At 72.6% G+C, this 57671-nt stretch carries 46 protein-coding genes and 1 pseudogene (2 of these 47 cut by a window edge); 29 read left to right on the top strand and 18 right to left on the bottom strand.

Going from position 1 to position 57671, the window contains the following annotated elements:
- The 4 genes in view from tsaE to tsaD are tightly spaced (at most 10 nt apart) and all read left to right on the top strand, a layout consistent with a single transcriptional unit that may run on beyond the window.
- On the top strand, window positions 1–286 hold the 3' portion of the coding sequence (tsaE, locus tag G011_RS0118720; RefSeq protein WP_013155048.1) for a tRNA (adenosine(37)-N6)-threonylcarbamoyltransferase complex ATPase subunit type 1 TsaE. 227 nt of this gene lie to the left of the window's left edge; only the last 286 of its 513 coding nucleotides appear in the window; its start codon lies off the left edge, out of view; the stop codon is at window positions 284–286.
- A gap of 10 nt (window positions 287–296) precedes the next feature.
- Window positions 297–974 carry a tRNA (adenosine(37)-N6)-threonylcarbamoyltransferase complex dimerization subunit type 1 TsaB gene (gene tsaB / locus G011_RS0118715; protein ID WP_019609824.1) on the top strand — a complete coding sequence of 226 codons (678 nt, stop codon included), beginning with the start codon at window positions 297–299 and terminating at the stop codon, window positions 972–974.
- Complete coding sequence (rimI, locus tag G011_RS0118710; RefSeq protein WP_019609823.1) at window positions 971–1447, top strand: ribosomal protein S18-alanine N-acetyltransferase; 477 nt, start codon at window positions 971–973, stop codon at window positions 1445–1447. Before tsaB ends, rimI begins: the two co-directional genes overlap by 4 nt.
- Window positions 1440–2474 carry a tRNA (adenosine(37)-N6)-threonylcarbamoyltransferase complex transferase subunit TsaD gene (gene tsaD / locus G011_RS0118705; protein ID WP_019609822.1) on the top strand — a complete coding sequence of 345 codons (1035 nt, stop codon included), beginning with the start codon at window positions 1440–1442 and terminating at the stop codon, window positions 2472–2474. The genes rimI and tsaD overlap by 8 nt, the downstream gene beginning before the upstream one ends.
- Before the next feature lie 60 nt (window positions 2475–2534).
- Here tsaD and G011_RS0118700 read toward each other — a convergent pair whose 3' ends face one another.
- The gene (locus G011_RS0118700) at window positions 2535–3968 is read right to left on the bottom strand and encodes a GntP family permease (RefSeq protein ID WP_019609821.1); all 1434 of its coding nucleotides are present in this window, start codon (window positions 3966–3968) and stop codon (window positions 2535–2537) included.
- A gap of 130 nt (window positions 3969–4098) precedes the next feature.
- Entirely contained in the window at window positions 4099–5064 is a 966-nt protein-coding gene (locus tag G011_RS0118695; protein ID WP_019609820.1) for a 5-dehydro-4-deoxyglucarate dehydratase, read from the bottom strand.
- A 338-nt stretch (window positions 5065–5402) separates the two neighbouring features.
- Here G011_RS0118695 and G011_RS0118690 point away from each other — a divergent pair, with 338 nt between their 5' ends.
- Complete coding sequence (locus G011_RS0118690; protein ID WP_019609819.1) at window positions 5403–6185, top strand: IclR family transcriptional regulator; 783 nt, start codon at window positions 5403–5405, stop codon at window positions 6183–6185.
- Between the two features lie 60 nt (window positions 6186–6245).
- On the opposite strand, the gene G011_RS0118685 is transcribed toward G011_RS0118690, so the two are convergent.
- A complete protein-coding gene (locus G011_RS0118685; protein WP_019609818.1) occupies window positions 6246–7097 on the bottom strand; it encodes a hypothetical protein in 852 nt (283 codons plus the stop codon).
- 37 nt (window positions 7098–7134) lie between these two features.
- The gene (locus tag G011_RS0118680) at window positions 7135–7677 is read right to left on the bottom strand and encodes a hypothetical protein (RefSeq protein WP_026338434.1); all 543 of its coding nucleotides are present in this window, start codon (window positions 7675–7677) and stop codon (window positions 7135–7137) included.
- 620 nt (window positions 7678–8297) lie between these two features.
- On the opposite strand from G011_RS0118680, the gene G011_RS0118675 reads away from it, so the two are divergent.
- The 3 genes from G011_RS0118675 to G011_RS29985 all read left to right on the top strand — a co-directional run bounded on the left by G011_RS0118675 (window position 8298) and on the right by G011_RS29985 (window position 12398).
- Window positions 8298–8600, top strand: coding sequence for a hypothetical protein (locus G011_RS0118675; RefSeq protein ID WP_019609816.1), 303 nt, complete (start codon window positions 8298–8300; stop codon window positions 8598–8600).
- A 37-nt stretch (window positions 8601–8637) separates the two neighbouring features.
- Window positions 8638–11049, top strand: coding sequence for a hypothetical protein (locus G011_RS0118670; protein WP_019609815.1), 2412 nt, complete (start codon window positions 8638–8640; stop codon window positions 11047–11049).
- Window positions 11050–11117: 68 nt separating this feature from the next.
- On the top strand, window positions 11118–12398 hold the full coding sequence (locus G011_RS29985) for a hypothetical protein (RefSeq protein WP_026338433.1): 1281 nt from the start codon (window positions 11118–11120) through the stop codon (window positions 12396–12398).
- Between the two features lie 79 nt (window positions 12399–12477).
- Here G011_RS29985 and G011_RS31820 read toward each other — a convergent pair whose 3' ends face one another.
- The gene (locus G011_RS31820) at window positions 12478–12756 is read right to left on the bottom strand and encodes a hypothetical protein (protein ID WP_019609813.1); all 279 of its coding nucleotides are present in this window, start codon (window positions 12754–12756) and stop codon (window positions 12478–12480) included.
- A gap of 14 nt (window positions 12757–12770) precedes the next feature.
- Between G011_RS31820 and G011_RS32530 the strand changes: the two are divergent.
- The 3 genes and pseudogenes from G011_RS32530 to G011_RS0118645 all read left to right on the top strand — a co-directional run.
- A pseudogene (locus G011_RS32530) lies at window positions 12771–13108 on the top strand (NUDIX hydrolase); the annotation flags it as partial.
- A 225-nt stretch (window positions 13109–13333) separates the two neighbouring features.
- Entirely contained in the window at window positions 13334–13789 is a 456-nt protein-coding gene (locus G011_RS0118650; protein ID WP_019609812.1) for a DUF6098 family protein, read from the top strand.
- 75 nt (window positions 13790–13864) lie between these two features.
- Window positions 13865–14833: a zinc-binding dehydrogenase gene (locus G011_RS0118645; RefSeq protein ID WP_019609811.1), complete on the top strand. Its 969-nt coding sequence runs from the start codon at window positions 13865–13867 to the stop codon at window positions 14831–14833.
- Window positions 14834–15122: 289 nt separating this feature from the next.
- On the opposite strand, the gene G011_RS0118640 is transcribed toward G011_RS0118645, so the two are convergent.
- Window positions 15123–17360: a hypothetical protein gene (locus tag G011_RS0118640; RefSeq protein WP_019609810.1), complete on the bottom strand. Its 2238-nt coding sequence runs from the start codon at window positions 17358–17360 to the stop codon at window positions 15123–15125.
- Window positions 17361–18152: 792 nt separating this feature from the next.
- Complete coding sequence (locus G011_RS0118630; protein ID WP_019609808.1) at window positions 18153–19439, bottom strand: class I SAM-dependent methyltransferase; 1287 nt, start codon at window positions 19437–19439, stop codon at window positions 18153–18155.
- 263 nt (window positions 19440–19702) lie between these two features.
- On the opposite strand from G011_RS0118630, the gene groES reads away from it, so the two are divergent.
- The 7 genes from groES to glpD all read left to right on the top strand — a co-directional run bounded on the left by groES (window position 19703) and on the right by glpD (window position 29045).
- Entirely contained in the window at window positions 19703–20014 is a 312-nt protein-coding gene (gene groES, locus G011_RS0118625) for a co-chaperone GroES (RefSeq protein WP_013155030.1), read from the top strand.
- Window positions 20015–20129: 115 nt separating this feature from the next.
- The gene (gene groL, locus G011_RS0118620; RefSeq protein ID WP_019609807.1) at window positions 20130–21740 is read left to right on the top strand and encodes a chaperonin GroEL; all 1611 of its coding nucleotides are present in this window, start codon (window positions 20130–20132) and stop codon (window positions 21738–21740) included.
- 208 nt (window positions 21741–21948) lie between these two features.
- Entirely contained in the window at window positions 21949–22545 is a 597-nt protein-coding gene (locus G011_RS0118615; RefSeq protein WP_013155028.1) for a sigma-70 family RNA polymerase sigma factor, read from the top strand.
- 470 nt (window positions 22546–23015) lie between these two features.
- Entirely contained in the window at window positions 23016–24512 is a 1497-nt protein-coding gene (gene guaB, locus G011_RS0118610; RefSeq protein WP_013155027.1) for an IMP dehydrogenase, read from the top strand.
- A gap of 120 nt (window positions 24513–24632) precedes the next feature.
- The gene (locus tag G011_RS0118605) at window positions 24633–25736 is read left to right on the top strand and encodes a GuaB3 family IMP dehydrogenase-related protein (RefSeq protein WP_019609805.1); all 1104 of its coding nucleotides are present in this window, start codon (window positions 24633–24635) and stop codon (window positions 25734–25736) included.
- A gap of 193 nt (window positions 25737–25929) precedes the next feature.
- On the top strand, window positions 25930–26799 hold the full coding sequence (locus G011_RS0118600; RefSeq protein ID WP_013155025.1) for a lytic transglycosylase domain-containing protein: 870 nt from the start codon (window positions 25930–25932) through the stop codon (window positions 26797–26799).
- Between the two features lie 524 nt (window positions 26800–27323).
- Window positions 27324–29045 carry a glycerol-3-phosphate dehydrogenase gene (gene glpD / locus G011_RS0118595; protein WP_019609803.1) on the top strand — a complete coding sequence of 574 codons (1722 nt, stop codon included), beginning with the start codon at window positions 27324–27326 and terminating at the stop codon, window positions 29043–29045.
- 290 nt (window positions 29046–29335) lie between these two features.
- On the opposite strand, the gene G011_RS0118590 is transcribed toward glpD, so the two are convergent.
- Window positions 29336–30319, bottom strand: a complete 984-nt coding sequence (locus G011_RS0118590) for an ABC transporter substrate-binding protein (protein WP_019609802.1) — start codon at window positions 30317–30319, stop codon at window positions 29336–29338.
- A 269-nt stretch (window positions 30320–30588) separates the two neighbouring features.
- On the opposite strand from G011_RS0118590, the gene G011_RS0118585 reads away from it, so the two are divergent.
- The 5 genes from G011_RS0118585 to G011_RS0118565 all read left to right on the top strand — a co-directional run bounded on the left by G011_RS0118585 (window position 30589) and on the right by G011_RS0118565 (window position 39154).
- Complete coding sequence (locus G011_RS0118585) at window positions 30589–31620, top strand: hypothetical protein (RefSeq protein ID WP_026338430.1); 1032 nt, start codon at window positions 30589–30591, stop codon at window positions 31618–31620.
- A gap of 47 nt (window positions 31621–31667) precedes the next feature.
- Window positions 31668–32147 carry a hypothetical protein gene (locus G011_RS0118580; protein ID WP_019609800.1) on the top strand — a complete coding sequence of 160 codons (480 nt, stop codon included), beginning with the start codon at window positions 31668–31670 and terminating at the stop codon, window positions 32145–32147.
- 67 nt (window positions 32148–32214) lie between these two features.
- Complete coding sequence (locus G011_RS0118575) at window positions 32215–33828, top strand: 3' terminal RNA ribose 2'-O-methyltransferase Hen1 (protein ID WP_019609799.1); 1614 nt, start codon at window positions 32215–32217, stop codon at window positions 33826–33828.
- Window positions 33825–36419: a polynucleotide kinase-phosphatase gene (locus G011_RS0118570; RefSeq protein WP_019609798.1), complete on the top strand. Its 2595-nt coding sequence runs from the start codon at window positions 33825–33827 to the stop codon at window positions 36417–36419. Before G011_RS0118575 ends, G011_RS0118570 begins: the two co-directional genes overlap by 4 nt.
- A 302-nt stretch (window positions 36420–36721) precedes the next feature.
- Window positions 36722–39154: an endonuclease/exonuclease/phosphatase family protein gene (locus G011_RS0118565; protein ID WP_019609797.1), complete on the top strand. Its 2433-nt coding sequence runs from the start codon at window positions 36722–36724 to the stop codon at window positions 39152–39154.
- A 104-nt stretch (window positions 39155–39258) separates the two neighbouring features.
- On the opposite strand, the gene G011_RS0118560 is transcribed toward G011_RS0118565, so the two are convergent.
- The 5 genes from G011_RS0118560 to G011_RS0118540 all read right to left on the bottom strand — a co-directional run bounded on the left by G011_RS0118560 (window position 39259) and on the right by G011_RS0118540 (window position 44198).
- Window positions 39259–40011 (bottom strand): ABC transporter permease, encoded by a 753-nt coding sequence (locus tag G011_RS0118560; protein ID WP_019609796.1) that lies wholly within the window; start codon window positions 40009–40011, stop codon window positions 39259–39261.
- Window positions 40011–40766, bottom strand: coding sequence for an ABC transporter permease (locus G011_RS0118555; protein WP_019609795.1), 756 nt, complete (start codon window positions 40764–40766; stop codon window positions 40011–40013). The genes G011_RS0118560 and G011_RS0118555 overlap by 1 nt, the downstream gene beginning before the upstream one ends.
- Complete coding sequence (locus G011_RS0118550; RefSeq protein ID WP_019609794.1) at window positions 40763–41662, bottom strand: ABC transporter ATP-binding protein; 900 nt, start codon at window positions 41660–41662, stop codon at window positions 40763–40765. The genes G011_RS0118555 and G011_RS0118550 overlap by 4 nt, the downstream gene beginning before the upstream one ends.
- Before the next feature lie 317 nt (window positions 41663–41979).
- Window positions 41980–42675 (bottom strand): response regulator transcription factor, encoded by a 696-nt coding sequence (locus G011_RS0118545; RefSeq protein ID WP_019609793.1) that lies wholly within the window; start codon window positions 42673–42675, stop codon window positions 41980–41982.
- On the bottom strand, window positions 42672–44198 hold the full coding sequence (locus tag G011_RS0118540; RefSeq protein WP_019609792.1) for a sensor histidine kinase: 1527 nt from the start codon (window positions 44196–44198) through the stop codon (window positions 42672–42674). The genes G011_RS0118545 and G011_RS0118540 overlap by 4 nt, the downstream gene beginning before the upstream one ends.
- 204 nt (window positions 44199–44402) lie before the next feature.
- On the opposite strand from G011_RS0118540, the gene galE reads away from it, so the two are divergent.
- The gene (gene galE, locus G011_RS0118535; protein ID WP_019609791.1) at window positions 44403–45416 is read left to right on the top strand and encodes a UDP-glucose 4-epimerase GalE; all 1014 of its coding nucleotides are present in this window, start codon (window positions 44403–44405) and stop codon (window positions 45414–45416) included.
- 296 nt (window positions 45417–45712) lie between these two features.
- Window positions 45713–47293: a glutamine-hydrolyzing GMP synthase gene (guaA, locus tag G011_RS0118530; RefSeq protein WP_013155010.1), complete on the top strand. Its 1581-nt coding sequence runs from the start codon at window positions 45713–45715 to the stop codon at window positions 47291–47293.
- 249 nt (window positions 47294–47542) lie between these two features.
- Here the strand turns inward: guaA and G011_RS0118525 are convergent, their stop codons facing one another.
- Window positions 47543–49501, bottom strand: a complete 1959-nt coding sequence (locus G011_RS0118525) for a serine/threonine-protein kinase (protein ID WP_026338429.1) — start codon at window positions 49499–49501, stop codon at window positions 47543–47545.
- A gap of 262 nt (window positions 49502–49763) precedes the next feature.
- Between G011_RS0118525 and G011_RS0118520 the strand changes: the two genes are divergently transcribed.
- From G011_RS0118520 to G011_RS0118510, 3 genes are all read left to right on the top strand, one after another.
- Window positions 49764–50744, top strand: coding sequence for a 4-(cytidine 5'-diphospho)-2-C-methyl-D-erythritol kinase (locus G011_RS0118520; protein WP_081642989.1), 981 nt, complete (start codon window positions 49764–49766; stop codon window positions 50742–50744).
- 83 nt (window positions 50745–50827) lie between these two features.
- A complete protein-coding gene (locus G011_RS0118515) occupies window positions 50828–51532 on the top strand; it encodes a thiamine pyrophosphate-dependent enzyme (RefSeq protein ID WP_026338428.1) in 705 nt (234 codons plus the stop codon).
- 9 nt (window positions 51533–51541) lie between these two features.
- On the top strand, window positions 51542–52441 hold the full coding sequence (locus G011_RS0118510) for a transketolase family protein (protein WP_019609788.1): 900 nt from the start codon (window positions 51542–51544) through the stop codon (window positions 52439–52441).
- A 235-nt stretch (window positions 52442–52676) separates the two neighbouring features.
- Here the strand turns inward: G011_RS0118510 and G011_RS0118505 are convergent, their stop codons facing one another.
- The 4 genes from G011_RS0118505 to G011_RS0118490 are packed head-to-tail and all read right to left on the bottom strand — an operon-like array spanning window position 52677 to window position 56891.
- Window positions 52677–53564, bottom strand: a complete 888-nt coding sequence (locus G011_RS0118505) for a carbohydrate ABC transporter permease (RefSeq protein WP_019609787.1) — start codon at window positions 53562–53564, stop codon at window positions 52677–52679.
- Complete coding sequence (locus tag G011_RS0118500; protein ID WP_026338427.1) at window positions 53561–54517, bottom strand: carbohydrate ABC transporter permease; 957 nt, start codon at window positions 54515–54517, stop codon at window positions 53561–53563. The genes G011_RS0118505 and G011_RS0118500 overlap by 4 nt, the downstream gene beginning before the upstream one ends.
- The gene (locus G011_RS0118495; RefSeq protein ID WP_019609785.1) at window positions 54514–55872 is read right to left on the bottom strand and encodes a sugar ABC transporter substrate-binding protein; all 1359 of its coding nucleotides are present in this window, start codon (window positions 55870–55872) and stop codon (window positions 54514–54516) included. The genes G011_RS0118500 and G011_RS0118495 overlap by 4 nt, the downstream gene beginning before the upstream one ends.
- Before the next feature lie 17 nt (window positions 55873–55889).
- Window positions 55890–56891, bottom strand: a complete 1002-nt coding sequence (locus tag G011_RS0118490; RefSeq protein WP_019609784.1) for a zinc-dependent alcohol dehydrogenase family protein — start codon at window positions 56889–56891, stop codon at window positions 55890–55892.
- A gap of 177 nt (window positions 56892–57068) precedes the next feature.
- On the opposite strand from G011_RS0118490, the gene G011_RS0118485 reads away from it, so the two are divergent.
- Window positions 57069–57671: the 5' portion of a sugar-binding transcriptional regulator gene (locus G011_RS0118485; RefSeq protein ID WP_019609783.1), read on the top strand. It continues 336 nt past the right edge of the window; 603 of the gene's 939 nt are visible here — the first part of the coding sequence; the start codon lies at window positions 57069–57071; its stop codon lies off the right edge, out of view.

Raw genomic sequence — 57671 nt, 5'->3', positions numbered from 1 at the left:
CTCCCGGATCCACCCCTCCCTGACCGGAGGCCCCGACCTCGTCCACGTGGACGCCTACCGGCTCGGCGGGCCCGACGAGATCGACGACATCGACCTGGACATGACCCTCCCCGACTCCGTCACCGTGGTGGAGTGGGGCGAGGACGTGGCCGAGGGGCTCTCCGACGACCGGTTGGAGATCCGCATCGAACGCCACCCCGACGACACCCGCTCCGTCCACCTGCGCGCCGTCGGCGCCCGGTGGACCGGCGCCGACCTGCCCGGCACCGCCGCCGGGCCCCGATAGGCGGTCACCCGTGCTCCTCCTGGCCTTCGACACCGCCACCCCGGCGGTCACCGCCGCCATCGGCGAGTCCGGCGCCGACGGCTCCTTCACGCTGCGCGCCAGCGCCGGTTCCGTGGACGCCCGCCGCCACGGCGAACTGCTCGGCCCCACGATCGCCCGGCTCACCGAGGAGGCCGGGATCGTCCTGGCCGACCTCGACCACGTCGCCGTCGGCATCGGCCCCGGGCCCTACACCGGCCTGCGGGTCGGGCTGGCCACCGCGCACGCCCTGGCCGACGCCCTCGGCGTCCCCTGCCACGGCGTCACCACCCTGGACGCGCTGGCCTTCGCCACCGGGCGGACCGAACCCTTCGTCGCGATGACCGACGCCCGCCGCAAGGAGGTGTTCTGGGCCCGCTACGACGACCGCCTCACCCGCGTGGGCGAGGTGCGCGTCGACCGCCCCGCCGAGGTGGACACCGGCGGGCTCGCGCTGGTCGGCGACGGCGCCCGCATGTACGCCGACGTGTTCGGCGCCGGTTCCGCCGCGCCCGATCCGCTGCACCCGGACGCCGCCGCCATGGCGGAGCTGGCCCTGCTGCGCCTGGGCCGCGGCGAGGAGCTGCCCGCGCCCAACCCGCTCTACCTGCGCCGTCCGGACGCGGTGGAGCCCGGTGCCCCGAAGAAGGTGCGCCAGTGGGTGAAGTGACGCCGACGCCGGGCCTGACCGGTGTGAGCCTGCGCGCGATGACCCCCGACGACGTCGCGGCCGTCATGGACCTCGAACACGCCCTGTTCCCCCTCGACGCCTGGAGCGAGGGCATGCTCAGGGACGAGCTGGCCGAGCCCACGCGCCACTACCTGGTCGCGGTGTCCGGGGACGCCGTCGTCGGCTACGCGGGGCTGCGCGCCGTCCCGCCCGAGGGCGACGTGCAGACCATGGCCGTGTCCGAGCAGGTCTGGGGCCGGGGCGTGGGCAGCGCGCTGCTCACCGAACTCCTCACCGAGGCCGGGCGGCGCGGTGTCACCCACGTGTTCCTGGAGGTGCGCTCGGACAACCCGCGCGCCCAGAGGCTCTACGGCCGGTTCGGCTTCGTGCAGATCGGTGTGCGGCGCGGCTACTACAACGGGGCGGACGCGCTCGTCATGCGGCGCGTCGCCGAGGAGGGGAACCATGAGTGACCTGCCGCTGGTCATGGGGATCGAGACGTCCTGCGACGAGACCGGCGTGGCCCTGGTGCGCGGCTGCGAGCTGCTCGGCGACGCCGTGGCCTCCAGCGTGGACCAGCACGTCCGGTTCGGCGGCGTGGTGCCCGAGGTGGCCAGCCGCGCGCACCTGGAGGCGATGACCCCGACCGTGCACCGGGCGCTGGAAGAGGCCGGGGCCGAGCTGTCGGACGTGGACGCCATCGCCGTCACCGCCGGTCCGGGCCTGGCGGGCGCCCTGCTCGTGGGCGTGTCCGCGGCCAAGGCGTACGCGATGGCCCTGGGCAAGCCGCTCTACGGCGTGAACCACCTCGTGGGCCACGTGGCCGTGGACCAGCTGGAGCACGGACCGCTGCCCAAGCCCTCGATCGCCCTGCTGGTGTCGGGCGGCCACACCTCGCTGCTGCTGGTCAACGACCTGGCCACCGAGGTGGTCTCGCTCGGCGACACCGTGGACGACGCCGCCGGTGAGGCCTACGACAAGGTGGCGCGCCTGCTCGACCTGCCCTACCCGGGCGGCCCGCCCATCGACAAGGCGGCGCAGCGGGGCAACCCCAAGGCGATCCGCTTCCCGCGCGGCAAGTGGGGAGACGGCACCTACGACTTCTCGTTCTCGGGCCTGAAGACCGCCGTGGCCCGCCACGTGGAGGACACCGACCGCCGGGGCGAGCCCCTGGTGGTCGCCGACATCGCCGCCGCCTTCCAGGAGTCGGTGGTGGACGTGCTCACCCGCAAGGCCGTGGACGCCTGCGTGGAGCACGGCGTGAGCACGCTGGTCATCAGCGGTGGCGTGGCGGCGAACTCGGCGCTGCGCGCGCTGGCCGAGGAGCGCTGCCGGGAGGCCGGCGTCGAACTGCGCGTCCCGCGCCCGCGCCTGTGCACCGACAACGGCGCGATGATCGCCGCCCTGGGCGCCGAGGTCGTGGCGGCGGGCCTGCCCGCGTCCACGCTGGACCTGGCCACGGACACCTCCCTGCCGGTGAGCTCCCCGTTGGCGGTGTAGCCGACGTACGACGCCCCGGCACGGAACCGGTTCCGTGCCGGGGCGTCGCGCTGTCGTCCCTCACCCGGCCAGCGTCAGGCCCGCGCTGATGGCGGCGGCGATCAGGAACGCGATGGAGCCCATGAGGGTCTCCATCACGGTCCAGCTCTTGAGCGTGGTCCTGATGTCGATGTCCAGGTAGCGGTTCATCAGCCAGAAGCCGGAGTCGTTGACGTGCGAGAGCACCGTCCCGCCCGCCGCGATCGCGATGACCACGAGCGCGATCTCGGGCTGCGACATCCCCGCCTCCGTGATGAGCGGGGCCACGATCGGTGCGGTCGTGACGATCGCGACCGTCTTGGACCCCAGGGCCACACGCATGATCGTGGCGATGATGAACGCCAGGACGATGGCGGGCAGGGCCGTGGCGGACAGGATCCCCGCCACGGCGTCGCCCGCGCCCGTCGCCTCCAGGACCTCGCCGAAGACCCCGCCCGCGCCGGTGACGAGCAGGACCAGGGCGGTCGGGCCCAGGGACGCGGATGCGGCCTTCTCCACCCGCTCGCGTGTCATGCCCCCGCGCAGGCCCAGCAGCCAGAAGGACAGCAGGGTGGCGATCGTCAGCGCGGTGACGGGGTTGCCGACGAAGAGCAGGGCCTCCAGCACCGGACCCTCGGGGACCACCAGCGGGGAGAAGGTGTTGAGCAGGATGAGGGCCACCGGCAGGATGACCACGGCCAGGGTCAGCGACAGCGGGGGCGCGTTCTCGGGGACCTCGCCCAGCTCGTCGCCCTCCTCCCGGAAGGAGGCGGGGACGGGGACGAAGTTGCGGTCGCCCAGCCACTTGCCGAACACGTAGGCGCCCAGGTACCAGGCGGGCAGACCGCAGACCAGGCCCATGAAGGCGATCCAGCCCAGGTGCCCGCCGAGCAGTTCGGCCGCGGCCACGGGACCGGGGTGGGGCGGCAGGACCGCGTGCATGATGGCCAGACCGCCCGCGGCGGGCAGCGCGACGCTGATCAGCGACCGGCCCGACCGGGCGGCGACCGCGTACAGCAGCGGGACCATGATGATGAAGCCCACGTCGAAGAAGACGGGGATGCCCAGGAGCAGCGCGGTCAGCCCCATGGCGAGCGGGGCGCGGCCCTCGCCGAAGAGGGCGAGCAGGCGCTGTGACAGGAGCTGGGCGGCGCCCGTCTCCTGCATCATGCGGCCCAGCATCGCGCCGAGGGCGACGATGATGGCGATGCCGCCGAGGGTGTCGCTCATCCCGGCTTCGAGCAGGCCCGGAATGCTGCTGAGGGGCAGTCCCGCGGCGAACGCGACCGCCGCGCTCACCAGGAGCAGCGCGACGAAGGCGTGCAGTTTGGCCCGCAGGACCAGCACGAGCAGCAGGACCACGCCGAGCGCGACGGTGAGGATGAGGGCCCACGGCGGGAGGGACCAGGCCGCTGCGGGGGCTTCGCTCGCGGAGAGGAACGCCCCGGGGCCGGAGGGGTGGATGGTGGAGAGCATGGGAGGCCTTGTCTCGGAAGGTGCGGGCGCTCCGCCGCGGCGGGACGCCCGGGGGCCGCGGCACCGGAGGGGGACCCGGTGGCGGAGGTGGTTCTCCGGGGCGGGGGCGCTCCGGCGAACCCGGGGAGAGCTACCGGCGCGCCAGACGGGAGGCGAGGACGAGTCCGGCGTCGAGGAGCCGCTCGGCCTCCTCCAGGTGGGAGGGCTCGGGTGCGGACAGCGGGACGCGGACCGGGCCGACGTCGGCGCCGATCGCCGCCGCGCGCGTGCGGGCCACCGCCTTGACCAGGGACACCGAGTAGCCGGGGCCCCGGTCGCGCAGACGGACCCAGGGGATGAAGAAGCCGTCGAGCAGCGCGTCCGTCGCCGCCGTGTCGCCCGAGCGGAGGGCGTGGAAGAAGGCGGTGGCGATCTCGGGGGCGAAGGCGTGCACGGCCGACGAGTAGGCGGGGACGCCGATCGCGGCGTAGGAGCGCGCCTGGAGTTCCGCGGTCGGGGTGCCGTTGAAGAAGAGGAGGTCCTCGGGGACGGCCCTGACCAGGCGCTGCATGCGGTCGAGGTCGCCGATGCCGTCCTTGAAGCCGATGACGCCGGGGATCCGCGCGATCCTCGCGAGGGTCTCCGGCTCGTAGACGGCCTGGGCGCGCTGGTACACGATGACGGGCAGGCCCGCCGCCTCCGCCACCGCCCGGGTGTGCTCCACCAGACCGGTCTGGGTGCCGCCGATCAGGTAGGGCGGCAGCAGCAGGAGGGCGTCGGCGCCCGCCTCGCGGGCGACGCGGGCGAACTCCACCGCCAGCGGTGTGCCGTGGCCCGCGCCGGCGACCACGGGCACGGCGCCGCCGACGCGCCGGACGGCGGTGGCCACCGCGTCCCCGAACTCGTCGAGGCCGAGGCTGAAGAACTCGCCGGTCCCGCAGCCCACGAAGACCGCGCCCGGACCCGCCGCCAGCTGGTGCTCCAGGTGCGCCTCGAAGGCCTCGGGCGCGAAGGAGCCGTCCTCGGCGAACGGGGTGAGGGGGAAGGAGAGCACCGATCGGCGCATGCCCTCGGCGAGCCTCGCGGGGAGATCGGGATCGGTCCCGACATCGCTCATGTCGTCTCCATACGTAGATGGTGTCTTTGTGTGTAGCCGCAGGTTATTTTGGGGGACACATCACGTCAACCTGGGACGCGGGGCACAGAGGGGGATGAAACGGGCAACACTGTGCGTGGTGCGGCGGGAGCGGACTCGGGGGAGGGCGGGGGCGCGAGCGACGGAAACCCCTGTGGCGGAAGGGTTTGGCGACGTGCCCCGGGGCGCGCGGGGTGATGCCCGGGAGAACGGCGTTCTACACTGAGGACCCCGAGGCGGACGTCCTCGCTCGCCCCCGGCGGGCCGTCCGCGGCCGGGGGGCCGACCCGGCCCGCACGCAGCAGGAAGGAGGCGGTCGAGTGTCGGCCGCGGAAGGTCACGGCGGTGTCCGAGAGGTCAAGTCGGCGGCGCGCACCGTCGAACTCCTGGAGATCCTGGCGCGCTACCGGGACCCGGTCACCCTGCGCACCCTCTCGGAGGAGATGGGCATCCCCCGCAGCAGCCTGTACGCGCTGGTGCAGACGCTCGTGAACCGGGGCTGGGTCCGGTCCGACCCCACCGGGGCCCTCTACGCGCTGGGCATCCGCGCGCTCTTCACCGGGACCGGCTACATCGACTCCGACGCCCGCGTGGCCCAGGCGCGCGGCCACCTGGACTCCCTCGCCGAGAAGCTGGGGGAGACCGTCCACCTCGCCCGGCTCGACGGCGGTGACGTCGTCTACCTGGCCACCCAGGAGTCACGGCACTACCTGCGCCCCTTCAGCCGGGTGGGCCGACGGCTGCCCGCGCACAGCACCGCCCTGGGCAAGGCCCTGCTGGCCGAGCGCGAGGACGAACAGGTGCGCGACCTGCTGCCCGCCACGCTGGAGGCGCTCACCGACGAGACGATCACCGACGTGGACGCGCTCCTGGAGGACCTCGCGCTCATCCGCGAACGGGGCTACTCCACGGACGACGGGGAGAACGTCGTGGGCCTGCGGTGCGTGGCGGTGTCCCTGCGCTACGACAACCCTGCCGTGGACGCGCTGAGCTGCTCGGTCCCGACGCCCCGGTACACCGAGGAGGTGGCCGCGGCCGTGCTGGAGGCGCTGATGGAGGCGCGGGCGATCCTGGAGCGCTACTGGCCCCCGACCCTGGGGTGAGGCGTGGGGGGTGGGAGGTCGAAGCCTCCCACCCTCCACACGTGGTCATGGTGCCCGGTCTCAGCCGAAGAGTTCCTCGGGGCTGTCGACGGAGACGGCCTTGGGAACCCACGCCTCCAGGGTCTCCAGGTCGTCGCAGGACTCGACGCGCTGACGGACCTCGTCGGAGACGGTGAACCCGCGCGCGGCCAGAACCGCTATCACGCTGCGGGCGACGCCCTCCTCGCGGCCGATGTCGACGTACTCGCGGGCGAAGTCACTCTGCCAGTTGTAGGTTCCCACGGACATCAGGTCCTCCAGGTATTTCCGGGCCTCGTCGGAGCTCCCGGCCAGTACGTAGTCATAGTAGAGCGCGCGGTGGTCGGAGGACACGGCGTTCAGTGCCTCCATCACCGCGTCCAGCGTGCGCAGATCGTGGTCACCGTGCGCCTTGGCCGACAGCACCGCCAGTTCGGGCATACTCCGTGCCTGCTCCGGGTCAGCGACCACCGGAGTGTTGGACGGTCCCACCACGAGAGGCGTGAGGTGGTCGCCCGGATACCCGGTGTGGATCGGGCCGGTGTAGTACCGGGCGAGTGCGTCGGTGGGACACAGCGCCAGCAGCACTGTCGGGCACTTGACCTGGGCTCGGACAGTGGCGTGATAGACCGGCCAGGTCCAGAACTTGTCCTGCTCCTGCTTGTGCTGGCGCTCCACGACCACGGCCAGGACCTTCTCGGTGCCGTTGCGCAGCACCACGGCGCCGTCGCTGGTGTAGACGCGCGGTTTGCTGTCGGTGCACTCGGAGGAGGTCATCGAGGCCTCGGTGTGCTCGGGCAGTTCGAAGCCCACCGCGTCACGGAGCAGGGGGATGACCACCTCCGGTGCGTTCCGGATGATCTTCAGGGGTATCTCGTGTTCTTCGCTGGGCACGGCGTTCCTTGTTGTTGTCGTAGGGGCGGGGAAGGGGTCACGCGGGTGCGGCCTGGCACTGCTGGTCGTGCCAGATGCGGACGAGGGAGGCGAGTTCGGCCCACTCGGCGGAGTGGGCTGGCCGGGTGCGGGCGTGCTCGGTGGGCCGGACGACTCCGAAACGGGGCGCGGGTTCGCCGAGCAGGTCGCCGCCGGGGTCGTCTCGCCACTGCTGGAGCAGGGCGGCGGCGCGTTCCTGGACGAGGGCGAACGCGCGTTGGACTTCGTCCGTCTCGGAAGCGGGTTCGGCGCTGCGGGGCACTGGGATCCGGACCGTGGATACGCGTGCGCTCAGAAGTTCGTGGGCGGCGAAGTAGGGCCTGACCAGGGCGACATCCTCGGCCGGAACGGTCTGGCCGGGCGGTGCCAGGCGGGGAGGCGGAAGCGGGGCCGGGGGAGGGGCGGGGACGTAGCGCCGGACGCGGGTGGAGCGGCGTCGGCGGCGACCGGCCATCGTGGAGTGGCGTCCGCATGGCGCGGAGAGGAAGGCGATCAGCGGGCCGAGGGCACGGCTGAGAAGGGCAGCGCTAAACTGGCGCATGCTGGCAATCCTTGTGTCTAAAGGTATGGATGTTGCTGGCCAAGGCCCCGGGCGGTTACTGACCGTCGCGGGGTCATTCGTGCTTTCAGTTGTGTGTTCGGGAAAAGGGTAAGGCATCGCGGGAGTACTTGGCGAAACTACGGCGAATTAATATGCGGGGATTTTGCGACTCGACCGTTGCGGCAGATCAGGGGACTCGCGAGAACATTTCTCGTTAAAAAGACAAAAGGTTCTATTCGGCCATGGAATACAAAAAGGCCCCCGTCCCGGCAATGCGGGGCGGGGTCCTGTGCGGTGCGGTCAGCGGTCGCCCTTGTCGGAGGTGAGGACTCCGAAGGACCCGACCAATGACCGGGGCCGAGGCGGAGCAGCGGCCCGCCCATCGCCGTGCGTGGGCTTCTCGGTGACCTGGCCACATCCGGACACGGCGGGGGTGTTGTCCCTGTTAACACGGGTTCTGGGTTTCTGGGTGTCGCCTATTCCCGATATCTTCGGTTCCGGTAATTGGTTGAACACCGCCCACGCTTCCGGTTGTCGGGACCGCGTCGGCAGGTGAGAGAACGGAAGCAGGTGGGGCCGTGTCGGGTGGCACAGGTGGGGCCGTGCCGGGTGGCACAGGCGTGAACGTTGACGACGCCTACGCGGGTGGATCGGCGTCGGCGGAGGCGGCGGCACGGCTGCGGGACCTGCCGACCGACTTCGACGAGGCGATCCAGGCAGCCAAGAGCGCGACCAGCGGCGCCCCCGGCGTGACCGGGTGGAGCGCCTTCGGCTCGGCCGAAGAGCAGCACATGATCGAGGTCCGCGACCACGCGAGGACGCTCGCGGAGAACATCCAGTCCGGTTCCTACCAGGCGGCCGTGACGGACCTGGAGTCGTGGGAGGAGTACGACATCCCCATCAACGGCGCCCAGCTCTACTGATCCCCTTCCCGACGGACCCTTCCCAGGAGCCCCCACCTTGTCCGCGCTCAGCTACACCGAATGCGACATCGAACGCAGCGCCGTCGCCTCCGCCAGAGAGACCTTCGAGGAGCTCTACTCCCTGATCACCGGCCGTTCCGGTGACTACAACACGATCACCACGCCCGTGGGCTCCGAGTTCTCCGACCAGATCGGCGAAGGACTCAGGACGGCGGCGAACGAGAACCAGTACGCCTGGGGCAGCTCGATGCTGGCCTGCCTCCACGCCTACGGGGTCCTCGACAAGATCAGCGCCGACGTCAAGTGGTACGAGGACAAGATCGAGGAGATCAAGGGCGACCTCTCCACGGCACTCGCGAACTCCGCCGAACCGGACAACCTCAACATCGCCCAGCAGATCATCGAGTCGCACAATCTCCAGGCAGAGCAGGCGTGGCGGGATCTGGAGACCCGGTGTGACGAGTCCCAGGACATGCTGAAGGAGGGTCCCACCCCGGAGAACATCCGGGCTCTCGGCGATGGGGGCTACTTCGGCAACAACGACAACATCGGGTTCTACGCGACGGGGAACTTCGACTACTACGTCGTGGACGAGGGGCAGGCCGGGGTGATCGCCACCCACCTCGGCCAGGCGGTCCTCGACGGCAACGAGATCAGCATCGAGCTGCTGGAGGACGACCCCGAGTACCTCGCGTTGGTCGCCGCCGTGGTGTCACGCGGCCTGCTGGCGCAGCAGAACGGCGAGAGGCTGCTGGGCGGGGAGGTCGAGTTCCTGGAGACCCTCTTCGGAGACCTCGATGAGATCGGCGGAGACAGCCCCGGTTTCCTCCAGTTCATGGACCAGGTGAACAGCAGCGAGCACGTCAGCGACTCGTTGCGTGAGGACATCAACCGCAACCTCGCCAACTCCATGCTCATCCTCTCCGACGAGGATATCGGCGGAGGGGCGGGCAACCTGCCCCAGGATGTGCAAGAAGCTGCGGTCGGACCGTCCTATGACACCACTGATTTCACCTATGAGTTCAATGCATGGGCGGAAGACTTCGTCCCGCTTAGCGAGTTCCTGTCGCACTCGGGGCCGGGGGTTCAGGGTGGCACGGAATTCTCAACTTCTTTGCTGGCGACCAGCCACCAGATGCTCTCCTACGCTGACATGGGAGACAACCCTCACATGGACCCTATCTCGCAGGATGCCTTTAGTGACGTCATCGGAGTTGCCTCACGCAACGAGGAGGCCAGTTACATCATCCTGACAGGTGAGGACTTCGATGGGAATACCTACCAACACCATGAGAATCATCCCCACGTCGACCCTGAAGCTGTGCTGCGCGACTTCTACACCTACAACTGGAACGACGACGGAGCTGCCGTCAGGGGTATCACAGACTGGATCGCGGACAGGGGCCAGGAATCCAGTGGTGTCACGGACGAGCTTCGGGGAACCGCATTGGCGGAACTAATGGGGTTCATGGAAGACAAGGAGTTCAGGGAGGAACTTTTCGGCACCGGACACAGAGTCGTGGAGGAGGGTGAGGAGGGTGAGGAGGGTGGGGACGATATCACCTGGCTCAACGTCTCCGCAGGTCACCTCAACCCCGAGTTGGCGAGTGGCTTCAGTGACATATTCCTGTCGTACATGGACGAGTTCTCCGAGACCGATGGGCTCGGAGAGGAAGACGAGAACGGCGACCGCGAAGGTGAGAGCTTCGCGACTCGCTGGAATCCCGATACGGGACGTGTGGAACTCTCTCCTGAGAGTCGTCTCGCCTTCACACAGATCATCATGGGCGATGAGGAAACGGCCACTCGTGTCTACGAGGAAGTCCTGCTCAACACCGGGCGGACGATGGAGGAGTACGCGTCCAACACAGGGGAGAGGGACCACGTCCCCACCGTACTGGCAGGAAGCCTGCAGGGACTCGTTGAGGAGGCCCTGTCTCATGAGAGCAGCCACCGAATGGACAGCCACAAGGAAGCGGCCGACTACCGGAACAAGGTGACCGGCGGGGTCATCGACATCCTTGGTGGTGGTGCTGGTGACGCCCAGGTACCCGGTTTCGTGGTCGAGATCGCGAAGTTCGCAGCCAAGGAAGCTCTGTCGGTCCCCGTGCATGAGGCCACAGAGAACGCGGATACGGTCGGCGAGTGGGCGCGGAACGAGCAGATGCAAGGGTTCGCCATTTCCGCTCTTGCCAACTCCGACCCCGAGCTCATGGCCCGTCTGGAAGCCGACGGGATTGCCCGGAGGGACGCGTCAGGTGAACTCTACGTCCCCGTCGACCACGCGGACTGGGACGTGCAGACCTCGGCGGGTGTCCTGGCTACGGAGTTCGATTCCATCGACGAGATCGAGTGGTCCGACGGCGAGGGCAGTACCGCGAACGCTGTCTACAACTTCCTTGAGGCCTTCGGTAACAACAGTTCCAAGTGGGAGGAAGTCTCGTACTGATGGTCGCTGCTTCTGTGTTTTCGGACGATTCCTTGGGAGTTCGCGCGAAGTACCGGGGAGCCGTGGCTGTGTTGTCCGCTCTCCTGCTCGTCTCCTGTTCGGCGGAGGAGGGCTCCGGTGGCGGGGTCACCGGCTCCGACGGGGCACCGCAGGAGCTGGTGAGGGACCGGGAGTACCGCTCGGAGGTGAGCGGAGCGGCGTGGACGTGGGAGGCTCCCGAGGGCGTCTCGCGGACCAGGGTCCTCCCCGTGCCCGGAGGTGTGGCAGCCCTCCTCGACGACGGGGTGGTGGGGCTCTCCGGGGAGAACGGCGGGCCGATGTGGGAGTTCCGGGTCCCCGGGAGCGAGGTCTTCGGCAGCGTCGCGGACCACGGTCGTTACTTCACGCTCCAGATCCTGGACTCCGAGGACGAGTCCGCGCCGCCGAGGATGGTCGTCCTGGACACGGTGACCGGAGAACCCGTCCAGGACTACTCCCTGACGGAGGGCGACAGTTCGTCCGGCATGGTCAGAGGATGGTTGGGCAACGTCACCGACGAGCACTGGATCACCGTGGACGGCGACGGCGGCGGTCTGACCGCCTTCGAGCTGGGCAGTGACCGGACTGCCTGGTCGGTCCCCGATCTGGCGCGGTGCGAGGACGTGGGGTCGGTCGACGCGCTCGTCACGCTGGACGAGGTCACCGTCGCGGCCGTCACCTGCTACGAACAGCCGGAGGGCGAGGACTCGGTGGAGATGACCGAGGGGCAGGAGTTCGTATCGGGTTTTGTGGGGATTGATTCGGCGACGGGCGAGGAGCTGTGGCGAACGGAGGAGCAGACGGGGATGTTCCCCGCTGACTCCCGGGAACGCACGGTGACCGTGCACGAGAGTGGTCTGGTCACCGCCTACTACCCCTACGCGCAGGCCGGGCGGGTGGTCGATCCCACTACCGGGGAGGTGGCGACGCTCGAAGAGGGCCGGGTTCTGTGGACGAACGGGGACGGCTCCCTCCTGGGAGTGTGGAATGAGCGCGCACGCGCCTACCGGACCCAGGACCGCTCGGGAGAGGTGCGCGAGGGTGGAACAGGTGAGGGGACCGGAGCCGCTGAGTCCATCCTGAACGCCCTCCGGGGAGACCCTCTGGTCGTCGGTCTGGAGGACGGCGTGCTCCAGGTGTCGGAGGAGGTGTCCGGCGGTGGGGAAACCGAGATCGCCGTGTTCCAGAGCTTTGAGGACGCGGTCCCCGTCATGTTCACCGCGGACGGGGAGACGCCGCTGGAGATCGGCAACGCCCTCTCCGCGCCCGGAGCCGTCGCCCTCTCCTACAGCTCCGGTGAGGGCCGCAGCGGTGTCATCGGTCTGCACTGACCTCTGGGCTGGAGCATACCGACGGGGATGACCGCAGTGGGGCGGCGCGCGGCCGCCCCACGGGGTTCCCCTCCCGGGATCAGGCCTCGGAGCCGAACAGGTCCAGGAACTCGCAGGCGAAGGCCGCCGCGTGGGCGGCGGCGACCGGCTGCCAGAAGTCGTCGGCGTCCGCGGTCTTGCCGCTGAGCAGGTCGGAGATCCCCCGGACCACCAGCGAGTGCGTGCCCGGGGCCAGGTAGGCGCTGCGCAGGAACCCGTAGCCCTCCATCTCCACGGCGACCGCGTCCCGGCAGCGCAGGCGCAGACGCTCGGCGGTGAGCGCGTCCCCGGACGCCACGACCTTGTTCCCGGCGGCCACCGGCTTGACGAAGGCACGGGGCGGTTCGGGCCGACGCGGTCGAGGAGGCGCGGTCCCGGCTGGAGTACACGACCGTGGCCGCGGGTTTTTGCCGGGAGCCCTTCACCATCAGCGACCTGCGCAGGGTGTACGAGGTGATCTGGGGTATCTCCCTGGACCCCAGCAACCTCCGTCGCAAGGTCACCAGGACGGCGGGCTTCGTCGAGCCCACGGGGGGAGGCGCACCGCGGAGGCGGGTCGTCCCGCGGCCCTGTACCGGTTCGGCGGCGCCCGTGAGCTGTACCTGCCGCTCCTGCGCTCCGGTGACGTGGCGGGGGCGGGGGAGCGCGCCGGAGCCGGTGGACGGGGCTGAACCGCTGAGAGGGCCCGAGGTCGGTGAGCGGGGCTGAGTCGATGACGGCGCCGGGGCAGGAGCGTGGGGACCGGGGTGCGAGCCGGTGAGCGGGGCTGAACCGAGGAGAGTGCCGGGGCAGGAGCGCCGGGGTCGGGGCGTGGGCCGGTGGGCGGGGCGGCGGCCTTGCCTCCGTGTTGACGCGGGTCCGGGCTTCCTCCCCGGCGGGCGGGGTAGTCGGGCCGTATGGACGCGTCTCCTCAGCACCACGGCTCGCCGGCAGCCCTGCCCACCGTCACCAGCCTGTCCGAGCTGGCCGACCTCGTCCGCGGCCGCGACCGCCTCTACCTGCGCTACTCGGACGGCCCCGAGCGGGACCGCCACATCGTGAGCAAGGACTACGAGAGCGAACTCGAACTCCCCGGGCTCTCGGTCACCGTCCTCACTCCCGAGTCCTGGTGGACCCGGCCCCTGGAGGACTGGCTCTCCCGCCAGGTGCGCAAGTACGCCTCCCTGGTCGAGGACGACCCGGACCGGGTGGGGTGGGTCCTCCAGGGCGACACCGTCGCCCACGGCCCCGACCACGAACCGCTCCTGGACGGGGTGCGGCCGGTCGCCTACCTCTCCGAGGACGTGATGGAGGAGGCGCAGCGCAGGTACCGGGAGCGCTTCGAGGCGGGCAGGAAACCGACCGACCCGTAGCGGCCGTTCCGCTTCCCGCGCGTTTCGCCACCCGGGGGTGGAACCGGATTCGGTCTCCGTGGTTGGCTTCGGGGTATGTTCGCTATCACCGCAGCACGCTTCGCGCCCGACGACCCCGTCTCCGCCCTGGAGGCGGGCGAACGCCCCGACCCCGAGCCCCGCGAGGGGTGGACGACCGTCGAGGTCAGGGCCGCGTCCCTCAACCACCACGACCTGTGGAGCCTGCGCGGCGTCGGGCTCAGCGAGGAGCGCCTGCCCATGATCCTCGGCTGCGACGCGGCCGGGGTGGACGAAGACGGCAACGAGGTCATCGTGCACGGCGTCGTCGGCGACCCGGCCGCCGGGGGAGGGGACGAGACGCGCGACCCCCGCCGGTCGCTGCTCTCGGAGGTCCACAACGGCACCTTCGCCGAGAGGGTCCTGGTGCCCCGCGCCAACCTGGTGCCCAAGCCGGAGGAGCTCTCCTTCGAGGAGGCCGCCTGCCTGCCCACCGCGTGGCTCACCGCCTACAGCATGCTCTTCGGCAAGGCCGACCTGCGGCCGGGCTCCACGGTGCTCGTCCAGGGCGCCGGGGGAGGCGTGGCCGCGGCGCTCATCCGGCTGGCGTCGCAGGTGGGCCACCGGGTCTACGCCACCAGCCGCAGCGAGGAGAAGCGGACCAGGGCGCTCTCCCTGGGCGCGCACGCGGCGCTGCCCACCGGCGAGCGCCTGCCGGAGAAGGTCGACGCCGTCTTCGACTCGGTCGGGCAGGCCACGTGGGCGCACTCGCTGCGCTCCCTGAAGCCGGGCGGCGCCGTCATCACCTGCGGCGCGACCAGCGGCGACGCGCCTCCGGCCGAACTCAACCGGGTGTTCTTCCTCCAGCTGCGGGTCCTGGGCTCCACCATGGGCACCCGTGAGGAGCTGGCAGCCCTGGCCCGGATGTGCGTGCGTACCGGCATCCGGCCCGAGATCGACCGGGTGCTGCCCCTGGCCCGGGCCGAGGAGGGCTTCCGGGCGATGGCCGGGGGCGAGCAGTTCGGCAAGATCGTCTTCACGGTCTGAGCGGGCCCGGCGGAGAGGCCGCGGCCGCGGTGCGCGGTCTCCGACCTGCGGTGACCCTGTGCCCGTAGCCGTAGCCGTAGCCGTAGCCGTAGCCGTAGCCGTAGCCGTAGCCGTAGCCGGTGCTGGTGCTCGGGGCCCGCTCCGGGCGCGGGACCCCGGCTTACCGGCGCGGCCTGCGTACACACGGGGGCCGGGGCACCTCGGGTGCCCCGGCCCCTCCGCCGTTCGCCGGTCCGCGTCCGCCCGGCGACCATCGGGCGGACCGCCTACGCGGACCCCGCGCTACCGGCTACTCGTCGTCCTCGTCCTCGTCGCGGCGGCGCTTCTTCTTGCCGTCCCGGCCAGGGCGCAGCAGCGCCTCGGCCAGGGCGAGCACCGTCTCCTCCAGGGAGGCGAACCGCTTGGTGATGTCGTCGTGCGAGTTCTCGACCGCCTCGGTGACGGTCTCCTCCAGCTCGTGCCGGTCCGGGCGCTGCTTCAGCTCGCGCAGCACCGGCGCCACGGCCGAGGTGACGTGCTCGTCGATCTCGTCCAGCTTGCCGGTGTGGTCCAGCTGCGGCCGCTCCACGAGTTCGGTCAGGCGGCGGTGCAGCTCGCTGACCTCCATGGTCTGCGGCAGCTGGTTGAGCCGCTGGTTGAGCGCCTCCAGCCGGTCGTCGAGGGCCTCCATGCGGCCGTCCACGCCCTCGAAGTGCCCGCTGACGCCCTCGAACTGGCCCTCGACACCGTTGACCCGGCCGTCCAGGCCGTCCAGGCGGCCGTTGACGCCGTCCATACGGCCGTCGATGCGGTCGAGCTTGCCCTCGACCCCCTCGAAGCTTCCCTCGAAGTGCCCCTCGAAGGTGTCGAAGCGGTCGGTGAGGCGGCCCAGCTCGTGGTCCACCTTGCCGGTGATCTGCGCCAGGTGGGTGTCGACCTTGCCGGTCAGTGCCTCGCGCTGGCGCTCCAGACGCTCGTCCAGCGCCGCCCGGTGCGCCTCCACCCGCTCGGTGAGCGACTCGGTCAGCGTCCGCGAACGCTCCTCGGACTCGGTGGCGAGCCGGTCGCCGTTCTCCTGGACGAACGTCCGCAGCTCGGCGAAGTCGGAGGTGACGCGCTCGGCGTCCTCGGCGATCCGGGCGCCCAGGGCGTCGGTGCGCTCGGTCACCGCCTCGCGCAGGCGCTCGGAGGCGGCCTCGGCCTGCTCCCGGGTCTCGGTGCGGCCCAGCTCCATCTGCTCGTTGAGCTCGGCCAGGCGCTGGCGCAGGTGGGTGCGCAGCTCGGTGAGCGACGACTCGTGGTCCTCGCGGAGCTTGGCGAGCGCGCCGGTGACGTCGGCGACCGCGGCGGTCGTCTCGGCGTTGTTCTCCTCGGCCTGGGTGCTGAGGTAGCCGACGCTCTCGGTCAGCTTGGCGGCGAGGGACTCGTGGCGCTCGGCGGAGGAGGCGGACAGGGCGCCCAGCTCCTCGGTCAGGGCGGCGGTGCGCTCGCCCAGCTCGCCGGTGTTCTCCTGAAGGCGCGACAGCAGCGTCTCGTGCTGCTCGGCGGTGCGCTCCTCCATCGAGGTGCGCAGACGCTCGGTGCGCTCCTCCACGAGCGTGCGCAGCTCGCCGTTGGCCTGCTCCGCCCTGGCGGCGGCCTCCTCGGCCTTGGCCTCGACGGTCTCGCCCAGCCGGGCGTCGGCCGCGGCCAGGGCCTCGCGGCTCTCGCTCACGACGGCGGTGAGGCTCTCGCGGCTCTCGTTGACGGCGGCGGTGAGGCTCTCGCGGCTCGCGGCCACGGCCTCGGCCAGCTCGGTGCGGCCCTCGGCCAGGGCCTCGGAGATCTCGGTCCGCCCGCCGGCGAGCGCCTCGGCCAGTTCGGTGCGGCTCTCGCCGACCGCGGCGGTGAGGGCCTCGTGGCGGCTCTCCGCCGACTCCGAGAGCGCGGACAGCGACGCCTGCACGGCCTCGGTCCTGGCGGTCAGGGAGGCCAGCGCGGTGTCGAGCGCGTCCAGGCGGGCGCCGAAGGTCTCGCTCAGCCCGTCCAGGCGGGCGCCGAGGGTCTCGCCGAGTCCGTTCAGACGGGTGTCGAGGCTCTCGTCCAGCCCGGTCAGGCGCTCGCCCAGCTCGTTGACCTGCTCGGAGGTGCGGTTGCCCGTCTCCGCCATCCGCTGGAGGCGGGTGAGCGCGGTGTCCAGGTGACCGGCGATGCGGTGGGTGTCCGCGCGCAGGGAGGGCAGGTCCGAGAGGGGCTTGACCTGCTGGGCGACGACCTCGATGTGCTCGGCGAGGGTCTCCGCCCACTCCGGCGGCCGGGCGAGGAACTCGTCGACGCGGCCGTTGACCGTGGCGACCGACTCGGTGAGGGCGGTGAGCTCGCGCTCGCGCAGCTCGCGGAGCAGCCACTCCATGCCCTCCAGGCGCTGGCGCATCTCCTCGCTGACGGCGCCCTGCGACTTCTGCTCGGAGACGTGCTCCTGAGCGGCCTGGGAGAGCAGGTCACGCATGCGGTCGGAGATCCCCGCCTGACCTCCTCCGTTGAGGAAGTTGTGATTGGTCTGTTCCACCGAGGTGCTCCTTATTTTTCTGGCGCTCCCGTACCCGTCCGGGGGAGTGGACGGTGGGTTCCGGACGGCTCGGGTTCTCGATGGTCCCCGGGTGGGCGGTGTTTTTGCACCAGTACGGCCTCATCGTGACTGGAGTGTGACTGAGCGTATACACGCGAGGCAAGGCCTGTTCTTCTGCTGAACCGCGGGGGCGGGTCAACGATCACGGCCTTCCGGGTGAATCCATGAGAAGGGAAAGAATTCGCGCCGCCAGTTTAACGACACGCGCCGCTCCTCCCCCAGGGGACCGCCAAAGATCTGGGTGGGGAAGGTAACGATCTGGCCCGATGTCGTGATCCGCGGCCCCAGGGTGCACTCCAGCCACCTCGTCCACGGTTGTCCACAGGTGAAAACGTGTCCTTGCGGGCCGGTCGCGGGGAGAGGGACACTCGAACACGGGGGCGGCGCACTCACCCGACGGCGACGCGTGGCGCCCCCGAATCCAGCCTAGGCCGACGCCTCCACCGCCCGCCAGCCCCCCGTCGGGCCTGTGGACACCGGCACGCGCTCCTCGCGAACGGCCCCCCACCGGCTCACCGTCGACGCCGACGGTGAGCCGGTGGCGGGAGCGCCGGTGGAGGCGGTCCCGTAGGCGCGCCGGTGGCGTGATCCGCCGGCCCGCACCGGCGGAGGCGACCCCCTGCACGCACCTGCGGCGGAACCCGTCGGTCCGCACCGGCGGAGGCGACCCCCTGCACGCACCTGCGGCGGAACCCGTCGGCTCGCACCGGCCGGTCCGCACCGGTCGGCCCGCTAACCCCGCCGCGGGTCGCCCACCTCGCGGCACAGCAGGCAGAAGGGCCGATCGCCGATCCGCGTGAGCACGACCGTCACCGACTCCGGGCCGGCGGCGCGCAGGTCCCGGCGCAGCTTCTCGGTGTCCACCGCCGAGCCCCGCTTCTTGACGGTCACCGTCCCCGCCCCGAGGCCGCGCACCGCCGAGCGCAGCCGCTTGAGCGAGAACGGCAGCACCTCCACCACCTCCAGCACCCGCCACAGCGGCGAGAGCACCGCGCTGTCCGCGGTGAAGTACGCGATCCGCTCGTCCAGCAGGGTGCCGTCCACCCGCGCCGCCGCCTCCGCCACCAGGTGCGAGCGCACCACGGCCGGGTCCGGGTCGTACAGGTAGCGCCGGGCCGCCGCCACCGGAGCCGGGCCAAGACCGGGGTCGGCGTCCAGGTGCGCCACCGCGCCCTCGCGGGCGAGCAGCCCCTCGCGCTCGTGCAGCACCGTCGCCCGGCGCCGCGGCCCGTCGGCCAGCGCGCCGAACCACAGGGCGGTCTCCTTCAGCTCGCCGTCCACCGAGATCCACTCGGCCGCCGCGTCCCCGGGCAGCACCTCGTGCGGGATGCCCGGCGCGGCCTTGAGGCAGGCCGCCTCCGCCCCCGCGGCCAGGTCCACGGCCGTGTCCCACGGCGGGGAGTAGGCCGAGGGGTCGAACACCCGGCCGCGCCCGCCCCGCCGGGCGGGGTCGCAGAACAGCAGCGGGTACCGGCCGGGCGCGGTCGCGGAGGCGTCGCCCTCGCGGACCCGGGCCAGCCCGGACAGGCCCATGGCCCCGATGTTGGCGCGGGCCACCGCGACCGTGAGGGGGTCGGCGTCCACGCCCTCGACCGGAACGCCGCGCGCGGCCAGGGCCAGCAGGTCCGCGCCGACCCCGCAGCACAGGTCGCCCGCGGTGGCGCCGTCCAGGCCCCGCCCCGACGACCCGGCCGGTCCGATCGCCCCGGCCATGCGCTCCGCGCGGTAGTCGGCCACCACGCGCCGGGTGGACTGCTCCAGCCCGTTGGGCGTGAAGAACATCCGCCGCGCGAGTTCGCCGAACTTGGCCCGCCCGCGTTCGCGCAGGGAGACCTGGGTCAGGACGGCGTTTACCAGCTCGGATACGGGTAGACCGGGGTCGAGGGCCGCCACGCGCGGATCACCGCGCAGCAGTGAGGCCGCGGCGAGCTGGTCCCCGGCGGCGGCCTTCGGGTCCACCCCCGCCAGGACCTCCCGGCCCGCGTCGGTGAGCAGGGCCTCGAAGGCGGGCAGGCGCATGGGTTCCCCCCGGGCGTCGAAGGAGCGGTGTGCGGACGCGACCGGGCCCCGCCCCGGAGGGGAGCCCCCGGGGAAGTCCCCTGACCGGGGGTCACGGTCACATTTCCATTCTGGCACTCTCGGGGGTAGAGTGCTAACCGCGACGAGGCCGGTCTGGCACCCGCGACGACAGGCCGCCGTGGTCGCCCCTTTTTCGCAGTCGGTCCGTGCACCAGTGCGGGCCGAGATCAGTACACCGAAACCTTGAAGGGGGAGGTCACACCGTGTCGACCGCCACCAAGACCGTGCTGAAGCCGCTCGAGGACCGCGTCGTGGTCCGGACGCTGGAGGCCGAGCAGACCACCGCTTCCGGTCTGGTCATCCCGGACACCGCCAAGGAGAAGCCCCAGGAGGGCGAGGTCCTGGCCGTGGGCCCGGGCCGCTGGGACGACGAGGGCGAGAACCGCATCCCGCTGGACGTGAAGGTCGGCGACGTCGTCCTGTACAGCAAGTACGGCGGCACCGAGGTCAAGTACGACGGCGAGGAGTACCTGGTGCTCTCCGCCCGCGACCTTCTCGCTGTCGTCGAGAAGTAGGTCTCCGCGGGGCCCGCTCCATCGGGCCCGGAGCCATCCGCATCCCGCACCGGTCGGCGCACAGCCGGGCGGGCGGGATGCTCTCTTTCGACCAGCCTGAAGAGGAAGCACCCACATGCCGAAGATCCTGGAGTTCGAGGACGACGCCCGTCGCGCCCTCGAGCGGGGCGTCGACCGCCTCGCCAACGCCGTCAAGGTGACGCTCGGCCCGCGCGGTCGCAACGTCGTCATCGACAAGAAGTTCGGCGCCCCCACCATCACGAACGACGGCGTGACCGTCGCCCGTGAGGTCGAGCTGGACGACCCCTACGAGAACCTGGGCGCCCAGCTGGTCAAGGAGGTCGCCACCAAGACCAACGACGCGGCCGGTGACGGCACCACCACCGCGACCGTCCTGGCCCAGGCCCTCGTCCGCGAGGGTCTGCGCAGCGTGGCCGCCGGCGCCTCCCCGATGTCCCTGAAGAAGGGCATCGACGCCGCCGCCGCCAAGGTGTCGGAGGTCCTCCTGGAGCGCGCCCGCCCCGTCGAGGAGCGCGCGGACATCGCCTACGTCGCCACCAACTCCGCCCAGGACGCCCAGATCGGCGACCTGATCGCCGAGGCGTTCGACAAGGTCGGCAAGGACGGCGTCATCACGGTGGAGGAGGCCCCGACCTTCGGTCTGGACCTGGACTTCACCGAGGGCCTCCAGTTCGACAAGGGCTACGTCTCGCCCTACTTCGTCACCGACGGCGACCGCCAGGAGGCGGTGCTGGAGGACGCGCTGATCCTGATCAACCAGGGCAAGATCAGCAGCCTCAACGACCTGCTGCCCGTGCTGGAGAAGGTCGTCCAGAGCAAGAAGCCCCTGCTCATCATCGCCGAGGACATCGACGGTGACGCCCTGGGCGCCCTGGTGCTCAACAAGATCCGCGGCACCCTCAACGTCGCCGCCGTCAAGGCGCCCGGCTTCGGCGAGCGCCGCAAGGCCATGCTCCAGGACATCGCGGTCCTCACCGGCGGCCAGGTCGTCGCCGAGGAGGTCGGCCTGACCCTGGAGAACGTGGACCTCGACGCGCTGGGCGGCGCCCGCCGCGTCACGATCACCAAGGACGCCACCACCATCGTGGACGGCGCCGGGGAGCAGTCCGAGGTCGAGGACCGCGTCCGCCAGATCCGCAAGGAGATCGAGGCGAGCGACTCCGACTGGGACCGCGAGAAGCTCCAGGAGCGCCTGGCCAAGCTCGCGGGCGGTGTCTCCGTCCTGCGCGTGGGCGCCGCCACCGAGGTGGAGCTCAAGGAGAAGAAGCACCGCCTGGAGGACGCCATCTCGGCGACCCGCGCGGCCATCGAGGAGGGTATCGTCGCCGGTGGCGGCGCCTCCCTGGTGCACGCTTCCAAGGCGCTGGACTCGGACGACCTCGGCCTGACGGGCGACGAGGCCACCGGTGTGGCGATCGTGCGCCGCGCCCTGGTCGAGCCCGCCCGGTGGATCGCGGAGAACGCGGGCGCCGAGGGCTACGTGGTCACCCACCGCGTGTCGGAGCTGGAGGTCGGCCACGGCTACAACGCCGCGACCGGCACCTACGGCGACCTGACCTCGCAGGGCATCCTCGACCCGGTCAAGGTGTCCCGCTCCGCCGTGCAGAACGCCGCCTCCATCGCGGGCATGCTGCTGACCACCGAGGTGCTGGTGGCGGACAAGCCCGAGGACGATGAGGACGACGGGCACGGCCACAGCCACTAGGCACGGCGGCCGGGGCGCGTCCGGCGGACACGGCCCGGCTGCGACGGGGGCGGAGCGGTTGCTCCGCCCCCGCGCACTATCACGCACGTCACAGGTTTCCCTCGGCGGCGCAGATGTTTTCGGGTGATTTTCCCGAAACGTGACCATTCTGTAGTTGCCGATCCGAGTGGTTCAGTCCGGCGGTGGGGGCATCATTCCTAGCGTGACGGTGACGGATGCAGGCGCCCGGGGGCAGCGGGACCACACGGGGTTGAACCATCTGGGATCGCTGGCGGTCCGGGGGGACGACGGGGCGATGGACTCGCTGCTGCGCGAGGTCCGCCCCATGGTGGTCAGGTACTGCCGTGCCCGCCTGGCCCGGGTCTCGGGGCTGGCCCACTACTCCGACGACGTGGCCCAGGAGGTGTGTATCGCCCTGCTCTCGGCGATACCGCGCTACCAGGACCGCGGCCGCCCCTTCGCGGCCTTCGTGTTCGGCATAGCGGCCCACAAGGTGGCCGACACCCTGCGCGGTGCGGGCAGGGTCGAGACGGTGCCCACCGACTCCGTGCCCGAGCGCCCCGACGAGGGGCCGGGGCCCGAGGAGTCGGCGGTGCGGGTGATCGAGGCCCAGCGGGCCCGGGAGCTTCTCGACGAGCTGCCCGAACAGCAGCGCAAACTGCTGGTCATGAGGGTCATCGCAGGACTTACGGCGGATGAGACGGGACATGTCCTTGGAATGTCGGCGGGAGCGGTACGGGTTGCCCAGCACCGAGCTATTGCTCGGCTTCGGCAGGTGGCCGTGGCGAACCGCCTCGTCCCCTGAGCACTCCGGACGCCCCCGGCCCGGACGCCGCCGGTGCCCCAACCGCCCCCGGGCGCGCGGATACTGCCGCGCCCTCGGGCCGTCGGGCTACCTCCGCCCCTAGAGCCGCCCGTTCTCCCGAGGCGCGTGCCACGGATCGGGTCATGGGGTGACCACCTCATGTGACCCTTTGCGCGGCGACCGCTACCGGGAACCGCGGCGAGGTCCGGAACGGCCCCGACCGCCGCCTTCCCCTCTCCCGGGGACGGCAGGAGCGGGGGCGGGACCCGAACCCCCTGGGGCGCAGGGGAATCCGCGTGCGCGGCGGGGACGGAGAGAGGGCCGCGCAAACCGTGAGGCTGGTCACTTTCGGCCCGGGGTGACGGGTCAAACACCCTGTTCCACCGGAGGCGCACGGGACCACGACCTAGGATGAGACGACACGCGAGGGCGAGACCGCGCAGGTGTGCCGGGAAAGCGGAGGTTGTGTCATGGGCCAGAGCCAGGAGTACAGCGACTACGGGGACAAACTCCTTCCCCCCGGACTGACCTACGACGACGTCCTTCTGGTCCCGGCCTACTCCGATCTCCAGCCGGGCGAGGTCGACACCACCACCCGCCTGTCCCGCAACCTCACGCTGCGGATCCCGCTGCTGTCCGCGGCGATGGACACCGTCACCGAGGCCCGCATGGCCGTGGCGATGGCCCGCCAGGGCGGCGCGGGCGTCCTGCACCGCAACCTCTCCGTCGAGGACCAGGCCAGCCAGGTCGACCTGGTCAAGCGCTCCGAGGCGGGCATGGTCACCGACCCGGTCACCTGTCAGCCCGAGGACACCCTCGCCGAGGTCGAGCGCCTGTGCGCCCACTACCGGATCTCCGGCGTGCCCGTCACCGACGGCGCCGGGATCCTGGTCGGCATCGTGACCAACCGGGACATGCGCTTCGAGAGCGACCGGGGCCGCCTGGTCCGCGACGTGATGACCACGGAGAACCTGGTCACCGCTCCCGTGGGCGTCAGCCGGGAGCAGGCCTTCGACCTGCTGCGCAGGCACAAGGTCGAGAAGCTGCCGCTGGTCGACGGCCAGAACCGCCTGCGCGGCCTGATCACCGTCAAGGACTTCATCAAGAGCGAGCAGTACCCCGACGCCACCAAGGACGCCGACGGCCGCCTCGTCGTCGGCGGCGCCGTTGGCGTGGGCGCCGAGGCCGAGGAGCGCGCCAAGCGGCTCGTGGAGGCCGGCGTCGACTTCATCGTCGTGGACACCGCCCACGGCCACTCCTCGGGGCTCGCGGACATGATCGCCAAGCTCAAGGCCAACTCGCGCGCCGACATCGTCGCGGGCAACGTCGCCACCCGCGCCGGGGCGCAGCTGCTCATCGACGCCGGGGCCGACGCCGTCAAGGTCGGTGTGGGCCCGGGCTCCATCTGCACCACGCGGGTCGTGGCCGGTGTGGGCGCCCCGCAGCTCACCGCCATCCTGGAGGCCGCCAAGGCGTGCGGCCCGGCGGGCGTCCCGCTCATCGCCGACGGCGGACTCCAGTACTCCGGTGAGATCGCCAAGGCCATCGCGGCCGGGGCCAGCACCGTGATGCTCGGCAGCCTGCTCGCGGGCGTGGAGGAGAGCCCCGGCGAGCTGATCTTCATCAACGGCAAGCAGTTCAAGGCCTACCGGGGCATGGGCTCGCTCGGCGCCATGCGCGGCCGCTCCTTCTCCAAGGACCGCTACGCGCAGGCCGACGTGGCCAGCGAGGACAAGCTGGTCCCCGAGGGCATCGAGGGCCAGGTGCCCTTCCGCGGCCCGCTCCAGGCGGTCGCCCACCAGCTCGTCGGTGGTCTGCACCAGTCCATGTGGTACGCCGGGACCCGCACGCTGGACGAGCTGCGCGAGCGCGGTCAGCTGATGCGCATCACCAGCGCCGGTCTGCGCGAGAGCCACCCGCACGACATCAAGATGACGGTCGAGGCGCCCAACTACAACGCCCGCTGACGCGGCGGCCGGGCGGCCCGGCGCCGCCCCCCTCCGGGGTCGATAGACTCACGGCGGCAGGAAACGCGCCGGTAGACCGTCCGGCGAGGCACGTCAGAGGGGATCGAAACGTTGGCTCAGGTGGAGATCGGGCTGGGCAAGAACGGACGCCGGGCCTACGAGCTCGACGAGATCGGGATCGTGCCTGCCCGGCGGACGCGGGACCCGGAGGAGGTGTCCATCGCCTGGCAGATCGACGCCTACCGGTTCGAGACCCCGCTCGTGGTCAGCCCCATGGACAGCGTGTCCTCGCCCCGGACCGTCGTGGCCGTGGGCGAGCAGGGCGGCCTCGGCGTGCTCGACCTCGAAGGGCTCTGGACCCGCTACGAGGACCCGGATCCGCTGCTCCAGGAGATCCGTGAGCTCGACGACGTCGCCGCCACCCGACGGCTCCAGGAGATCTACGCGGCGCCGATCCAGGAGGAGCTGATCGGTCGCCGGATCGAGGAGATCCGCGACGCGGGCCTGGTCACCGCGGCCCGGCTGTCGCCGCAGCGCACCGCCCAGTACCACAAGGCGGTCGTCGACGCGGGCGTGGACATCTTCGTGATCCGCGGCACCACGGTGTCGGCGGAGCACGTGTCCGGCCGCGCCGAGCCGCTCAACCTCAAGCAGTTCATCCACGAGCTGGACGTGCCGGTCGTGGTCGGCGGCTGCGCCACCTACACGGCGGCGCTGCACCTGATGCGCACCGGCGCCGCGGGCGTGCTGGTCGGCTTCGGCGGCGGCTCGGGCCACACCACCCGCTCCGTGCTGGGCGTGGCCGTGCCGATGGCCAGCGCCATCGGCGACGTGGCCGCGGCCCGCCGCGACTACCTGGACGAGTCCGGCGGCCGGTACGTGCACGTCATCGCCGACGGCGGCATGACCGGCAGCGGCGACATCGCCAAGGCCCTGGCCTGCGGCGCCGACGCCGTCATGGTGGGCTCCCCGCTCGCGCGCGCCACCGAGGCGCCCGGCGGCGGCTACCACTGGGGCAGCGAGGCGCACCACAGCGAGCTGCCGCGCGGCGAGCGCCTCCACGTCGGCACGATCGGCGACCTGAAGTCGATCCTGCACGGCCCGGCCTCCACCAGCGACGGTTCCATGAACCTCATGGGTGCTCTTCGTCGCACGATGGCCACCTCCGGCTACACCGACCTCAAGGAGTTCCAGCGGGTCGAGGTCGTGGTCAACCCGCACTAGAGGGGTGTGTTCGCCCAGGACACGGACCTGAAAGGGCCGCGCCGGCCCCAGCCGGCGCAGCCCTTCGCGTGTGCGGCCCCGCCGCGCGGCGGCTCCCCGTGCCCGAGGGCGCCGGGCACGAGGGGCCGCCGGTCGCGTACTTTGGTTCCGGCGTGATGTGGAATTGACGTTTCCTTGACGATGTGGAGAGCCCATGGGTGAACGACGCACGTCCGGGGCCGAGGGGCGCCGGAGTCGTGGCCCGCTGGTCGCCGTCTGCGTGACGCTGACGGTGTGCCTGCTGCTGACCGGTGGAGTGGTCGTCCTGGTCAACCGGATCTCCGACGCGTTCAACGAGTGGTCGCCGCCCAGTGCCTCGGGCGTCGAGCCGCCGGCGGGCACGATCCAGACCCCGCCCCACGACGAGCTCACCGGCCCGCCGGAGCCCGCGGACGTGGCCCCGGAGGAGGGCGACCCCGCCCCCGAGGAGGCGGGCGCCGACGAGCGCCAGACCCCCGCCGTCGAGGAGCGCCCCAGCGCCGAGTGGCTCGACCAGGTGTCGGAGGCGACCGGGATCCCGCGCCGGGCCCTGGAGGGGTACGCGGGCGCGCAGCTGGTGGTCGCCCGGGACCAGCCCTCGTGCCAGCTGTCCTGGCCCACCCTGGCCGGGATCGGCTACATCGAGTCGCACCACGGCACCTACGCCGGGGGGGAGATCGGCGACGACGGCAACACGACCGTCGACATCATCGGCATCCCGCTGGACGGCACCAACCGGACCAGGGCCATCCCGGACACCGACGGCGGCCGGTACGACGGCGACACCGAGTGGGACCGGGCGATCGGCCCGATGCAGTTCATCCCGCACACCTGGGAGCGCTGGGGCGACTCCCCGTCCGGTGGGGACCCCGACCCGCACAACATCGACGACGCCGCGCTCGCCGCGGCCCGGTACCTGTGCGCGGAGGGCCGCGACCTGACCGTCGCGGCCGACTGGGAGGCGGCGATCCTGGAGTACAACCGCTCCGACGAGTACGTCGCCGACGTCCTGGCCTACGCGCACGCCTACGCCGACGCGGCCTGACCCGGCCGCCTGACCAGACGGCCTGACCCGGTGCTCCGACCCGGCGGTCGGTCCTCGCGGGCGGGCCGTCTCCGGCCCGCCGCGGGGCGCCGCGCGCCCTGCCCGCCGACAGCCGCCGCCCCGGTCCGGCCGGGTCCGACGCCCCCGGCGCGCTGACGGTCACCGCCGGATCGCTCCTGCTGGTCCCCGGCATCTCCCAGGGCCAGAGCGTCCGCTGGGCCTTTCGGCAGAGCATCGGGGACGTCCTGCTCGGCGTCACCGCCGGGACCGGGGCCGCCGGACTGGGCGCAGCTGCCCTGGTCGGAGGGCTGGTCACCGCGGCCGCCGCCCTCCCCGCCCCGGCCCTGCCGAGGAGGCGAAACGCTTCCTGCCCCCGGCCCGCCCCGTCCGAACTCCCCGTGACACGCCGGTGCCGGACACCCGGTGTGATCATCGACCCCGGTTAGCCTGGGGCCCTCTCGGATGGACACGGGCCCGGGGCGGGTATGCGCCTGGGAGGAGACCCATCGAGACGGAGGAGACGGATGACTACCACCTGGCTGGGACCGAAGGGGCGCGCCGAGACGCTCGCGTCGATGGCCGACGAGGAACTCGACGTCCTCGTGGTCGGGGGAGGCATCGTCGGGGCGGGCATCGCCCTGGACGCGGTCTCGCGCGGACTGTCCACGGCGCTGGTCGAGGCGCGCGACTTCGCGTCGGGCACCTCCAGCCGGTCCAGCAAGCTCATCCACGGCGGCCTGCGCTACCTGGAGCAGTTCGACTTCGAGCTCGTCCGCGAGGCGCTCCACGAACGCGGCCTGCTCCTCACCACCATCGCCCCGCACCTGGTCCGCCCGGTGCCGTTCCTGTTCCCGTTCGCCCACCACTGGGAGCGCGCCTACATCGGCGCGGGCGTCACCCTCTACGACGCCCTCGCCATGAGCTCGCGCAACAACCGCGGACTTCCCACGCACCGCCACCTGACCAGGTCCGGGGCGCTGCGGGTCTTCCCCGCGCTCAAGCGCAGCGCCCTCGCCGGGGCCATCCAGTACTGGGACTGCCAGGTGGACGACGCCCGCCTGGTCATCAGCGTGCTGCGCACCGCCGCCGGCCTGGGGGCCAAGATCGCCTCCCGCGCCCAGGCGGTCGGGTTCCTGCGCGAGGGCGAGCACGTCGTCGGCGCCACCGTCGCCGACCTGGAGGGCGGCGGCGAGCGGCGCGTCCGGGCCCGCCAGGTGGTCAACGCCGCCGGGGTGTGGACCGACGACATCCAGGAGATGGTCGGCGGCCGGGGCCAGATCCACGTCAGCGCGTCCAAGGGCATCCACCTCGTGGTGCCGCGCGACCGCATCCAGGCCTCCTCCGGGATGATCCTGAGGACCGAGAAGAGCGTCCTGTTCGTCATCCCGTGGGGCCGCCACTGGATCATCGGCACCACCGACACCGCGTGGGACCTGGACAAGGAGAACCCCGCGGCGAGCCGGGCCGACATCGACTACGTCCTCGACCACGTCAACCAGGTCCTGCGCACGCCCCTGGGCCGGGACGACGTCGAGGGCGTGTACGCGGGGCTGCGCCCGCTGCTGACGGGGGAGTCGGAGGAGACCTCCAAGCTCTCCCGCGAACACACGGTGGCCCACCCCGTGCCCGGCCTGGTCCTCATCGCCGGGGGCAAGTACACGACCTACCGCGTGATGGCCAAGGACGCGGTGGACGCGGTCGCGCACGGCCTGGGCAACGGGATCCCGGCCTCGGTCACCGACCGGCTGCCCCTGGTGGGCGCGGACGGCTACTGGGCGCTGTACAACCAGCGCCACCGGCTGGCCCGGAACTCGGGGCTGCACGTCTCCCGCGTCACCCACCTGCTGCGCCGCTACGGCGCCTCGGTCCACGACCTGCTCGACCTGATCCGGGAGCGCCCCGACCTCGGCCGACCGCTCGCGCACGCCGAGGACTACCTGCGCGCCGAGATCGTCTACGCGGCCGAGGCCGAGGGGGCCCGCCACCTGGAGGACGTCCTGTCCCGGCGCACCCGGATCTCCTTCGAGACCTGGGACCGGGGCATCGCCGCCGCCGAGGAGGCGGCCGAGCTGCTCGCCGGTCCGCTGGAGTGGAGCGAGGAGCAGGTCGGGCGGGAGGTCGAGTACTACCGCAAGGGGATCGAGGCCGAGCGCGCGGCGCAGGAGCAGGACACCGACCAGGAGGCGGACGCGATCCAGCACGGCGCCCCGGAGATCGTCCCGGAGGCCAACATCACGCGGCCCTGAGCGCGTGGCGCGGGCGGCTTACCCGGGGGAGCGCCGCCGGGGACCGCCCGCGTTCGAGGCGCCGTGGCGCGGCGGCTCCCCGCGCCGCCCGACGACCCGCCCGGGCCTGTGCGGTCGGTGCGGAGCCGCCCCACCGCCGGGGGCGCCGGGGTGTGCGCCTGGTTGTCGGGGAGCCGCCGGACCGCCGGGGGCGCCGGGGTGCGCGTCCGGTCGTCGGGGAGGCGTCGCACGGTCGGGCCCCCGGTGGTCCCGCCTCCGCGGGCGGGACCACCGGGGGCCGCCCGCAGCCCTCAGGAGAGCTGTCCGACGACCGGCTCCAGTTCGCCCCTGAGCCACTCCAGCCCGATGGGCGCGGGGGAGTTCAGCGCGTTGGCGAAGGCCAGGTCGGCGTAGTACACGGTCGAGTCCCCGACCGCGGGCAGCTCCTGGAAGAGGGGGTCCTCGGCCAGCCTGTCGCGGTCCTCCCCGGTCGGGGCCCACACCATGAGCACGTCGGCGTCGAGTTCCCCGGTGCGCTCCAGCGGCAGCGGATCGCCCGTCTGGGTGTTGTCCTGGTTGTCGGCGGGCCGCAGCCCGAACAGTTCGAGCACCGAGCCGTTGCCGAAGGCGTACTGCCCCGGGTCGGCGCGCACCCACTGGTAGGTCCTGGAACCGATGTCGGGCACCTGCTCGCCGACCTCTGCGAACGCCGCGCTGATGCCGGTGATCAGCTCCTCCGCCTCCTCCTCCCTGCGCAGCGCCTGGGCGGTGGTGCGCAGGCGCTCGTCCCAGTCCACGTTGAGGGCCTCGGAGTCCGGGGCGACCGTCGGCGCGATGGCGTTGAGCCGCTCGAACGTGGTCGCGTCCGGAACCTGGTAGGTCTCGGCCAGGATCAGGTCTGGCGCCACCGAGGCGATGGCTTCGAGGTTGGGCCCGCCGTCGGCCGAGACCAGGCCGGGGTCGGCGATCCCGGCCAGCTCCTCGGCCAGCCAGGGGGTGGCGGCCTCCAGGGTCTCGGGGTCGGCGGCGACGGCGACCGGCGTCACCCCCAGGGAGATGGCCTCGTCCGCCGCGGCGAAGCCCAGGGCCAGGACCCGGCTCGGGCTCTCCTCGACCGTGACCCCGCCGTGCCGGGTCTGGACGGTCACAGGGTAGCCGTCGGCGCCGGGGGAGGACCGCTGGTCGGCCTCCCCGGCCCCGGTTCCGCATCCGGTCACGGCGACGGCCAGCGCGATCGCCGCGGCGGCCAGGCGCCTCCCGCGGCCGACCGCCGCGCGCTCTCGTGCAATCCTCACGTACTCACACCTCTCACTCGCCGCGAAGCGCTGCTCCGCGCCGCACGGCGGGCACGGGGGAGCCGTACGGGCCCCGCGCCAGCGCGCGGTTAAGGGAAGGCTTACCTTATTCTCTGCTTGCGGGAGGGTGCCACACCGCCCTCCCCGAAGCGGCGTCCGGACGCGGGACGGGGACGCCGTCGGGGACCGGCGACGCGCGTTCGCGAGCAGGTCCGGCGCCCAGTCGCCCCGTGGGCCCGAGGGTCCGGGGGCCCGCTACGCTCGGTCGCATGTGGCGATTCGTACGCAAACCAGCCAGGGTGCCGCGTCGGGGCGCCGACATCGGGGCGCACCTGGTACCGGAGGCCTTCGGAGTCGACCCGGTCCTGAGGACCGCGTGCGAGGCCGTCCGCGAGGGCGACCTCGAAGCCGGCACCCCCCTGCTCGTGGAGAGCCGGGAGGACCCCGAGACCCGCGTGCTGCGGGTCGAGGCGCTGGCCAGGGCCGCCGCCGACCTGCCCGAGGAGATCGTCGGACTCATGGCGGCCGGTGCCGACGGGGCCGACACCATGCTCTGGCTGGGCCACACGCTGCTGGCCCGCGCCCTGGTCCGGCCCTCCGGCGGGACCCGGGCCGACGAGAAGGCCGCCTCCGCCGCCCTGCACGAGGCGAGGGAGGCACTGGAGGCCGCCGCGCGGCTGCGCCCCGACGACGCGGCGCCCTGGGCCGGGCTCCAGACCGCCGCGATGGGCCTGGGCGCGGACCGGGAGGAGAAGGACCGGATCTGGCGTGAGATCACCGCCCGCGCGCCCCACCTGTTCCCCGCCCACACGGTCCGCACGCGCACCCTGTCGGCCGCCCGGGGCGGCAGCACCGAGGAGATGTTCGCGTTCGCGGGAGCCGCCGCCGACACCGCGCCCGCGGGCAGCCCCCTGCCGTCCGTGCTCGCCCTCGCCCACGCCGAGCACGTGCGCACGGAGCAGAAACGCCTCCTCGCCGAGGGCAGCGCCCCCTACATCGTGGACATGGCCCTGGGCCGCCTGCACGGGGGGTCGGTCCAGGAGCTGTTCGAGCTCGCGCGGACGTGGGCCGCCGAGGCGGTGCCGCACCCGCGCGACGCCCAGGCCCACCACCTGTTCGGATGGGCCTTCCACCGGGCCGGGATGGCGCAGGCGGCGCACTGGCACCTGACCGCGGTGGGAACCGTGCGGTGCGACGTGCCCTGGTCCTTCTTCGGCCCCGCCCACACCGAACTGATCCGCGCGATGGCCGAACTCGGGGTCGATCCGGGCCGGGAGACCCAGGGGCCGGCGGCGACCTGAGTACCGCTACTCAGGTGCGGGCGACACGCAGCGGGCAGTCTGGGGACATGAACCACCGCTCTCCCGCCCCCGCCTCCACCCCCGCCCCCGTCTCGCGCACGGTCCTGCTCGCCGTGGCCGCGGCCCTCGCCGCCGTGGCCCTGGCCCACCTGGTCGGGTGGGGCGTCGCCCACGCCATGGACGCGGCCCACACGGCGCCCGACGCCAACATCGGCGCCGGGATGGCCCTGCTGCTCCTGCCCTTCCCCCTCGCCCCGGTCATGGCCTGGCCGCCGGCCCGGGCCCTCCGCCTGCCCCGCCCCGGGATCACGGCGCTGATCTGCGCCCCCGTGTACCTGCTGCTGGCCGTCGGGGTGTGGACCGTGTGGCCCGGCGCGGCCGACCGGGTGCCGCAGACCTCGTTCCTGCACCCCGTGCTCGAATCCACGTGGAGCCTGGTCGCCGCCAACGCGCTCATCCTCGCGGTCACGCTGGTCGCCGCGGCGCTGGTCGTCCGCGGCCGGTCCGCCCGCGCCGTCCGATCCTGAGGGCGCACGTGCCCCGGCGCCCGAAAAGCCCTCGCCAGGGCTGCGGGGGCTCGGCCACAATGCACGGGTGCTACTGACGATCACGACCACGGCGAGCCCGGCGACGGACCTCGGTTTCCTGCTGCACAAGCACCCCGACAGGGCGCAGAGCTTCGAGCAGTCCTTCGGTACCGCCCACGTCTTCTACCCCGAGGCCACCGAGCAGCGCTGCACCGCCGCGCTGATGCTCGACGTCGACGCGCAGGCGCTGCTGCGCACGCGCACGTCGGTGAGCACGCCCGACTTCGCACTGGCCCAGTACGTCAACGACCGCCCCTACGCGACGTCGTCGCTGTTCACGGTGGCGCTGGGGCGGGTCATGCGCTCCGCGCTGCGGGGGGACTGCAGGCAGCGCCCAGAGCTGGCGCGCACGCCGATCCCGCTGGAGCTGCGCATGCCCGCGGTGCCCTGCCGGGGCGGCGCCGAGCGCGTGCGGTCGCTGTTCGAGCCCCTGGGGTGGGCGGTGGAGGCCGAACCGGTACCGCTCGACCCCGGGCTGCCCGGATGGGGCGACTCCCACTACCTGTCGCTCACCCTCACCGGCACCGTCCGGCTGTCCGAGGCGCTCAGCCACCTGTACGTGCTGCTGCCGGTCCTGGACGGCAACAAGCACTACTGGGTGGACCGCAGCGAGGTGGACAAGCTGCTGCGGGCCGGTGGGCTCGCCGCCGGTGACGCCGGGATCGCTGCGACCACCGGTGATGTCGGTGACGCCGGGACCGGTGCCGCTGGTGAGCCCGCTGAGACCACCGTGAGCAACGGGCCCTCCGTGAGCGCCGAGAGCGACGGGCCCGTCGAGACCGGCTGGCTCGCCGGGCACCCCGAACGCTCCTGGATCGTCCGCCGCTACCTCAACCGCCGCGACGGCTACGTGCGGACCGCGCTGGCCCGCCTGGCCGAGGCCGACGACCTGACCGAGGACGGGGAGGGCGACGACCCCGGGGTCGAGGAGGCCTCCGCGACGCCGTCCCCGGAGGAGCGCGCCCCCAGCCTGGCCGAACAGCGGGCCGGGGCGGTCATGGCGGTGCTGGCCGCCGAGAACGCCACCAGCGTCATCGACCTGGGCTGCGGCGCCGGACAGCTGCTCACCCGCCTGGTGCGCGACCGCTCCCTGGAGCGCGTCACCGGCGTGGACGTCAGCGTCGTCAGCCTCGAACGCGCCCACCGCAGGGTGTGCAGGGGCTGCGACCCGGGCGGGCGCGACCGCCACCGGCCCCTGTTCTCCGACACCGTCGCGGCCCGCGACCGCGGGGACGCGGGCCGCGGGCCGGAACTGCTCGTCGGCTCGGTCGTCTACCGCGACAAGCGGTTCGAGGGCTACGACGCCGCCGTCCTCATGGAGGTGGTCGAACACATCGACCCCTCGCGCCTGCCCGCGATGGAGGAGAGCGTGTTCGGCTCCGCCCGGCCCCGCGTCGTCGTGGTCACCACGCCCAACGCCGAGTACAACACCTACTACGAGGGGCTGGAGGAGGGAGCCCTCCGGCACAGCGACCACCGCTTCGAGTGGACGCGCGCCGAGTTCACCCTGTGGGCGGACGGGGTCGCCGACAAGCACGGCTACCGCGTCCGCTACCTGCCGGTCGGGCCCGAACACCCCGACACCGGCGCACCGACCCAGATGGGAGTCTTCGTCCGATGAGTACGACCGAGGGGGACGGGGCCGTCGAGCCGCGCGTGCTCGGCGTGCCCGAGATGGGGCTCGTCGTGCTGGTCGGGGTCTCCGGTTCCGGCAAGTCCACCTTCGCCGCCCGGCACTTCGCGCCCACACAGGTGATCAGCTCCGACTACTGCCGCGGCCTGGTCAGCGACGACGAGAACGACCAGGCCGCCACCGCCGACGCGTTCTCGCTCCTGCACACCGTCGTGGACATCCGGCTGCGCCGGGGCCTGCTCGCCGTGGTCGACGCCACCAACGTGCAGAGCAGGGCCCGCCAGGAACTCGTGCGCATCGCCAAGGACAACAACGTGCTGTCCACGGCCATCGTGCTCGACGTCCCCGAGGCCCTGGCCCGGGAGCGCAACCGGGACCGGCCCGACCGCGACTTCGGCGACCACGTCATCCGCCGCCAGCGGCGCGACCTGCGCCAGAGCCTGCGGCACCTGCGCCGGGAGGGCTTTCGCAAGGTGCACGTGCTCCAGGGGCCCGGGGAGATCGACGCCGCCGTCATCGAACTGGAGCGCGCCTGGCCCGACCGCAGGGAGCTCACCGGCCCCTTCGACATCGTCGGCGACGTGCACGGCTGCCGCGAGGAACTGGAGGAGCTGCTGGGCGCGCTCGGCTACGAGCTGGCCCGCGATGACCTCGGGCGCCCGGTCGGCGCCCGCCACCCGCTGGGGCGCACGGCGGTGTTCGTCGGCGACCTCGTGGACCGGGGCCCCGACAGCCCCGGCGTCCTGCGCCTGGTCATGGGCATGGTCGCCGACGGCGACGCCCTCTGCGTGCCCGGCAACCACGAGAACAAGCTGGTCCGGGTGCTCAAGGGCGGCAAGGCCCGGCTCACGCACGGCCTCGCCGAGACCATGGAACAGCTGGGACGCGAGAGCGAGGAGTTCCGGAGGCGCGTGCTGGACTTCTGCGACGGGCTGGTCAGCCACCTCGTCCTGGACGGGGGCGCGCTGGTCGTCGCGCACGCCGGGCTCAAGGAGGAGTACCACGGGCGGGCCTCCGGCCGTGTGCGCTCCTTCGCCCTGTACGGCCAGACCACCGGCGAGACCGACGAGTACGGGCTCCCGGTGCGGCTGCCGTGGGCGCGCGAGTACCGCGGCCGGGCCGCCGTGGTCTACGGGCACACGCCCATGGTCAAGGCCGAGTGGGTCAACAACACCCTCTGCCTGGACACCGGCTGCGTGTTCGGCGGCAGGCTCACCGCGCTGCGCTACCCCGAGCGCGAGATCGTCGACGTGCCGGCGCACCGCACCTGGTACGAGCCCGCCCGGCCGCTGACGGACACAGCGGACGGGGAGCCCGCCACGCGCCCCGACGCCGCCGTGGACGTCACCGACATCGGCGTCGGCGACACCCGCACGGGCATGTTCGTGGAGACCGAGCACGGCCTGGTGCGCGCCGACGGAGGCAGCACCCTGGCCGCGCTGGAGGTCATGAGCAGGTTCGCGGTGGACCCGCGCTGGCTGCTCTACCTCCCGCCGACCATGGCGCCCGCGCCGACCTCGGCCGAGCCCGGGCTGCTGGAGCACCCGAACGAGGCCTTCGCCTCCTTCCGGGGCTCGGGGATCGGCGAGGTCGTGTGCGAGGAGAAGCACATGGGGTCACGGGCCGTGGCCGTGCTGTGCCGGGACGCCGACGCCGCCGAACGCCGGTTCGTGCCCGGGGAGCTGGGCACCGTGTACACCCGGACCGGACGGCCCTTCTTCTCCGACCCGGCCCTCCAGGCGCGGGTCGTGGACCAGCTGCGGCAGGCGGTCACCGACGCCGGGCTCTGGGACCGGCTGGGCACCGACTGGGTCGCCCTGGACGGGGAGATGCTGCCGTGGTCGGCCAAGGCCCGGACGCTGATCCGCGAACAGTACGCGTCGGTGGGCGCCGCCGCCCGCGCGGCCCTGCCCGCCGCCGGGATCGCGCTCGCCGCCGCGGCCGGGCGCGGTGTGCCCGTGGACGGGCTGATCGAGGGGGTCGCGCGCCGGACGGAGCAGGTGGAGGAGTTCAGCCGGGTCTACCGGCGCTACTCCTGGGACACCGACGGCACCGCCGGGCTCCGGTACGCGCCGTTCATGGTGCTGGCCTCCGAGGGGCGCGAGTACGGGGACGCCGACCACCTGTGGCACATGGCGGTCGCCGAACGGCTCGCCGAGGCCAGCGGGCTGGTCCACCCCACCCGCTACCGGGTCGTGGACACCACCGACCCGGGCGCGTGCGCCTCTGCCGCCGACTGGTGGACCGACATGGTCTCCACCGGCGGCGAGGGGATGGTGGTCAAACCCCTCCTGGGCGCCCGGGCCACGGGCCGCAAGGGCCTGGCGCAGCCAGGGCTGAAGGTGCGCGGGCCCGAGTACCTGCGCATCATCTACGGGCCCGACTACACCGACCCCGAGCGGATGGCGGTCCTGAAGGACCGCAACGTGGGCCGCAAGAGCGGGCTGGCCATGCGCGAGCACAAGCTGGGCCTGGAGGCGCTGGCCCGCCACGCCCGACACGAACCGCTGTGGCGCGTGCACGAGCCGGTGTTCGCGGTGCTGGCCCTGGAGTCGGTCCCGGTCGACCCCCGGCTGTAGCGGGCAGGGCGGCGGTCGCGCGGCGCTGACGTCGCGCGACCGCCGCCCTGGTGCTCCGGTGCTCCGGTGCTCCGTGTGTTCGACGTCCGTGCGGTCGCGCGCGTGCGGGGCCCACCGGCGGCGGACCGGCCCTCCGGACCGGCCCTTGGGAGGATCCCACGAGGCACGGGCGCCGCCGGGCCGGTCCGATCCCACCAACGGCGTTCCGATTCGCCTCCTTTTCACGCCCTCTCTTTCGGTCGGACATCCGCAGGGGCCATGATGTGCACGCCCGTCAACCCCCACTCCCCTCCGGAGAAGATGTGTCCCCCAACCGACCCGGACGCCTGGTCGCGTCCACGTCCGCCGCGGCGGCGGTGCTCCTGGGCCTCGGGCTCACGTCCGCGCCGTCCGCCCTCGCCGACACCGCCACCCCGGTGGTCAGCGAGGTCTACGGCGGAGGCGGCAACAGCGGCGCGGACCTGCGCCACGACTTCGTCGAACTGGGCAACCCCACCGGCGAGGCGTTCTCCCTCGACGGCTGGAGCGTGCAGTACCTGCCCGCCAACCCCAGGCCCGCCACCCAGGTGCAGGTCACGGCACTGAACGGCGAGATCGGCGCGGACGGGCACTACCTCGTGCGCCAGGCGGCGGGCGCCGGGGGCAGCACCGACCTCCCCGCCCCCGACGCCACCGGCGGCACCAACATGTCCGCCACCTCCGGCACGGTCCTGCTCGTGCGGGGCACCGACCCCGTCACCTGCCGGACCGCCGCGGAGTGCACCGCGGACGCGTCCGTCGCCGACCTCGTCGGCTACGGGGACGCCGTCGTCCACGAGGGCGCGCCCGCGCCCCGGCTGGGCAACACCACCTCCGCCTCGCGTGACGACGCCCTCACCGACACCGGCGACAACGCGGCGGACTTCACGGCCGCGGCCCCCTCGCCCACCAACACCGCGGGCCAGACACCCGGCGGGGGCGGCACCGACCCCGAGGAGCCCGTCGAGCCCGGCGACCTGCGCGTCCACGACGTCCAGGGCACCACCCGCACCTCCCCCTACACCGGACAGCAGGTCACGGGCCTGCCAGGCGTGGTCACGGCGGTCAACCCCTTCGGCGGCGCGCGGGGGTTCTGGTTCCAGGACACCGAGGGCGACGGCGACCCGCGCACCAGCGAGGGGCTGTTCGTCTTCACCGGGTCCACCACCCCGGACGTGGCCGTCGGCGACGAGGTCCTGGCCGCCGGACGGGTCAGCGAGTACAGTCCCGCCTCCGGTGCGCAGACCATCACCCAGCTCGACCAGGCCCGCTGGACCGTCCTGTCCTCGGGCAACGCCGTGCCCGACCCGGTCCTGCTCGACGAGGACGCCGTCCCCGGGGCGTACGCGCCCGAACCCGGCGGCGACGTCTCCGCGCTCGACCTGGAACCCGCGGAGTACGCCCTGGACTTCTGGGCCGCGCACGAGCACATGCTCGTCCGCGTGGAGGACGCGCCCGTCGTCGGCGCCACCGACGACTACGCCGCGCTCTGGGTGACCACCAAGCCCGGACAGAACCCCACCGTCAACGGCGGCACCCGCTACGGCTCCTACGACGACCCCAACTCCGGACGGATCAAGGTCGAGTCGCTGCTGGACCGCGACCAGCACCCCTTCCCCGAGGCCAACGTGGGCGACACCCTCGCCGGAGTCACCGAGGGACCCCTCTACTACAGCCGGTTCGGCGGCTACCTCATCCGCGCCACCACCCTGGGCGAGCACGCGCGGGGCGACCTGGAGCGCACCGCCGTCCGCGACGCGCGGCGCCACGAGGTCAGCGTCGCCACCTACAACGTCGAGAACCTCGGCGGGCGCGACGACCAGGCCAGGTACGACGCGCTGGCGGCCGGGATCGTCGAGTCCCTGAACTCGCCCGACATCATCGGCCTGGAGGAGATCCAGGACAACACCGGCCCGACCGACGACGGCGTCGTGGACGCCGACGTCACCCTGGACCGGCTGGTGGAGGCCGTGGAGGCGCACGGCGGCCCCGCCTACGAGTGGCGGCAGATCAGCCCCGAGGACAAGCAGGACGGCGGCCAGCCCGGCGGCAACATCCGCAACGCGTTCCTGTTCGACCCCGAGCGCGTGCAGTTCGTCGACCGCGAGGGCGGCGACGCGACCACCGCCGTGGAGGTCGTGGAGGGTGAGCGCGGCGCCGAGCTGTCGGTGTCCCCGGGTCGGATCAGCCCGCGGGACGGGGCCTGGGACTCCAGCCGCAAGCCGCTGGTCGGCCACTTCCGCGCCCTGAACCGGGACGTCTACGTGGTCACCAACCACTTCAACTCCAAGGGCGGGGACGAGTCCCTGCACGGCGTCCACCAGCCGCCGCGGCGCACAAGCGAGGCCCAGCGCCACGCCCAGGCCGGGCTCGTGCGCGACTTCGCCGAGGAGCTGCTGGCCGTGGACCCCGAGGCCAACCTGGTGGTCATGGGCGACCTGAACGACTTCCAGTTCTCCCGGACCCTGGAGATCCTGACCGCCGACGGGCCGCTGCACAACCCGATGACGGACCTGCCCGTGGAGGAGCGCTACAACTACGTCTTCGACGGCAACTCCCAGGCGCTGGACCACATCCTGGTCAACCAGGCGCTCGCGGGCCGGGTCGAGTACGGCATCGCGCGGATCAACTCCGAGTTCTCCGACCAGGTCAGCGACCACGACCCCCAGGTGCTGTGGCTGGACACCCGCCGCGGCACCCCGCCCGGGCGCCCCTGATCCCGCCCGGCTCCCGGCGCGACCTCCGCGCCGGGAGCCGGGTCCCCCGTGCCGCGAAGGCGACCGTCCCCCGGTCGCCTTCGCGTTCTCTCCGGGACGGGCCCTCAGCGCACGTCCCGGCGGCTCAGCACCGTCGCGGAGAGCGCCCACAGGGCGAGGGTGGTCGCCGCGGCCGCCAGCACGACGGAGAACGCCGTCGGCAGGTCGAGGGACCCCGCGTCGGAGACGGCGGTGCTGCCCAGGCTGAGCGACGTGGTGACCAGCGACTGCGGCAGGAGGTAGGAGACCACCCCGCCCTCCCCGGAGTAGAGGAGGCCGACCCCGGCGACGCAGCCCAGGAGGCCCAGGGCGACGGGCGCGGCGAAGGAGCGGACCAGCATCGACAGCAGGGACTGCAACGCGGCGACCGGCAGCGCGGCGACGACGCCCAGCAGGGCGGCGGCCGCGCTGTGCCAGGGCAGCCAGCCGTCCAGGCCCAGGACGAGCTTCCCGCTCAGCACCACCAGCCCCAGCAGCACGAACTGCATCGTCACGACCACCAGGGCGAGCGAGGCGAGCTTGGCTCCGACGACCGAGAACGCCCGCGCGGGGGTGGCCATCAACAGGTTCCAGTTGTGGCCCCGGTGCTCCATGCGCCAGGCGGCCGACGCCGCCACCGCAACCCCCATCGACATGAACACCATGCCGTAGAAGAGCACCACCTGGGACCAGTAGGACGCCCACCCGGAGGAGAGGGCCTCCACGTTGCCCGCGTAGTTCACCGTTCCCGTGATGACCGCGAGCAGCGGCAGCACCACGGCCACGATCCACAGGGCCGAGCGGCGCAGCTTGGCGAGTTCGGCGAGGACCATCCCCATCACGCCTCCGTCCGGTCGAAGCGGTGGCTGGCCACGGCGAACAGGGCGGCCACGAGCACCAGGAACGCGGCCAGCCAGCCGTATCCGGGCGTGATCGCGACGAAGCCGTCGTCGCCCATCCCCACCGGGGAGACGACCGCGTAGTAGCCCCAGGGCAGCGCGCGCGCCAGGGCCGGGGGCATCAGCAGGGTGAACACCCCGCAGAACGAGCCGAGCAGCCCGAGCGCCAGCCCGACGAGCTGGTTCTCCACCCGGGCGGCCAGCAGCACGTGCAGGCACAGCATCGCCAGGTTCACCAGGAGCAGGCCGAAGGCGTACCAGACCCACATCCCGACGCGCGGCTCCACGGTGATCCCCGCGGCCAGGCCCGCCGTGAAGACCAGGGTGGTCTGGACGGCCACCGCGACCGCCAGCAGCAGGCCCAGCACCGCGACCTTGGCCCGGCACAGCCGCCCCGGACCGAACCCGGCCACCTGCGACAGCGTCCAGCCCCGGCCCTGGTGCTCGATGTCCACCTGCCTGCTGGCCAGCACCGAGACCAGGAGGGGCGAGGTCATGGCCGCGATCATGACGTAGCTCATGAGCAGGCCCTCCCACGGCTGGGCGGCCGGATCGCCGAAGCCCTCCCGTGCGGAGTCCGACATCAGGTTCATGCAGGACAGGCCCACGACGGCGGCCACCATGACCGCGCAGACCAGCACGACCCGGAGCCTGCGCGCCTTGCGCAGTTCGAGTCTCACCGCCGTCAGGATCACAGCAGCCCCTCACGGCCGGTGAGGTCCATGAAGACCTCCTCCAGGGACTGCTGGACGCGCCGCACCCCGTGGACCGGTACGTCGCCCTCGACGAGGCGCCGCACGAGCGCGGCGGTGTCCTCGTCGCCGAACCCGGACAGGCGCACGCCCCGCTCCGCACGCACGGCGGGGATGCCCAGGGCCAGGGCCCGGTCGGGTTCGGGGGTGTCCACGAGCAGGTCCGGCACGCTGCGGTGGAACAGCTCGGTCCGGGTGCCCTGGAAGACCAGCTTCCCGCGGCCCAGGATGCCCAGCACCGAGGCCATCCTGTCGATCTCGTCGAGCAGGTGGCTGGAGACCATGACCGTGACGCCCTCCCCGGCCAGCGTCACCAGCAGTTCGCGGACCTCCTCGATGCCCGCGGGGTCCAGACCGTTGGTGGGCTCGTCGAGGATGAGCAGGCGCGGCTCCCGCGCCAGGGCCATCGCGATGCCCAGCCGCTGCTTCATCCCCAGCGAGTACGCGCGGACGAGCTTGCCCATGTGCTCCTGGAGGCGCACGGTGGCGACCGCGCGGGAGACCTGCCGGTCGCTGAGCCCGAGCATCCGCTGGACGATCGCCATGTTCTCCCGCCCGGTCAGGTGGGCGTAGCCGGGAGGCGCCTCGATGAGGGAGCCGATCTCCCGCAGCAGGGCGGGGCGCGTGTCCCGGTTCATCGGCTGCCCGAAGACGGTGATCTCGCCCCGGGTGGGCCGGGCCAGCGACAGCAGCATCTTCATGGTGGTGGACTTGCCCGAGCCGTTGGGGCCCAGGAAGCCGTAGACGCAGCCCGGCGGCACCCGCAGGTCGAGGTCGTCGACGACGGTGCGCGCACCGTAGGCCTTCGTCAGGTGGTGGGTGGTGATGATGTGGTCCATGGAACTCCTTCCGCCGAGGAGTCTCCGGTGCCGGACCCGAGGAGGGCATCGTGCCGGGGGAGGGGAAACGCGCTCGTACCGCGGTAGGAGGAGGGGACGCGGGGCGGCGGGCGCGCCGGACGGACTGAGGCGGGAGCCGGGCACCGCCGTGGCAGCGGGGCACGGGGAAGGCCGGCCCCCGGAGCCGGGTAGGGGGTGCCGGGGCGGGGCCGGACCCCCGGAGACGCACGGGGATGCGGTACCGGGGCGCGGGGAAGGCCGGTGGCGCGGAGTCGGGCGGGGGCGTCGGGAGGGGCGGGCTCGCCGGGGGCGCCCGTTCACGCCTCCCGGAGCAGGTCCTCGCGGCCCACCAGCCCGGCGCGGAACGCGAACAGCACGGCCTGCACCCGGTCGCGGGAGCCGGTCTTGGCCAGGACGTGGCCGACGTGGGTCTTGACCGTGGGCATGGACAGCACGAGGCGCTCGCAGATCTCCGTGTTCGTGTACCCCAGCGCCACGGCGACGAGGACCTCCTGCTCGCGCGGGGTCAGCGAGGCGACGGCGCGCCGGGTGTCCCCGTCGATCGGGACCGGGCGGGAGGACGGGCCGCCCAGCAGCGGGCGCACGTGCCCGAGCAGCCTGCGCGTGGAGCTGGCCGAGATGACGGAGTCGCCCCGGTGCACGGTCCGCACGGCCTCCAGCAGCTCCTCGGGCGGGGTGTTCTTGAGCAGGAAGCCCGCGGCCCCGGCCTCCACGCCCTTGACCACGTACTCGTCGGTGTCGAAGGTGGTGAGGATGACGACGCGGCAGTCCGCCCCGGAGGAGACGAGGGAGCGCGTGGCGCTCAGCCCGTCCGTGCCGGGCATCTGGACGTCCATGAGCAGGACGTCGACGGGGTCGGAGTGCTGCCTGGCGAGGGCCTGGGCCCCGTCGCCCGCCTCCCAGGCCACGGTCAGGTCCGGCTGGGAGTCGATGACCATCGCCATGCCCGCCGTGAACAGCACCTGGTCGTCGGCCAGCCCCACGCGGATCACGCCTCCTCCCAGGGGACCACCGCGCGCACCCGCCAGGTGCCGGTGGCGTCGTCGGCGCCGACCTCCAGGGTGCCGCCGTGCAGGCCCACGCGCTCGCGCATGCCGACCAGGCCGTGGCCGGGGCCCCGCCGAGCGCCGCCCGGAACCGTCCCGACGGCGGAGGGCGACTTGGCGGCGGAGTGCCTCCCGGTATCAGAGGGCCTTCCGGGGCCGCAGGAACCCGCGGGCGCCGAGGGGCCCGAAGTGTCCGCGAACACCGGGGGACCCGAGCGGCCCGTGGGAGGGACGCCCTTGGGTACGGAGAGGGCCGTGGGCATGGAGAGGCCCGCGAACACCGGGGGAGCCGAGGGGCCTCCAGACGCGGACGTACCCGCGGATTCCGAGCGGCCTGAGGGGCCCGCGGGTGTGGTGAGGGCCGCGGGTGCGGCCTCGCGGACGGAGTTGGCCACGTCGATCCCGACCCGCCCGGGCGACCACGTCAGCTCGACCCGCACGGCGGCGGGTCCCCCGTGCTTGAGCGCGTTGGCCAGCGACTCCTGCACCACGCGGTAGACCGTCAGGGACGCGGTCGTCGGCAGGGTCGCCGGGGCGCCGGTGTCCGCCCGGCCGCCGCGCGGGGCGGCCGGGGACCCGTGCTGGACCAGGCGGATCCGCAGACCGGCGCGGCGGTACTCCTCCACGAGGCCGGATAGATCGCCGACCCCGGGGGCCGGCGAGGCCCCGCGCTCCTCGCCGTCGCGCAGGACGCCCAGGAGCTGGTGCAGTTCCGCCGCCGACTCGCGTCCCACCTGGGCGACGGTGGCCAGGGCGGCCACCGCGCGCTCCGGGGCGGCCTTCGCGGCGTAGCGGCCGCCGTCGGCCTGGGCGACGATGACGTTCAGCGAGTGCGCGAGGATGTCGTGCATCTCCCGGGCGATGCGGGTCCGCTCGTCGAGCGCGGCCAGGCGCACCTCCTGCTCCCGCTGGGTCTCCAGCAGCCGGGCGTGCTCCACGACGCGGGCGAACTCCTCGCGGTTGCGCCTGCGGAACGCTCCGAGCAGGGAGAACAGGGCGACCGCCGTCCACGCCGAGAAGACGCTGTTGAGGCGCAGCTCCAGGTCCGGGGAGAGGTTGTCCGGCGGGATGGAGAGGACGGCCCAGGCCGCCCCGGTCAGGAGCAGGACGAGGCCGACGGCGCGCCACGGGCGCGGGAGTTCGGCCTGCGCCGTGTAGGAGGCGACCAGGGCGCAGATACCCACCGGAGCAGTGAGCTGGTCGAACCAGAGGATGTGGAACGCCAGCAGGAACCCCAGTACCGCCAGGCACGCAAGCGGGCGGACGCGGCGCAGGGCCAGGGCGGCGCAGCACGCGGTGGCCAGCACGAGGTAGACCCACGACTCGGCGGTGTCGAAGCTGGTCCTCGGCCAGGTCGCCATCGACATGGCGAACCAGACGACGGCCCAGAGCGCGTCCACGGCGAGCACGTGGCCGCGGGCCCACAGCGTCACGCGGTCCAGGAGGGAGCGTGGGGACAGGTCGGGCATTCCCCCAGGATAGGAACGCGCGGGCCGGAGGGCCTCGTGCCACGGCATGAGACCGGGGCGTCCGAAAGGCGGTCCCGTGGCCCCCGGATGCCGCCGAAGGGCAGGTCACGGGGCATGGCGTGTCCACGGGCCCGCTCCCGGAGGGCGCCTATCCTGGGGAGCGCCCGCGACGCGGCGGGCGCACTCCACCCAGGGAAGCGAGACATGAACGTACTGCTCACCGGCGGTGCCGGGTACATCGGCTCCCACACGGCGGTCGAACTCCTCGAAGCCGGGCACGAGGTCGTGGTCGTGGACCTCCTCTCCAACAGCCACGAGGAGGCCCTGCGCCGCGTCGAGCGCATCACCGGGCGCACCGTCGCCTTCCACCGGGCCGACTGCGCCGACCCCGAGGCGATGCGCCGGGTCTTCGCCGAGCACCGCGTCGACGCCGTCATCCACATGGCCGGGCTCAAGGCCGTGGGGGAGTCGGTGGAGCAGCCTCTGCGCTACTACCGCAACAACATGGACGCCCTGTTCACGCTCATCGAGGTCATGGACGAGCACGGCGTGCGCGACCTGGTGTTCAGCTCCTCGGCCACCGTCTACGGCGACCCCGAGCAGGTGCCGATCACCGAGGACAGCGCCCTGTCCGCCACCAACCCCTACGGCGCCACCAAGCTGTTCGCCGAGCGCGTCCTCCAGGACACGGCCGCCGCCGACCCGCGCTGGCGGATCACCGCCCTGCGCTACTTCAACCCCATCGGCGCCCACCCCAGCGGCCTGATCGGCGAGGACCCCCAGGGCGTTCCCAACAACCTCTTCCCCTACGTCGCGCAGGTCGCCGCGGGCCGCCGCGAGCGGCTGAACGTGTTCGGCGACGACTACGACACCCCCGACGGCACCGGCGTACGCGACTACCTGCACGTGGTGGACCTGGCCCAGGGGCACATGGCCGCCGTGGAACACCTCGCCGACGCGCCCGGGTACCGCGTCTACAACCTGGGCACCGGGCAGGGCACCTCCGTCCTGGAGGGCCTGCGCGCCTTCGAACGCGCCACCGGCGCGGCCGTCCCGTACGCCGTGGTCGACCGCCGCCCCGGCGACATCGCCGTGTGCTACGCCGACCCCTCGGCCGCCGCCCGCGACCTGGGCTGGAAGGCCGTGCGCACGGTGGACGACGCCTGCCGCGACGCGTGGCGCTGGCAGTCGGCCAACCCCGCTGGCTTCACCGCCTGAGCTCCGGGAAACCCTCCCGGCGGCCCCGTCGCGCGAGCTGAGCCGGACCGCACACGCGCGCGGGGCCTCCCGGGCGTGTGCAACGCCCAGGGCGTGTTCGGTGGGTGTCGCCCGTCGCGAGCGGCGCATCCAGTGCGGCTATCGCAAGGCCGAAGAAGGAGTCAGGGTGGGGTCCTGTCGACTGATGAGAACGCCGCGAGAGTTGTGCTGGGGCGTCGCGCAGCAGGGCAGATGCCCGCCGAACACGCCCTAGACTGGGCGGACATCCCTGTACTTCCTGCGGAAGGTCCTCCGTCGTGTCCGTTGGTGCTGAGAGCACGTTCGACACCGTTCTCGTCGTCGACTTCGGCGCGCAGTACGCGCAGCTGATCGCACGCCGGGTCCGCGAATGCCACGTGCACAGTGAGATCGTGCCCTCGACCATGCCCGTCGAGGAGATGCTCGCCAAGAAACCCAAGGCCATCATCCTCTCCGGCGGACCGTCGTCGGTCTACGCCGAGGGGGCCCCGAACCTGGGCCCCGAGCTGTTCGAGACCGGGGTGCCCACCTTCGGTATCTGCTACGGCTTCCAGGCGATGACCCGGGCCCTGGGCGGCACCGTCGCCAGGACCGACCTCAGTGAGTTCGGCCGCACCGAGCTGTCGGCGGTCACCGACTCCCTGCTGTTCGCCGGGATGCCCGCCGAGCAGCTGGTCTGGATGTCGCACGGCGACTCGGTGGTGGAGGCCCCCGAGGGCTTCGCCACGACCGCCAGCACCGCGGGGGCCCCGGTCGCCGCGTTCGAGCACACCGGCCGCAACCTCTTCGGCGTCCAGTTCCACCCCGAGGTCCTGCACACCGAGCACGGCCAGGAGGTGCTGCGCCGCTTCCTGTACGAGGGCGCCGGGTGCCGCCCCACCTGGACGATGGTCAACATCGTCGAGGAGCAGCTGGAGCGCATCCGCGAGGACATCGGCGACAAGCGCGTCATCTGCGCGCTGAGCGGCGGCGTGGACTCCGCGGTGGCCGGCGCGCTGGTGCAGCGCGCCGTCGGCGACCAGCTGACCTGCGTCTTCGTGGACCACGGCCTGCTGCGCAAGGGCGAGGCCGAGCAGGTGGAGAAGGACTTCGTCGCGATCACGGGCGCCAAGCTCAAGGTCGTGGACGCCGAGGAGCGGTTCCTGTCCGCCCTCGCGGGGGTCTCCGACCCCGAAGAGAAGCGCAAGATCATCGGCCGCGAGTTCATCCGCGTGTTCGAGCAGGCGGCCCGCGAGGTCGTCGCCGAGAGCGGCGAGACCGGCGCCGAGGTCGAGTTCCTGGTGCAGGGCACCCTCTACCCCGACGTGGTGGAGTCCGGCGGCGGTACCGGGACCGCCAACATCAAGTCCCACCACAACGTGGGCGGCCTGCCCGACGACCTCCAGTTCACGCTGGTGGAACCGCTGCGCGAGCTGTTCAAGGACGAGGTGCGCAAGGTCGGCGAGGAGCTGGGCCTGCCCGCCGAGATGGTCTGGCGCCAGCCCTTCCCCGGCCCCGGCCTGGGCATCCGCATCATCGGCGAGGTCACCCGCGAACGCCTGGAGATCCTGCGCGAGGCCGACGCGATCGCCCGCGAGGAGCTGACCCGCGCCGGACTCGACCGCGACATCTGGCAGTGCCCGGTGGTGCTGCTCGCCGACGTGCGGTCGGTGGGCGTGCAGGGCGACGGGCGCACCTACGGCCACCCGGTCGTGCTGCGCCCGGTCAGCAGCGAGGACGCCATGACCGCCGACTGGTCGCGCGTGCCCTACGACGTGCTGGCCAGGATCTCCAACCGCATCACCAACGAGGTGCGCGAGATCAACCGGGTGGCGCTGGACGTGACCAGCAAGCCCCCGGGCACCATCGAGTGGGAGTAGCCCCCTCGGGGGAGTGAACCCGGAGGGCGGGCCCCCGAGGAGACGGACGGGCCCGGGGTGACGACGCGTCGTCACCCCGGGCCCGTCCGTCCGTCTTCGCGGCGCCGTTCCGGGCACCGGTCGTCCACAGGCGCGAACCGGGGGTGGCGGAGCGGGGCGCCGGTGCGGTGTCCTGGATACAGGGGGGCTCCCCACCCCGGCGGCACGGTGCTGCCCCGCGACAGGCGCGGCCCGACCCCGGTCCGGGGCTCAGTCCACGATGTGCTCGATGTTGATCTCCGTGGCCTCCGCGCCCGTCCGGTGGTTGAGCACCAGCGTGCGCGGGTCCATGTCGTCGCGGAGTATGAACACCAGCTCGCCCCCGGCGGCGACCCCGGGACTGATCCCGGCCGGGTCCCACAGCGGGGCCTCGACCTCGCGCACGGACGGCGCCTGGGCGTTGACGGGCTCCCCGCTGGTCGTCAACTGCTGCGCCGTGTGCTCGAACCTCACCAGTTCGTCGCTGACGTTGAACAGCTCCAGGTCCACCACGCAGTACTGGCCGGTCGAGGGCAGCTCCGAGCGGATGTTGTGCTCGGTCAGGCCGCAGCTGACGCCGCGGATCCGGTACTCGACCATCCGGTCGGCCGAGGCGCCCGACATCCCGCTGGGCACCTCGCCGGGCGCCTCCTCCTCGTCGGCGCCGCCGGGGGACTCGTCGCCGGGCGCGGGCTCCTGCGGTTCCTGGGCGGCGCCCGTCTGCTCGGAGGAGTCCCCCTGGGAGTCGCCGTCCCCGAAGAGCGACCAGTCGCTGAGGTTGGTCAGCACGGTCGCCATGACGATCAGGGCCGCCAGCAGCGCCACGGCGCCCAGCACCAGGGCCACGACCGTCCCCTTGCGCCTGTTGGGCGCGGCGGGCTGGTGCGGTGGCGGCGGCACCGGCGGAACGTAGGGCTGCGGACCCCGGCGGCCCGTCTGCTGGTCGGCCGGGGGGACCATCGGGATCGGCCCGGTGGAGGCCGGGTGCGGCGCCTGGGCGGGGCCGGGCACGGGCCGGGACTGCTGCACCGGGCCGCCCTGGGGCTGCCCGCCCGGAGCCTGGACCCCGGGGGCCTGGTGCACCTGCTGCGCCTGGCCCCCCGGCGGGGGACCGGCCGGATGGCCCGGCGGCGGTCCCTGCGGGCGCGGGTAGTTGCCCGTCTGGTGCACGGGCGGGGGCATGGGCGCGGGCGGTGCGCCCTGGTACTGGCCTGGCGCCGGGTGCCGCATGCCCGCCATGGTCTGGTGCGGCCCCTGCTGGGGGTGGGGCATGCCGTGCGGGGGCATCGGGGGCAGGTTGGGCCGCCACGACTGGTGCAGCGCGTGGGACACCATGTCGTTGGGGTTGCTGTTGTCCTCGCCGCCCGCCAGCTCCAACAGCAGGTCCTGGGCGGTGGGGCGGCGGCCCGGCTCCTTGGCCAGCGCGCGCGTCACCAGGCGGTCCAGGGGACTGATCAGGTTGCCGATCTGGGGTTCGGCGAACAGCACCCGCTTGCCCAGCGTCATGGCGTCGCCGTTGCCGAAGGGGTGGGTGCCGTTCCCGGCGAAGGCCACTAGGCAGCCCCAGGCGAAGATGTCCGCCGAGGTGGTGACCTTCTCCTCCAGCAGCTGCTCGGGCGCCATCCAGCCGGGGCTGCCCATGACGATGCCGGTCTGGGTGTGGTTGGTGGCGGTGTTCATCGCGCGGGCGATGCCGAAGTCGATCACCCGGGGCCCCGAGAGCGACAGCAGCACGTTGGCGGGCTTGAGGTCGCGGTGGACCAGCCCGGTGCGGTGGATGGCGGCCAGGGCGGCCGCCACGCCCAGCGCGAAGCCGTGCAGCGTCGAGGAGTCCAGCGGACCGTTCTCGGCGATGTGCTCGGCCAGGGCGGTGCCCGCGATGTACTCGGTGACCATGTAGGGACGGTTCTCGAACGTCCCGTGGTCGAGCACCTTGGCGGTGCAGAAGGAGGCGACCTTGCGGGCGTTCTCCATCTCGTCGCGAAAGCGCGCCCGCGTCGCCTCGTCGAAGGCGAGCTCCGGGCGGATGACCTTGATGGCTACCTGGTTGTTGCGCTCGGGCGTGCTGCCCAGGTAGACGGTTCCCATGCCGCCGCTACCCAGCTTCCCGGACAGCACGTAGGGACCGATGGTGGCCGGATCCCCGGCGGCCAGCGGTTCCAGGTTCTTCGGGAGCCCATCCGACGGCAAGCGACCCTCCCCGACGGTGTCCAAACTCCGCCTTGCCCCAAGGTAGCGGTGTTTGTGCCCGGATTCCCACTCACGGGCCTGATCGGGCCGTTCTGGGGGCGGGCGGAAACTGACATGACAGTGGTGACGATCCCCGAACCGCGTCCGAGGTTCCCGTTTTCCTCTGACGGCTTACGCGCCGACGGGAGGCGGTGAACACACCGGAGCCCCCGGAGGGCACTGTGTTCACGCAAGGTGGGGGTTCCTTTACGATTGGGGACTCGTGACCGTTAATACCACCGTAACCGTGCGGGTCCCCGCGAAGGTGAACCTCCAGTTGGCGGTGGGGCCCAGACGTGAGGACGGGTTCCACGACCTCGTCAACGTGTTCCACGCCGTCTCGCTGTTCGATGAGGTTACCGTCCAGGCGGCTTCCTCGCGCCGACCGAGCCCGCCCGGCGGTGTCGGATCGGCCGCCGAAGCCTTCGCCGGACTGACCGCGGGCGGCGCGCTGGGGTCCCACCTGTCCCGGGTGCCCCTGGACGGGTCCAACCTGGCCGCGCGCGCGGTGACCCTGCTGGCGGAGCGGACCGGCCGGGGCCTTCCCGTCACGGTCCACCTGGACAAGAACATCCCGGTGGCGGGCGGCATGGCCGGGGGCAGCGCGGACGCCGCGGCCGCCCTGCTGGCCTGCGACCGCCTGTGGGGCTGCGGCCTGCCGCTGGAGGAACTGCTCGGGTACGCGGCCGACCTGGGCAGCGACGTCCCCTTCGCGCTGCTGGGCGCCACCGCGGTGGGCATGGGGCGCGGGGAGATCCTGCGGCCGATGACCAGTCCGGGAAGGTTCCGCTGGGTCTTCGCCCTGTCGCCGCACGGCCTGTCCACGGCCAGCGTGTTCGCCGAGTACGACCGCATCCGCCCGGACGCCCCCGAGCCCCTGCTGGACCGGGGGCTGGCCGACGCGCTCGTCGGCGGCGACCCGGCGGCTCTGGGCGCCGCGCTGACCAACGACCTCCAGGAGGCCGCGCTCTCGCTGCTGCCCGAGCTGGAGCGCACCCTCAAGACCGGCGCCGGTGCGGGGGCGCTGGGCTCCCTGGTGTCGGGGTCCGGTCCGACCTGCGCCTTCCTGGTCGGCGGCGGCGACGAGCGGGAGTCGGTCGTCGCGGAGCGGGAGGCCGCGGTGGTGGCGGCGCTGGAGGGCAGCGGGCTGTGCGAACAGGTCGTGACGGCGTACGGGGACGTCCCCGGGGCCACCGTCCTGTGACGTAAATCACTCCCGACTTTCCTGGTCGGAGGCGGCGCGCGCCATTTGACCTCAATCATTGTTGAGGTTCAACACTGGTGAACATGACCACCGCAACCGCTCTCTCGCGCTACGCCGACCTACCAGCCCTCATCGGACTCATGGAGGGTGACGAGAAGCACAACGGAGCCTCCCACTCGACACTCGACATCGTGTGGGTGCTCTACGACCGTGTGCTGTCCGTCACCCCCGAGACCGCCGACGACCCGGCACGGGACCGGTTCCTGCTCTCCAAGGGGCACGGCCCCGCCGCCTTCTACGCCGTGCTCGCGGCCAAGGGCTTCCTGGACGTGCCGACGCTGCGCGGCTGGACCGCCTTCGACTCACCGCTCGGCCACCACCCGGACCGGCTGCTCGTGCCGGGCGCGGAGATCGGCAGCGGGTCGCTCGGCCACGGGCTGCCCCTGGGCCTGGGCAGCGCGCTCGGCCTGCGCGCCCAGGGGGTCCGCCGCTCCGACGGGAGCGAACCCCGCGTCGTGGTGCTCGTCGGCGACGGCGAACTCGACGAGGGCAGCAACCACGAGGCCATCGCCGTCGCCGGACGGCTCGGCGTGGACAACCTCACCGTCGTCGCCGTGGACAACGCCTCCGCCAGCCACGGGTGGCCGGGCGGGATCGGCGCCCGCTTCGAGATCGAGGGCTGGGAGGCCCGCGACGTCTCCGGCCGCGACCACGACGCCCTGTACGGGGCGCTCACCCGGCCCCACCCCGGACGGCCGCTGGCCGTCGTCGCCCGCGTCCGCTCCTAGGAGGACCCCATGCGTGACACCTTCGCCGCCACCGTCAGCCGCGCCATGGACACCGACCCCCGCCTGACCGTCGTCCTGGCCGCCGTCTCCACGGGCATGTTCCGCGGAGCCGCCGCCCGCCACCCCGGCCGTGTGATCGACATGGGCATCCGGGAGCAGGCCATGATCGGCGTGGCCGGGGGACTGGCCCTGACCGGGATGCGCCCGGTCGTGCACAGCTACGCGCCGTTCCTGGTGGAGCGGCCCTTCGAACAGATCAAACTGGACCTGGGCCACCAGGGAGTGGGCGCCGTCCTGGTGAGCATCGGCGGCTCCTACGACGCCGCGGAGGAGGGGCGCACCCACCAGGCACCCGGCGACGTGGCGCTGCTGGACACCCTGCCGGGGTGGACCGTGTACGCGCCGGGGCACCCCGACGAGGTGCGCGCCGCCCTGGAGGCCGCCCTGCCCGGCCAGGACCGCGTGTACGTGCGCCTGTCGGGGACCTCCAACCGCGCGGCGATGCCGTTGGACGGACGCCTCAGCGTGGTGCGCACGGGCTCGCCGCGCTCGGCCGGGGTGGTGGTGGCGGTCGGGCCGATGCTGGACCGGGTGCTGGAGGCCACCGCAGACCTGGACGTGACGGTCGCCTACACGGCCACCGTGCGCCCCTTCGACCGCGAGGGGCTGAGCGCGCTCGTCGGCGCGGCGGGCAACGCCGACGTGCTGGTGGTGGAGCCCTACCTGAGCGGGACCTCGGCGCACGAGGTCGCCGCGGCGCTGGCCGACCGGCGCCACCGCCACCTGGGCCTGGGCGTGGCACGGGACCGCGAGGTGCGCGCCTACGGAACCCCGGCGCAGCACGCCCAGGCGCACGGGCTGGACACCGAGGGCGTCGCCAAGTCCGCCCGGGCCTTCTTCCTCGTGTGACCCGCTCGCCGGTGTGACCGGTCTTCCCGTGCGACCCGGCCGCCGGTGCGGCCCGCCTCCCGCGTCGGGCCCGCGCGCACGAAGGCGCGGACCACCGGCGCGCGGGCCGGCGGTCCACGCCCTCCGGCCCGCCCGACGGTGCGGGCCCCGCGTCCCGGCTCCCGCCTCCGCGGCGGGCGGGACGATCACCCGGACCCGCCCGGGGCCCTGCGTGGTGCGGCCCCGGGCGCCTCCTCTACTTGACGGCGCCCATCGACAGGCCGCGCACCAGCTGGCGCTGGGCCGCCCAGCCCACCACCACGATGGGCAGCGACGCCATGACGGCGGCCGCCGCCAGCTGCGCCACGAACAGTCCCTCGCTCGTGATGAAGCCGGTCAGGAACACCGGGACGGTCGCGGCCCGGGCGGCGGTCAGGTTGACGGCGAAGAAGAACTCGTTCCAGGCGAAGATCATGCAGATCAGCGCGGTCGCCGCGATGCCCGGGGCCATCACCGGCATCATCACCGACCACAGCACGCGCGCCAGCCCGGCTCCCTCCACCCGGGCCGCCTCCACGATCGCCTTGGGCACCTCCAGGAAGAACGACCGCAGCATCCACACCGCGATGGGCAGGTTCATCGCCGTGTACAGCACCACCAGGGTCCACACGTTGTCCAGCATGGACAGGTGCGCGGCGGCGACGTAGATCGGCACCACGACCGCCACCACCGGCAGCATCTTCGTCGAGATGAAGAAGAACAGCACGTCCTGGGTCCGCTTGACCGGGGCCACCGACAGCGCGTAGGCGGCGGGCAGCCCGAGCAGCAGCACCAGGAGCGTGGACGCCAGGGTGGCGATCGCCGAGTTGCCCAGGTACGGCACGAAGTCCGCGCCCAGGACGGTGGTGAACCGGTCCAGCGTCGGCTGGAAGAAGAGCGTCGGCGGGTCGGTCGCGGCCTGGTTCTCCTCCTTGAACGCGGTCAGCACCAGCCACAGCACCGGGAACACGAACACCAGTCCCACGGCCCACGTGAACACGGTCAGGGCGGCGCTCCCCAGCCGGGCCCGGGAGCGGCCGACCGCGCGCGGCGCGCGTGCGGCGACGGCGCCGCCCGCGGGTCGTTCGGGGGCTCGGGCGGTCACGATGTCGCCTCCTGTGCGTTCATGAACGTGCGGAAGATCAGCCGCAGGGCCAGCGTCGCCACGATGATGGTGCCGACCACCACCACGACGCCCATGGCCGCGGACTGGCCGATGTCGAACCCGAGGAAGGTCCGCTGGTAGACGTAGAAGGGCAGGTTGGAGCTGGCGGTGCCCGGCCCGCCCTGGGTCATCATGTAGATGGTGTCGAAGGTGTTGACCACGTAGACCGACCCCAGCAGCACGCCCAGCTCGATGTAGCGGCGCAGGTGCGGCAGGGTGATCCAGGCGAACATCTGCCACCGGGACGCGCCGTCGACCTGGCCCGCCTCCAGCACGTCGGAGCCCTGGCTCTGGAGCCCCGCCAGCACCAGCAGCATCATGAACGGCGTCCACTGCCAGACCAGCGCGGCCACCACGGAGAACACGGGCGCCTGGGAGACCCAGTCGAACGACTCGACTCCGAACGGCGACAGCACGAAGTTCACCAGGCCGAACACCGGCTCCAGCATGATGTGCTTCCACAGCAGCGCCGTGGCCACCGGCAGGATCAGGAACGGGGTGATGACGAGCGTGCGCACCACGCCGCGCCCCCTGAACTTCCGGTCCAGCAGCAGCGCGAGCCCGATGCCCAGCAGCATCGCCACCACCACGCAGGAGGCGGTGATCAGCACCGTGTTCGCCGCCGCGCCCAGGAACTGCCGGTCGGTGAAGACCGCCGCGTAGTTGGCCAGGCCCACCCACGCCTGGGAGTCGGGCCGCAACAGGTTCCACGAGCGCAGCGAGTACACGACCGTCGCCAGGAACGGCAGCTGCGTGACGACCAGCATGAACACCAGGGCGGGCAGGAGCGGGGCCCGGCGGGCCCATCCGCCCCCGCCGCGGCTCCGTCTCGGCCGCTCGGGCGGCGTCGCCGCCGCGGGCGCCTCGCGCGCGGGCGCGGTCACAGCGCTCATCGGTCGTCCTCCCTGTAGGTCCCACCGACGACCTCGGCGTACTCCTGGCTCTGTTCGAGCGCCTGCTCGACGGTGATCTGCCCGGCTACGGCCGCGCTCAGCTGCTGGCTGACCCGGGTGCCCAGGTCCTGGAACTCGGGGATGGCGAGGAAGCCGATGCCCTCGTAGGGGACCGGGCGCGTGCCCGGGTCCCCGGGGTCCGCCTCCTGGATGCCCTGGAGCATGGGCTCGGCGTAGGCCCGGGCGACCTCCCGGTACTCGGGGACCTCGAACGTGGAGAGCCGGTTGCCGGGCGGCACCCGTTGCCAGCCGTACTCCTCGGCGACGGTGCGCACGTAGTCCTTGTCGGTCATCCACTCCAGGAACGCCCACGCCTCCTCCTTGTGCTCGGAGGTGGAGGGGATGCCCAGCGCCCAGGTGTAGAGCCAGCCGCCGTAGTCGGTCTCGGCCACCGGCGCCGCGGCGTAGCCGTTGAGTCCGGCCACAGTCGCCGAGTCCGGGTCCTCGATGGTGCTGACCATGGAGGTGGAGTCGTAGAACATGGCCGCCCGGCCCTGGGAGTAGCGGTTCAGGCAGTCCCCGAACCCGCTGTTGGCCGCGCCCGGCTGGCCGTGCTCGCGCGCCAGGCCCACGTAGAACTCGGCGGCGCGCCGGAACTCGGGGGAGTCGATCTCGGCGTTCCAGTCCTCGTCGTACCAGCGCCCGCCGAAGGTGTTCAGGACGCTGTTGAAGGGGCTCAGCACCTCGCCCCAGCCCGCGAGGCCGCGCAGACAGATCCCCGAGACCCCCGGCTCCACGCCGTCGAGCTCGGCGGCCAGGTCCGCCACCTCCTCCCAGGTGGGGTTGGGCGGCATCTCCACCCCGGCCTGCTCGAACAGGTCCTCGCGGTAGGCGAGGAAGGAGGACTCGCCGTAGAAGGGCACCGAGTACATGTCGCCCTCGTGGGACAGGTCCTCCCTGATGGAGGGGATGAAGTCCTCGTGGTCGTAGCCCTCGGCGGCGTCGATGGAGGGTTGCAGGTTCTCCAGCCAGCCGTACTCGGCCCACTGGCGGGTCTCGTAGTTGCTGATCATGACGACGTCGAACTCGCCCCCGCCGGTGGCCACGGAGGTGGTGATCTTGGCGCGGGCCTCGTTCTCGGGCAGGGACACGAAGTCGAGCGCGATGCCGGGGTGCTCCGCGCGGAACCGCGACTCCAGGGAGATCGCGTCCTGCATCTGCGGGTTGGACACGATCGCGACGGTCAGCCGGACGGCGCCGTCATCGGAGGAGAGGGCGCCCGTCCCGGCGCACCCGGTGAGCAGCAGCCCGCAGGCGGCGACGGCGGACGCCCGGACGGCGTAGGTGGTGTGCACTTCGCTGCCTTCCCGGGTCAGGCGGTCTCGTCGGGGACGACCTGGACCTTCACCCCGGTGCCCGCGCGCATCATGGCCAGCGCCTCGGGGAACTTCTCCAGGGGCAGGGCGTCGGTGAGCAGCGGCGCGGTGCGCACGGCGCCGCTGCTGATGAGGTCCACGGCCGCCCCGTAGCTGTTGAGCACGGCCATGGAGCCCACGACGGTGATCTCGTCGTTGTAGATCCGAAACGGCGACAGCGCCACGCGGGCCGCCTCGTCGGCGACCCCGAAGACCAGCAGGCGCCCTCCCCGCCGCAGCGAGTCGAAGGCCGCCTCGATGGCGGAGGGCGCGCCCGTGACGTCCACCGCGGCGTCGAAGCGCTCGTCGCCCAGCTCGGACGTGTCCGTCGCGGTGGCGGCGGCGCCGAGGTCGGTCGCGATGGCCAGGCGGCGGGTGTTGCGGTCCACCACGGTCACGCGGGCGCCGGAGTTCTGCAACAGCTGCTGGAGGAGCAGGCCCATGGTCCCGGCGCCCACCACCAGGAAGCGCTCGCCGGTCTCCACCCCGATGCGCCGGACACCGTGAACGGCGCACGAGAGCGGCTCGACCAGGGCGCCCTCGCGCATGCTCACCGAGTCGGGCAGGCGGTAGCAGTTGGCGGCGGGGACGGCCACGTACTCGGCGAACGCGCCGTCCACGGTGTCGCCGATCGCGCCCCAGTTGGCGCACAGGTTGCCCCGTCCGGCGCGGCAGTACTCGCAGTGCCCGCAGAACAGGGAGGGGTCCACGGCCACCCGGTCGCCGGGGCGCAGGTCCCCCGGGGCGTTCTCGCCGACGGCCGTGACCGTTCCGGCGAACTCGTGCCCGGGCACCAGCGGGTAGGGGCTGGGCGGGAACTCCCCGTCGGCGATGTGCAGGTCCGTTCCGCAGATCCCGCAGGCGCCGACCCGGACCACCACGCCGTCGGCGGCGGGGTGCGGGTCGGGGCGGTCCCCCACGGTGACGGAGCCCGGTTCGGTGATGATGGCGGCACGCACGGTTGGGAACCTCCCGTTGAACGCTCATGTGAGCGGTGTGGGTCACATATGTTTCGAACATTGAACGCCCATCGGAAACGCGCTGTCAATGGATCCGGCACATTCGAGTACACTCCTGCACGTATGAGCGATCAGCGTGGTGAGGTTCAGGAGACGGCCCCCAGCGGCCCCGCGGAGATGGTGCGGCTCGCCGCCATCGCCCGCAGGTTCTACCTGGACGGGCGGTCCAAGGTGGAGATCGCCGAGGAGTTCGGCCTGAGCAGGTTCAAGGTCGCCCGGGACCTGGAGACCGCCCGCAGCAGCGGGATCGTGCGCATCGACATCCGCCTGCCCGCCCGGCTGGACGGGGAGCTGTCCGAGCGCATGCGCGCGGCCTTCGGCCTGCGCCGGGCGATCGTCGTGGACGCCCTGGACGACCCGCGGGACACGCGCCGGGCGCTGGGGTCGGTGGCGGCGCGGCTGCTGTCGGAGATCGTGCGGCCCGACGAGGTGCTGGGGCTGGCCTGGAGCAGGTCGCTCCAGCTGATGGGCCTGGACATGGTGGACCTGCCGCGCTGCACGGTGGTGCAGCTCAACGGCGTGCTGTCCGAGCAGGCGGAGGGCGGCGGATCGGTCGAGACGGTGCGCCGGGCGGCCGCGCTCTCGGGCGGACCGGCGTACCCCATCTACGCGCCGCTCATCCTGCCGGACGCCGCCACGGCGGCGACGCTGCGGGCCGACCCGGGCATCGCCTCAGCGTTCGCGCACTTCGACCGCCTCACGACGGCCGTGGTGGCCATC

Origin of the sequence: Nocardiopsis sp. CNS-639, assembly GCF_000381685.1 — a bacterium.
GTDB classification, from domain to species: domain Bacteria; phylum Actinomycetota; class Actinomycetes; order Streptosporangiales; family Streptosporangiaceae; genus Nocardiopsis; species Nocardiopsis dassonvillei.
Note: the sequence above shows the minus strand (reverse complement) of the source record. Positions and strands in the feature narration are given on the sequence as shown.

Bases quoted from the DNA above. Each gene is read 5' to 3' on its own strand.
- G011_RS0118650 (WP_019609812.1), top strand. From the start codon at position 13,334: ATGGACGCGTCTCCTCAGCACCACGGCTCGCCGGCAGCCCTGCCCACC.
- G011_RS0118580 (WP_019609800.1), top strand. From the start codon at position 31,668: ATGAACCACCGCTCTCCCGCCCCCGCCTCCACCCCCGCCCCCGTCTCG.
- galE (WP_019609791.1), top strand. From the start codon at position 44,403: ATGAACGTACTGCTCACCGGCGGTGCCGGGTACATCGGCTCCCACACG.
- tsaD (WP_019609822.1), top strand. From the start codon at position 1,440: ATGAGTGACCTGCCGCTGGTCATGGGGATCGAGACGTCCTGCGACGAG.
- G011_RS0118695 (WP_019609820.1), bottom strand. From the start codon at position 5,064: ATGAGCGATGTCGGGACCGATCCCGATCTCCCCGCGAGGCTCGCCGAG.
- groL (WP_019609807.1), top strand. From the start codon at position 20,130: ATGCCGAAGATCCTGGAGTTCGAGGACGACGCCCGTCGCGCCCTCGAG.
- G011_RS0118570 (WP_019609798.1), top strand. From the start codon at position 33,825: ATGAGTACGACCGAGGGGGACGGGGCCGTCGAGCCGCGCGTGCTCGGC.
- G011_RS0118560 (WP_019609796.1), bottom strand. From the start codon at position 40,011: ATGGGGATGGTCCTCGCCGAACTCGCCAAGCTGCGCCGCTCGGCCCTG.
- G011_RS0118700 (WP_019609821.1), bottom strand. From the start codon at position 3,968: ATGCTCTCCACCATCCACCCCTCCGGCCCCGGGGCGTTCCTCTCCGCG.
- guaB (WP_013155027.1), top strand. From the start codon at position 23,016: ATGGGCCAGAGCCAGGAGTACAGCGACTACGGGGACAAACTCCTTCCC.
- G011_RS0118680 (WP_026338434.1), bottom strand. From the start codon at position 7,677: ATGCGCCAGTTTAGCGCTGCCCTTCTCAGCCGTGCCCTCGGCCCGCTG.
- G011_RS0118510 (WP_019609788.1), top strand. From the start codon at position 51,542: ATGCGTGACACCTTCGCCGCCACCGTCAGCCGCGCCATGGACACCGAC.
- G011_RS0118630 (WP_019609808.1), bottom strand. From the start codon at position 19,439: ATGCGCCTGCCCGCCTTCGAGGCCCTGCTCACCGACGCGGGCCGGGAG.
- G011_RS0118500 (WP_026338427.1), bottom strand. From the start codon at position 54,517: ATGAGCGCTGTGACCGCGCCCGCGCGCGAGGCGCCCGCGGCGGCGACG.
- G011_RS0118540 (WP_019609792.1), bottom strand. From the start codon at position 44,198: ATGCCCGACCTGTCCCCACGCTCCCTCCTGGACCGCGTGACGCTGTGG.
- G011_RS0118600 (WP_013155025.1), top strand. From the start codon at position 25,930: ATGGGTGAACGACGCACGTCCGGGGCCGAGGGGCGCCGGAGTCGTGGC.
- G011_RS0118550 (WP_019609794.1), bottom strand. From the start codon at position 41,662: ATGGACCACATCATCACCACCCACCACCTGACGAAGGCCTACGGTGCG.
- G011_RS0118515 (WP_026338428.1), top strand. From the start codon at position 50,828: ATGACCACCGCAACCGCTCTCTCGCGCTACGCCGACCTACCAGCCCTC.
- G011_RS0118585 (WP_026338430.1), top strand. From the start codon at position 30,589: ATGTGGCGATTCGTACGCAAACCAGCCAGGGTGCCGCGTCGGGGCGCC.
- G011_RS0118645 (WP_019609811.1), top strand. From the start codon at position 13,865: ATGTTCGCTATCACCGCAGCACGCTTCGCGCCCGACGACCCCGTCTCC.
- glpD (WP_019609803.1), top strand. From the start codon at position 27,324: ATGACTACCACCTGGCTGGGACCGAAGGGGCGCGCCGAGACGCTCGCG.